Annotated in this window: 45 protein-coding genes and 1 pseudogene (1 of these 46 only partly in view); 18 read left to right on the forward strand and 28 right to left on the reverse strand. The window is 72.0% G+C overall.

Annotated elements, in window-relative coordinates; all coding sequences use genetic code 11:
• Window positions 1-61: 61 nt before the first annotated feature.
• The 6 genes and pseudogenes from KUM49_RS03175 to KUM49_RS03200 all read left to right on the forward strand — a co-directional run bounded on the left by KUM49_RS03175 (window position 62) and on the right by KUM49_RS03200 (window position 8,156).
• Window positions 62-640 carry a hypothetical protein gene (locus KUM49_RS03175; protein WP_217235106.1) on the forward strand — a complete coding sequence of 193 codons (579 nt, stop codon included), beginning with the start codon at window positions 62-64 and terminating at the stop codon, window positions 638-640.
• 30 nt (window positions 641-670) lie between these two features.
• Window positions 671-2,950: an aminodeoxychorismate synthase component I gene (gene pabB, locus KUM49_RS03180; protein WP_217235107.1), complete on the forward strand. Its 2,280-nt coding sequence runs from the start codon at window positions 671-673 to the stop codon at window positions 2,948-2,950.
• Window positions 2,951-2,985: 35 nt separating this feature from the next.
• A complete protein-coding gene (locus tag KUM49_RS03185; RefSeq protein ID WP_217235108.1) occupies window positions 2,986-4,509 on the forward strand; it encodes an AMP-binding protein in 1,524 nt (507 codons plus the stop codon).
• A gap of 23 nt (window positions 4,510-4,532) precedes the next feature.
• The gene (locus KUM49_RS03190) at window positions 4,533-6,098 is read left to right on the forward strand and encodes a class I adenylate-forming enzyme family protein (protein WP_217235109.1); all 1,566 of its coding nucleotides are present in this window, start codon (window positions 4,533-4,535) and stop codon (window positions 6,096-6,098) included.
• Window positions 6,095-7,273, forward strand: coding sequence for an FAD-dependent oxidoreductase (locus KUM49_RS03195; protein ID WP_217235110.1), 1,179 nt, complete (start codon window positions 6,095-6,097; stop codon window positions 7,271-7,273). The genes KUM49_RS03190 and KUM49_RS03195 overlap by 4 nt, the downstream gene beginning before the upstream one ends.
• A 13-nt stretch (window positions 7,274-7,286) precedes the next feature.
• Window positions 7,287-8,156, forward strand: a pseudogene (locus KUM49_RS03200) (aminotransferase class IV).
• Between the two features lie 83 nt (window positions 8,157-8,239).
• On the opposite strand, the gene KUM49_RS03205 reads toward KUM49_RS03200, so the two are convergent.
• Together KUM49_RS03205 and KUM49_RS03210 are read right to left on the reverse strand one after the other, a co-directional pair.
• The gene (locus KUM49_RS03205; protein WP_217235111.1) at window positions 8,240-8,728 is read right to left on the reverse strand and encodes a carboxymuconolactone decarboxylase family protein; all 489 of its coding nucleotides are present in this window, start codon (window positions 8,726-8,728) and stop codon (window positions 8,240-8,242) included.
• A gap of 56 nt (window positions 8,729-8,784) precedes the next feature.
• Window positions 8,785-10,182, reverse strand: a complete 1,398-nt coding sequence (locus KUM49_RS03210; RefSeq protein ID WP_217235112.1) for a PLP-dependent aminotransferase family protein — start codon at window positions 10,180-10,182, stop codon at window positions 8,785-8,787.
• Window positions 10,183-10,229: 47 nt separating this feature from the next.
• Between KUM49_RS03210 and KUM49_RS03215 the strand changes: the two genes are divergently transcribed.
• The 3 genes from KUM49_RS03215 to KUM49_RS03225 are packed head-to-tail and all read left to right on the forward strand — an operon-like array spanning window position 10,230 to window position 11,898.
• Window positions 10,230-10,745, forward strand: coding sequence for a carboxymuconolactone decarboxylase family protein (locus KUM49_RS03215; protein WP_217235113.1), 516 nt, complete (start codon window positions 10,230-10,232; stop codon window positions 10,743-10,745).
• Complete coding sequence (locus tag KUM49_RS03220) at window positions 10,742-11,185, forward strand: carboxymuconolactone decarboxylase family protein (RefSeq protein WP_374200126.1); 444 nt, start codon at window positions 10,742-10,744, stop codon at window positions 11,183-11,185. The genes KUM49_RS03215 and KUM49_RS03220 overlap by 4 nt, the downstream gene beginning before the upstream one ends.
• Window positions 11,182-11,898 carry an isocitrate lyase/phosphoenolpyruvate mutase family protein gene (locus KUM49_RS03225; protein WP_217235114.1) on the forward strand — a complete coding sequence of 239 codons (717 nt, stop codon included), beginning with the start codon at window positions 11,182-11,184 and terminating at the stop codon, window positions 11,896-11,898. Before KUM49_RS03220 ends, KUM49_RS03225 begins: the two co-directional genes overlap by 4 nt.
• Window positions 11,899-11,901: 3 nt before the next feature.
• Here the strand turns inward: KUM49_RS03225 and KUM49_RS03230 are convergent, their stop codons facing one another.
• The 8 genes from KUM49_RS03230 to KUM49_RS03265 form a co-directional block, all read right to left on the reverse strand.
• Window positions 11,902-12,855 carry an ABC transporter substrate-binding protein gene (locus KUM49_RS03230; RefSeq protein ID WP_217235115.1) on the reverse strand — a complete coding sequence of 318 codons (954 nt, stop codon included), beginning with the start codon at window positions 12,853-12,855 and terminating at the stop codon, window positions 11,902-11,904.
• Between the two features lies 1 nt (window position 12,856).
• Window positions 12,857-14,794: a proline/glycine betaine ABC transporter permease gene (locus tag KUM49_RS03235; RefSeq protein WP_217235116.1), complete on the reverse strand. Its 1,938-nt coding sequence runs from the start codon at window positions 14,792-14,794 to the stop codon at window positions 12,857-12,859.
• Complete coding sequence (locus KUM49_RS03240; RefSeq protein ID WP_217235117.1) at window positions 14,794-15,876, reverse strand: glycine betaine/L-proline ABC transporter ATP-binding protein; 1,083 nt, start codon at window positions 15,874-15,876, stop codon at window positions 14,794-14,796. The genes KUM49_RS03235 and KUM49_RS03240 overlap by 1 nt, the downstream gene beginning before the upstream one ends.
• Complete coding sequence (locus KUM49_RS03245; protein ID WP_217235118.1) at window positions 15,876-17,399, reverse strand: GMC family oxidoreductase; 1,524 nt, start codon at window positions 17,397-17,399, stop codon at window positions 15,876-15,878. Before KUM49_RS03245 ends, KUM49_RS03240 begins: the two co-directional genes overlap by 1 nt.
• Before the next feature lie 32 nt (window positions 17,400-17,431).
• On the reverse strand, window positions 17,432-18,952 hold the full coding sequence (locus tag KUM49_RS03250) for an aldehyde dehydrogenase family protein (RefSeq protein ID WP_217235119.1): 1,521 nt from the start codon (window positions 18,950-18,952) through the stop codon (window positions 17,432-17,434).
• 448 nt (window positions 18,953-19,400) lie between these two features.
• On the reverse strand, window positions 19,401-20,615 hold the full coding sequence (locus KUM49_RS47990) for a hypothetical protein (RefSeq protein ID WP_254400665.1): 1,215 nt from the start codon (window positions 20,613-20,615) through the stop codon (window positions 19,401-19,403).
• Between the two features lie 10 nt (window positions 20,616-20,625).
• The gene (locus tag KUM49_RS03260) at window positions 20,626-20,979 is read right to left on the reverse strand and encodes a hypothetical protein (protein WP_217235120.1); all 354 of its coding nucleotides are present in this window, start codon (window positions 20,977-20,979) and stop codon (window positions 20,626-20,628) included.
• Window positions 20,966-22,753: a hypothetical protein gene (locus KUM49_RS03265; RefSeq protein ID WP_217235121.1), complete on the reverse strand. Its 1,788-nt coding sequence runs from the start codon at window positions 22,751-22,753 to the stop codon at window positions 20,966-20,968. Before KUM49_RS03265 ends, KUM49_RS03260 begins: the two co-directional genes overlap by 14 nt.
• A gap of 207 nt (window positions 22,754-22,960) precedes the next feature.
• Between KUM49_RS03265 and KUM49_RS03270 the strand changes: the two genes are divergently transcribed.
• On the forward strand, window positions 22,961-23,860 hold the full coding sequence (locus KUM49_RS03270; protein WP_217235122.1) for a helix-turn-helix domain-containing GNAT family N-acetyltransferase: 900 nt from the start codon (window positions 22,961-22,963) through the stop codon (window positions 23,858-23,860).
• An 89-nt stretch (window positions 23,861-23,949) separates the two neighbouring features.
• Here the strand turns inward: KUM49_RS03270 and KUM49_RS03275 are convergent, their stop codons facing one another.
• From KUM49_RS03275 to KUM49_RS03295, 5 genes are all read right to left on the reverse strand, one after another.
• Window positions 23,950-24,939 (reverse strand): malate dehydrogenase, encoded by a 990-nt coding sequence (locus KUM49_RS03275; protein WP_217235123.1) that lies wholly within the window; start codon window positions 24,937-24,939, stop codon window positions 23,950-23,952.
• 324 nt (window positions 24,940-25,263) lie between these two features.
• The gene (locus KUM49_RS03280; RefSeq protein WP_217235124.1) at window positions 25,264-26,550 is read right to left on the reverse strand and encodes an XRE family transcriptional regulator; all 1,287 of its coding nucleotides are present in this window, start codon (window positions 26,548-26,550) and stop codon (window positions 25,264-25,266) included.
• Window positions 26,551-26,874: 324 nt separating this feature from the next.
• Window positions 26,875-27,357, reverse strand: coding sequence for a helix-turn-helix transcriptional regulator (locus KUM49_RS03285; RefSeq protein ID WP_217235125.1), 483 nt, complete (start codon window positions 27,355-27,357; stop codon window positions 26,875-26,877).
• A 235-nt stretch (window positions 27,358-27,592) separates the two neighbouring features.
• Entirely contained in the window at window positions 27,593-28,093 is a 501-nt protein-coding gene (locus KUM49_RS03290; RefSeq protein WP_217235126.1) for a DUF3017 domain-containing protein, read from the reverse strand.
• A complete protein-coding gene (locus KUM49_RS03295; protein ID WP_217235127.1) occupies window positions 28,083-28,937 on the reverse strand; it encodes a bifunctional methylenetetrahydrofolate dehydrogenase/methenyltetrahydrofolate cyclohydrolase in 855 nt (284 codons plus the stop codon). The genes KUM49_RS03290 and KUM49_RS03295 overlap by 11 nt, the downstream gene beginning before the upstream one ends.
• 265 nt (window positions 28,938-29,202) lie before the next feature.
• On the opposite strand from KUM49_RS03295, the gene KUM49_RS03300 reads away from it, so the two are divergent.
• On the forward strand, window positions 29,203-29,826 hold the full coding sequence (locus KUM49_RS03300) for an RDD family protein (RefSeq protein WP_217235128.1): 624 nt from the start codon (window positions 29,203-29,205) through the stop codon (window positions 29,824-29,826).
• Window positions 29,827-29,931: 105 nt separating this feature from the next.
• Window positions 29,932-30,120: a hypothetical protein gene (locus KUM49_RS03305; protein WP_217235129.1), complete on the forward strand. Its 189-nt coding sequence runs from the start codon at window positions 29,932-29,934 to the stop codon at window positions 30,118-30,120.
• Between the two features lie 84 nt (window positions 30,121-30,204).
• Here the strand turns inward: KUM49_RS03305 and purH are convergent, their stop codons facing one another.
• Window positions 30,205-31,770, reverse strand: a complete 1,566-nt coding sequence (purH, locus tag KUM49_RS03310) for a bifunctional phosphoribosylaminoimidazolecarboxamide formyltransferase/IMP cyclohydrolase (protein WP_217235130.1) — start codon at window positions 31,768-31,770, stop codon at window positions 30,205-30,207.
• Window positions 31,767-32,405 (reverse strand): phosphoribosylglycinamide formyltransferase, encoded by a 639-nt coding sequence (gene purN / locus KUM49_RS03315; protein ID WP_217235131.1) that lies wholly within the window; start codon window positions 32,403-32,405, stop codon window positions 31,767-31,769. Before purN ends, purH begins: the two co-directional genes overlap by 4 nt.
• Window positions 32,406-32,659: 254 nt before the next feature.
• Between purN and KUM49_RS03320 the strand changes: the two genes are divergently transcribed.
• A complete protein-coding gene (locus KUM49_RS03320) occupies window positions 32,660-33,484 on the forward strand; it encodes a hypothetical protein (protein ID WP_217235132.1) in 825 nt (274 codons plus the stop codon).
• Window positions 33,485-33,500: 16 nt separating this feature from the next.
• Here the strand turns inward: KUM49_RS03320 and KUM49_RS03325 are convergent, their stop codons facing one another.
• On the reverse strand, window positions 33,501-35,282 hold the full coding sequence (locus KUM49_RS03325) for a DUF6350 family protein (protein WP_217235133.1): 1,782 nt from the start codon (window positions 35,280-35,282) through the stop codon (window positions 33,501-33,503).
• A gap of 96 nt (window positions 35,283-35,378) precedes the next feature.
• Here KUM49_RS03325 and KUM49_RS03330 point away from each other — a divergent pair, with 96 nt between their 5' ends.
• Entirely contained in the window at window positions 35,379-36,509 is a 1,131-nt protein-coding gene (locus KUM49_RS03330) for a helix-turn-helix domain-containing protein (RefSeq protein WP_217235134.1), read from the forward strand.
• Between the two features lie 88 nt (window positions 36,510-36,597).
• Here the strand turns inward: KUM49_RS03330 and sucD are convergent, their stop codons facing one another.
• The 8 genes from sucD to KUM49_RS03370 all read right to left on the reverse strand — a co-directional run bounded on the left by sucD (window position 36,598) and on the right by KUM49_RS03370 (window position 48,196).
• Window positions 36,598-37,482, reverse strand: a complete 885-nt coding sequence (gene sucD / locus KUM49_RS03335; RefSeq protein WP_217235135.1) for a succinate--CoA ligase subunit alpha — start codon at window positions 37,480-37,482, stop codon at window positions 36,598-36,600.
• 21 nt (window positions 37,483-37,503) lie between these two features.
• On the reverse strand, window positions 37,504-38,682 hold the full coding sequence (gene sucC / locus KUM49_RS03340) for an ADP-forming succinate--CoA ligase subunit beta (protein ID WP_217235136.1): 1,179 nt from the start codon (window positions 38,680-38,682) through the stop codon (window positions 37,504-37,506).
• Between the two features lie 445 nt (window positions 38,683-39,127).
• Window positions 39,128-41,227 carry a hypothetical protein gene (locus tag KUM49_RS03345; protein ID WP_217235137.1) on the reverse strand — a complete coding sequence of 700 codons (2,100 nt, stop codon included), beginning with the start codon at window positions 41,225-41,227 and terminating at the stop codon, window positions 39,128-39,130.
• A gap of 288 nt (window positions 41,228-41,515) precedes the next feature.
• Window positions 41,516-42,484 carry a hypothetical protein gene (locus KUM49_RS49700; protein WP_217235138.1) on the reverse strand — a complete coding sequence of 323 codons (969 nt, stop codon included), beginning with the start codon at window positions 42,482-42,484 and terminating at the stop codon, window positions 41,516-41,518.
• A 209-nt stretch (window positions 42,485-42,693) separates the two neighbouring features.
• A complete protein-coding gene (locus tag KUM49_RS03355) occupies window positions 42,694-43,857 on the reverse strand; it encodes a VWA domain-containing protein (RefSeq protein WP_217235139.1) in 1,164 nt (387 codons plus the stop codon).
• On the reverse strand, window positions 43,854-44,165 hold the full coding sequence (locus KUM49_RS03360; protein WP_217235140.1) for a hypothetical protein: 312 nt from the start codon (window positions 44,163-44,165) through the stop codon (window positions 43,854-43,856). The genes KUM49_RS03355 and KUM49_RS03360 overlap by 4 nt, the downstream gene beginning before the upstream one ends.
• Window positions 44,166-44,191: 26 nt before the next feature.
• Window positions 44,192-46,741, reverse strand: coding sequence for a DUF5682 family protein (locus KUM49_RS03365; RefSeq protein ID WP_217235141.1), 2,550 nt, complete (start codon window positions 46,739-46,741; stop codon window positions 44,192-44,194).
• A 324-nt stretch (window positions 46,742-47,065) separates the two neighbouring features.
• Complete coding sequence (locus KUM49_RS03370) at window positions 47,066-48,196, reverse strand: AAA family ATPase (protein WP_217235142.1); 1,131 nt, start codon at window positions 48,194-48,196, stop codon at window positions 47,066-47,068.
• A gap of 145 nt (window positions 48,197-48,341) precedes the next feature.
• Here KUM49_RS03370 and KUM49_RS03375 point away from each other — a divergent pair, with 145 nt between their 5' ends.
• The gene (locus KUM49_RS03375; RefSeq protein ID WP_217235143.1) at window positions 48,342-49,703 is read left to right on the forward strand and encodes an SWIM zinc finger family protein; all 1,362 of its coding nucleotides are present in this window, start codon (window positions 48,342-48,344) and stop codon (window positions 49,701-49,703) included.
• A 397-nt stretch (window positions 49,704-50,100) separates the two neighbouring features.
• Window positions 50,101-51,723: a DUF5691 domain-containing protein gene (locus KUM49_RS03380; RefSeq protein WP_217235144.1), complete on the forward strand. Its 1,623-nt coding sequence runs from the start codon at window positions 50,101-50,103 to the stop codon at window positions 51,721-51,723.
• Window positions 51,724-51,848: 125 nt separating this feature from the next.
• Here KUM49_RS03380 and KUM49_RS03385 read toward each other — a convergent pair whose 3' ends face one another.
• Window positions 51,849-52,265, reverse strand: a complete 417-nt coding sequence (locus KUM49_RS03385) for a cobalamin B12-binding domain-containing protein (RefSeq protein ID WP_217235145.1) — start codon at window positions 52,263-52,265, stop codon at window positions 51,849-51,851.
• Window positions 52,266-52,795: 530 nt separating this feature from the next.
• On the opposite strand from KUM49_RS03385, the gene KUM49_RS03390 reads away from it, so the two are divergent.
• Both KUM49_RS03390 and KUM49_RS03395 read left to right on the forward strand, forming a co-directional pair.
• Entirely contained in the window at window positions 52,796-53,680 is an 885-nt protein-coding gene (locus KUM49_RS03390) for an alpha/beta fold hydrolase (protein WP_217235146.1), read from the forward strand.
• A 301-nt stretch (window positions 53,681-53,981) separates the two neighbouring features.
• Window positions 53,982-55,520, forward strand: coding sequence for a M23 family metallopeptidase (locus tag KUM49_RS03395; protein WP_217235147.1), 1,539 nt, complete (start codon window positions 53,982-53,984; stop codon window positions 55,518-55,520).
• Between the two features lie 67 nt (window positions 55,521-55,587).
• Here the strand turns inward: KUM49_RS03395 and pcrA are convergent, their stop codons facing one another.
• Window positions 55,588-57,671: the 3' portion of a DNA helicase PcrA gene (pcrA, locus tag KUM49_RS03400; RefSeq protein WP_217235148.1), read on the reverse strand. Its footprint extends 403 nt past the window's final position; 2,084 of the gene's 2,487 nt are visible here — the last part of the coding sequence; the start codon falls outside the window, past its right edge — the gene reads right to left on this strand; it ends in the stop codon at window positions 55,588-55,590.

Consider the following 57,671-nt stretch of genomic DNA (forward strand, 5'->3'; position numbering starts at 1 on the left):
CACTCTCGAAAAACTTCGTTGATCTTTGAACGGGCTGTGTCCGCTTTCCGTACTCGACCACGTGACCAGTAATCCCGTCACCGTCACCGTGGCCTATCACGTAGTGCCGGGCCACGAGGGAGACTTCCACTCCTGGGGGTGGGCCATGCTGGCCGCGAGCGCACAACAACCGGGCTTCCTGGGGGGTGGCGTCCTTGTCGACGGAGAGGCGGAGTGGCATGTGGTCTATCGCTTCGCCAGCGAAGGAACCGCCCTGGCCTGGGAAGGCTCGACCACCCGCAGGCAGTGGGACCTCCGCGCGGAGGGATTCGCGCGGCAGACCGGCCGGCGCAGCGTTCGGGGCGCGAAGGCGTGGTTCGACATCCAGACCGACCGGCCCCCCGCCCCGCCCGCCCCGCCGTCGAAATGGAAGCTGTGGTTCGTAAATATGAGCGCCGTGTTCCCGCCGGTACTCCTGTTCAATGTGATCGCACTCCCCTATCTCGGCGCCTTCAATCCGTTCATTCGCACACTGCTGTTGTGCTTGTGCGTGACGGCCCTCGTCACGTGGATTCTGATGCCGCGCCTTCAGCGTTTCTTCAAGAAATGGCTGTACCCACCGCTCCAGGCGCTCCGCGGACGGCACAAACGGACCGCCTAGCCCAGAGAACGACGCAAGGGAGGTGGGCGGGTGAAGACCCTGCTCATCGACAATTACGACTCGTACACGTACAACCTTTTCCAGCTGATCGCCGAGGTCAACGGCCAGGAGCCGGTGGTGATCCTCAATGACGCCCCCGCCGACACGATTCCGGATCTTGCGGAATTCGACAACGTGGTGGTGTCGCCGGGCCCGGGGCACCCGGCACAGGCCCGCGACTTCGGTATCAGCGTCCGGGTGCTGGCCCGGTCCCCCGTTCCCGTGCTCGGCGTCTGCCTGGGCCACCAGGGCATCGCCCTCGGGGAGCGCGGCCGGGTGGGACCGGCCCCGGAGCCCCGGCACGGGCATCTGACCTCCGTACGGCATGACGGGCAGGACCTGTTCCAGGGCGTGCCTCAGTGCTTCACCGCGGTCCGCTACCACTCGCTGGCCGTGCGCGAGCCGCTGCCCGAGACCCTGGAGGCCACCGCGTGGGCCGAGGACGGGGTGCTGATGGGGCTGCGGCACCGCACCCGCCCCCTGTGGGGTGTGCAGTTCCACCCCGAGTCGGTCCTCACCGAGTACGGCCACCGCATGCTCGTGAACTTCCGCAACCTCACGGCGGAACGGGCCCGCAAGCTGCGGACGAAGAACACGGCCGTGCCCCGGACCGAGGCGGTGGTCCCCCGCCCGGCGGCCTCCGAGACACCGAAGGCCACCGCGGCACCGTCCGGCACCGACCCGAGGGCCGCCACGGACACCCCGTCGGCCTCCCCCGTGGCCATCCCCCGCCCCCGCCACCCCGGCCCCGCCTACCGTCTGCACACCCGCCGCATCGCCGGCGCCGTCGACGCGGAGGCGGCCTTCACGCGGATGTACGCCGCCTCGGAGCGGGCGTTCTGGCTGGACAGTTCACTGGTGGAGCCGGGTCGGTCCCGGTTCTCGTTCTTCGGTGACGACAGCGGGCCGCTCGCCGAGTTCGTGCGGTACGACGTCGCGGCCGGCCAGTGCGAGATCGAGCGGGCGGGCCGGCCGCCGCGCAAGGTCACGGCGAGTGTTTTCGACTACCTCAAGCGGCAGTTGGCGAACCGGCGCGTGGACGCCACCGGGCTGCCCTTCGACTTCACCGGCGGCTACGTCGGCTACTTCGGCTACGAGATGAAGGCCGACTGCGGCTCACCGAACCGACACTCGTCCGAAATGCCGGACGCCTGCTGGCTGTTCGCCGACCGGCTGATCGCGGTGGACCACCAGGGCGACTTCACCTACGCGGTCTGCCTGGCGGAGGACACCCCGCAGGCCACGCGACAGGCCACGGACTGGCTGGAGAGCACGCTCGCCCAGCTCACCTGCGTGACAGCCGACGCGGGTTCGGCCAGCGGCCTCCCGTTACCGCCCGCGCCCGCCCCGGCGCCGGACCTGCTCGCCGCCGAACCCTGGCTGGTCCGCGACCGGGCGACCTACCTCGCCGACATCGAGGCCTGCGGGCGGGAGCTCCGTGCCGGCACCAGTTACGAGATCTGCCTGACCAACGCGGCCCGTCTGCCCGCCCCGCCCGACGCCTACGACTTCTACCGCGTGCTGCGCCGCGTCAACCCGGCACCGTACGCCGCCTTCCTGAGGTTCAAGGACCTCGATGTGGCCGGCTCCTCCCCCGAGCGGTTCCTGCGCATCACCCGGGACGGCGTGGCCGAGGCCAGACCCATCAAGGGCACCGCGCCCCGCGGCGAGGGGCCCGAGGAGGACGCCCGGCTCCGGGACGCGCTGGCGGCCGACGCCAAGACACGCGCAGAGAACCTGATGATCGTCGACCTGCTCCGCAACGACCTGAGCCGCGTCTGCCGCACCGGGACCGTGCGGGTGCCCCGGCTGATGGCCACCGAGACGTACGCCACCGTGCACCAGCTCGTCTCCACCGTCGAGGGCCGGCTGCGCGCGGGCACCGACGCCGTGGACTGTGTGCGCGCCTGCTTCCCCGGCGGCTCCATGACCGGCGCGCCGAAGCTGCGCACGATGGAGATCATCGACTCGCTGGAGACCGAGGCCCGCGGCGTCTACTCCGGGGCCCTCGGCTACCTGGGGTGCGGCGGCGGCGCGGATCTCAGCATCGTGATCCGTACGGCCGTACTCGCCGACGGGCTGATGCACCTGGGCGCCGGGGGCGCGATCGTCCTCGACTCGGACGCGGTCGCGGAGTACGACGAGATGCTGCTGAAGACGGCCGCGCAGATGCGGGCGCACCGGGAGCACGCGGTCGCGCGGGTCCGGGAGCGGCGGGAGCGGATCGAGCCCCGGGTGCCGCGGACCGTCACCGAGGAGCCCGCCCGATGACGACCGCAGCAGACCGTCGCCGAGGAGCCCGCCCGATGAGGACACCCCAGCCCACCCTCTCCCCGGCCGACGTCGACGCCCCCGGGAACCTCGCCGCGCATCTCACCGCGCTCGCCGAGCGGCGCGGGTGGACCGGCCGGGCCGCCTTCCACCAGGGTCACCGGGTCTGGACCCATGGCGAGGTGCACGCCCTCGCGGCCCGCGCGGCCACCGTGCTCGCGGAGCACGGCGTGCGCCCCGGCGACCGGGTGCTGCTCGCCCTGCCCGACTCGATCGCCTGGGTGACGGCCTTTCTCGCCACCGCCCGTCTCGGGGCCGTGGCGGTGCTGGTCAACCCGGAACTCCCCGCGGCCGAACACACGTTCATGGCCAAGGACACCGAAGCCGTGCTGTGCGTGACAGGACCGGGCCTGGAGAGCCGCTTCAGCGACCGGGCGTGCCTCGGCGCCGACCACCTGCTCGCGCTCGCTCCCGTCACCGAGCCGGCCGAGGCCCACCCGGTCGACGCGCACACCCCGCTCTACGTCCAGTACACCTCCGGCACCACGGGCCGCCCCAAGGGAGTCGTGCACACGCACGGCGACCCGAGGACGTACCACGACCTGATCGGCCGACGGCTGCTGCGGATCACCCAGAGCGACGTCACCCTGTCCGTGTCGAAGCTGTACTTCGCCTACGGCTTCGGCAACGCCTTCGTCTTCCCGCTCTTCTCGGGTTCGTCGGCCGTGCTCGTGGACCGGCGTCCGACCCCGGCCGTCGTCGACGAGCTGGTCGCCCGGCACCGGGTGACTCTGCTCTACTCCGTGCCGTCCGCGTATGCCGCGCTGGTCGCCGAGCGGGGCGCCGGCCACGAGGCCTGCTTCGCCTCCGTGCGCGCGGCGGTGTCGGCCGGTGAGGGCATGCCGACGGGGCTCGGGATGCAGGTCGCCGAGGTGCTGGGCGCGCCGGTGCTGGAGCAGATCGGCTCCACCGAGGCGGGGCACGCCTTCTGCGCCAACGGCTTCGAGTACAACCGTCCCGGCACCGTCGGCCGTCCGGTCCCCGGCTTCGAGGTGGAGTTGCGGGACCGGGACGGGCATCCGGTCCCGGAGGGCGCCGAGGGTGAACTGTGGGTGCGCGGGCCGACGGTGACGCCCGGCTATCTGAACCGGCCCGAGGAGACGGACCGTGCCCTGGTCGGCGGCTGGCTGGCCACCCGGGACCGGGCGTGCCGCGAACCGGACGGCACCTACCGGCATCTGGGCCGCGCCGACGACATGGAGATGGTCGGCGGCATCACCGTCTCCCCGCTGGAGGTGGAGGCCGTGCTGCGGACGCATCCGGCGGTGCGGGAGGTCGCGGTCACGGCCGTCCCGGACGGGAACGGCCGCAGCCGGCTGCGCGCCTTCGTCGTCCCCGCCGCAGCCCTGCCGTCCGGGCTGGCGGATGACCTGATCCGGCTGGCCCGGGCGCACCTGGCCGCCTTCAAGGTCCCTCGCAGTGTCAGTTTCGTCCCGTCCCTGCCCCGCACTCCCACCGGAAAGCTCCGCCGTCACCTGGTCCGCAGGGGCGCGTGGTGACCATGTCAGGAAGGAAGGGCTCCATGCCCGAACAACCCCTGCTCGCCGACCGCGGGTTCTATCTCGGCCCGGTGTTCCGGCGGGCGGCCGACCGCCACGGGGCCGTCTTCGTCACGCTGGACCGGCCCCTGGACGTCAACCCGTCCCTGGGGACCGACCTGAGCTATCCCGTGCTGGCCGACGTGGTCGAGGAGCTGTCGGGACGGCTGTGGGAGGCCGGGGTACGGCCCTCGGAGCAGGTGGTCGTACACAAGACGGACAACGTCGACATCGTACTGCTGACCTGCGCGGTCTCCCGGATCGGCGCGGTGCCGGTGCTGCTCTCGCCCGGTCTCGCCGGTCCCGTGGTGGGGCAGTTGCTGGCGCGGCTGCGGCGGCCGTGGCTGATCACCGACCGGGCGAAGCTCCAAGGCCCGCTCCAGGACGTCGAGTTGTCCGGGCTCGTGCGCAGAACCCTCTCCGTGGACGACGCCCCCGGCGCCGAACCGCTGGAGAAGTACGCCGGATCCGAGCCGCCCGCACCCGTACGACTCCATCCCCGGGAGCCCGCCCTGATCACCCACAGCTCAGGCACCACGGGCGTTCCCAAGCTCGCCGTGCACTGCGCGCACACCATGTGGAACCGGCTCGTACCGCAGCAGGCGATGGGCTGGCCCACTCGGGGCGAGACCGCGGCGCTGCACATGTCGTTCGTGCACTCGCGCTTCTACCACCTGCTCGGCGTCCTGCTGCACTTCGGCAGCCCGCTGGTGCTGATCACCGACCCGGACCCGGCGAGTGTGGGGCCGCTGCTGGTGCGGCACCGGCCCGGGATCGTCGAGACGCACCCCAACACCTTCGTCCTGTGGGAGGAGTTGGCCGACGCGCCGGGGGCACCGCTGTCGCGGGTCAAGGCGTACGGCTCCACGTTCGACGCGATCCACCCGCGGACCGTACGGCGGCTGCTGGGCGCCTCGAGACGGCGTACGCCCTGGCTGATCCAGCTGTACGGGCAGAGCGAGACGGGACCGGTGGCGTTCCAGTGGTTCACCCGGCGCAGTGCCGCCCGCGCGGACGGCCGCCGGGTCGGGATCGGGATACCGGGGTTCACCCGGGTCCGGGTCACGGACGCCGGCGGGAGGCGGGCGGCGCCCGGGACGGCGGGCCGGATCGAGGCCCGCACGAGGGGCCGGATCCTCACCTACCTCGGGGCCCGGGAGCAGTACGAGCGCCAACTCGACGGCGACTGGTGGCAGATGGGCGACATGGGGTACCGCAGCCGGCTGGGCGTCCTGCATCTGCTCGACCGTGAGATCGACCAGATCGGCGCGGTGCACAGCAATCTGGAGGTGGAGGACGTGCTGATGTCCCGGCTGGAGGAGCTGCGGGAGGTCGTCATCGTGCCCGGCGCGGACCGGGAGCCGGTGCCGGTGGTGTGCGTGCGGGGAGAGCGGCCGCTGGACGCGGAGCGCTGGCGGGAGGCCACAGCCGATCTGCCCGCGATGGCCGAGCCGCGGCAGTGGCGGTTCGAGGAGCTGCCGATGACCGCCACGTGGAAGGTGAAGCGGGTGGAGATCACCCGCATGCTGGCCGAGGGCGCGCGCACGTGAACGAGGTCCTGGTCGTCGGCGCCGGCCCCGTCGGCCTGTCCGCGGCCCTCGCGCTGCGGGCGCGCGGGCTGCCCGTCGTCCTCCTGGAGGCCGACCCCGAGGACCGCGAACGGCCGGGCAGCCGCGCCCTGTTCGTCCACCGGGAGACCCTGCGCCTGCTCGACGGGATGCGGCCGGGCCTCGCCGACGAGATCACCGCGTACGGGCGGACCTGGCAGACCCGGCGCACTGTCTACCGGGGTCGCGAGGTCTACTCCCGGACTCACCCGCCCTCCCCGGGACTCCCGCCCTTCACCAGCCTGCGCCAGGTGGACACCGAACGCTTCCTGCGGGCCGCCTGCGAGCGGGCCGGGGTGGAGTTCGTGTGGGACGCCCGGGTGACGGACGTCCGCAGTACGGCGGCCGAGGTGCACCTGACCGCCGAGGACGGCCGGGTGTGGACCGCCGGGTACGCGGTCGCCGCCGACGGCGCCCGCTCCGCGCTCCGGCGCGGGCTGGACATCGCCATGGAGGGCAGCCACGGGGAGGGCTTCCACGTCGTCGTCGACATCGCCGACATCCCGGGCGCGGAACTGCCGTTGGAGCGGGTCTTCCACTACGAGCACCCGGGGGTGGGCGGCCGCAGTGTGATGCGGGTGCCGTTCACCGGAGGCTTCCAGATCGACCTGCAGTGCCGGGACGACGACCGGCAGGAGGCGTACGGCAGCCCCGAGGCCGCACGCCGGTGGCTGCCCTCGGTCGTGGGCGACGGCTACGCCGAGCGGATCCTGTGGGTGTCGACGTACCGCTTCCTGCGCAAGGTCGCGGCCTCGTTCACCGATCCGCACGGGCGGGTGCTGCTCGTCGGGGAGGCGGCGCATCTCTTCCCGCCGTTCGGGGCGCGCGGTATGAACAGCGGGATCGCGGACGCGGCGGCGGCGGCGAAGGCGGTCGCGGCGGGGACGGCGGAGGCGGTCGCCGACTTCGCCGACGTGCGACGGGCGGCGGCCCTGTTCAACAGTGCGGCCGCCGGGGAGGCGCTGGACCATCTGCGCCCGCGACGGCGGATCGTCCGGGCCAGGCAACGGGCCGCGGCAGCACTCGCGCCGGTGCTGCCCTGGTGCGGATCGTGGCTGGAACACGCGCCGTACGGGCCGCGGGGCGGGGCGCCGGTGGCGGCCGGTGGCACGTACTGAGGAGGGGTTCGCGGTGACACAACCGGCGATCGCGGAAGGGCTGTTGACATGGACACCGGGCGGTGGCCTGGTGGCGGCGCGGGGTGGGCCCGCGGCGGGGGCGGAGGCCGGCGAACGGCCGGCGGGCGGGGCCGAGGGACGGCCGGCGACCGCGGCCGGGATCGGTGGGCGGTTGCTCGTCGCCGACTCCTGACTGGTGCGGGACGGCCGGGTGCGGGGCTTCGCGCGGCATCGGGAGCGGTTCCTGCGGGCGTGTTCCGAGTGCGGCGGGCCGCCGCCGCGTCGGCTCAGGGAGTTCTGGCAGGACATGACGGCGGCCCTGCCCCGAACGGGCGAATGGTTCCCCCGGGTCGAACTCAGCGCCGGCTCGATGGAGTTGCGGCTGCTGCTGCGGCACGCCCCGCCGCTCGGCTCCGAGGTGCGGGTGTGGGCGGCGGGGCAGTCAGATCCGCGGGCCGTGCCCCGCCGCAAGGGGCCCGACCTGGACACCCTGGCCCGCATCCGGCGGCGGGCGTCCGACGCGGGTGCCGAGGAGGCGGTGCTGATCGCGCCGTCCGGTGTGGTGCTGGAGGCGGCCACTGCCAGCGTCCTGTGGTGGGAGGACGACACCCTGTGCCTGCCCCCGCCGCGGCTGCCCGTGCTGCCCGGAGTGACTGTCGGCCTCGTCCAGGAACGGGCCCAGCGCACCGGCATCCGCGTCGCCCACCGCGAGCGGACCGTGGCCGAACTGGACGGCCGTGAGGTGTGGCTGGTCAACGCACTGCACGGAATCCGGCCCGTGACGGGCTGGACGGCCCGCCCGATGCGGGCGGCACCGGCGGTGCGGGAACCGGAATGGCGGACGTGGCTGGACGACGTCATGGAGCCGCTGCCGGAGATCTGAATTCAGCTACCACTCATGGGTACGCCGGGGCGCTCCGCAATTTCTCGCGCGAAACGACCCGGCGCATTGAAAGCTGCCTCAATTCATTGTTTCCGAGTCGGCTGATAATTCCCCGGCACCATCCGGGTCGCGATGGCGATCCGGTTGTAGGCGTTGATGACGGTGGCCGCCCAGATCAGTGCCGCGATCTGCTCCTCGTCGAAGACCTCCGCGGCCTCGGCGTAGACGGCCTCCGGCACGTGTCCGTCGTGCACCAGCGTCACCGCCTCGGTCAACGCCAGTGCAGCGCGCTCCTGTTCGGTGAAGAAAGGGGTCTCCCGCCAGGCGTTCAGGGCGTAGATCCGCTGCTCGGTCTCGCCCTGCGCACGGGCGTCCTTGGTGTGCATGTCGAGGCAGAACGCGCAGCCGTTGATCTGTGAGGCGCGGATCCTGATCAGTTCCAGGAGTTCCGGTTCGACCTTGGCGTCCTGGGCCGCGGAAACGGCGGCGCCGTGCAGGGAGCCCATCGCCGCGGAGACGTCGGGGGTGATTTTCTTGAGGGCCACGCGGGAATTGGAATCACTGTTGCTCATGGGACGACTGTATCGGCTCCGCAGGCGAATTGACGGAGGGAAAGAAAAAAGGCGGATTATTCGGGGAGTGCCGCGCACAAGGCGTCCAGCGCCCCCGACCACGCGTGGTCAGGCGGTGTCCCGTACCCCACGACCAGCGCGTCGGGCCGCTCGACGGTCGCCTCCGGATGCCGGTAGCGGTGCAGTCCGTGCACCGCGAGCCCCTGCCAGGCCGCCGCCCGCAGCGCCCCCTGTTCGGTGCCCGGCGGGAGGCGGAGGACGACGTGCAGGCCGGCCGCGATGCCGGTGGCGTGGACCTGCGGGGCGCGCCGGGCGAGTTCGGCGACCAGCGCGTCCCGGCGGCGCCGGTAGTGCAGCCGGGCCGACCGGACGTGGCGGTCGTAGGCGCCGGAGGTGATGAACTCCGCCAGCGTCAGCTGGTCCAGGACTCCGCACGACCAGTCGACGCCGCCCTTGGCCGCGACGACCTCGGCGGCGAGCGACGGCGGCAGCACCAGCCAGCCCAGGCGCAGGCCCGGGGCCAGTGACTTGCTGGCGGTGCCCAGGTAGACCACGTGGTCCGGGTCGAGGCCCTGGAGGGCGCCCACGGGGCGGCGGTCGTAGCGGAACTCCCCGTCGTAGTCGTCCTCGATGATCAGCCCGTCGCTCTGCCGGGCCCAGTCCACCACCGCGGCCCGCCGGTCGGGGTGCAGGGCACCGCCGATCGGGAACTGGTGCGCGGGCGTCAGCAGCACGGCCCGCTCCCGCGTCCCCAACTCCTCGGTGCGCGTGCCGAGTCCGTCGAGTTCCAGCGGTACGGTCCGCAGTCCGGCCCGCTCCAGCAGCCGCCAGTGCGTGTCGAGGCCGTACGACTCCACCGCCAGGCTCCCCAGCCCCCGCTTCCGCAGCACCTGGCCGAGCAGCATCAGCCCGTGCGCGATGCCGGAGCAGATGACGAGGGAGTCGGGGTGCGTGCGGACCCCGCGGGCCCGGGCCAGGTAGCCGGCCAGGGCGGTGCGCAGTTCGACGCGGCCGCGCGGATCGCCGTAGCCGAGGGCGTCGTACGGAGCGACGGCGAGCGCGCGGCGGGCCGCCTTCAGCCAGGCCGTGCGAGGGAAGGCGGACAGGTCCGGGGTGCCGGGGACGAGGTCGTACACCGGGCGGGACGGTGTAAGGCCGCCCGGTGCGGGACCGACGGCCGGGACCGGCACCGGACGTCCCGCCACCCTCGTGCCCGAGCCCTGGCGGGCGGTGAGCCAGCCCTCGGCGACCAGGTCGGCGAAGGCCTCGGCGACCGTGTTGCGGGCGATGCCCAGGTCGGCGGCGAGAGCGCGGGAGGACGGCAGTCTCGTGCCGGGGGCGAGGCGGCCGGTGCGGACGGCCTCGCGCAGGGCGTCGGTCAGACCCCGTCGCAGGCCCGGACCGGCCGGTTCGAGATGGAGGTCGACACCCAGAGTGGCCCAAGGTTTCGGCATGGAAGTGGACCATACTCCTGGGCAGCTTGGCTCCTAGGGTCGATGTCATGACCACGAGCGACGACACGACCACGACCCCGACCACCGAGTACGCCGCCGAAGAACCGGCCCGCATGCCCTGGGCCCAGCTCGCCCCCGAGGTCTACAAGGCGATGGTCCGCCTCGACACGGCGGCCAGGCAGGGGCTCGACCACAGGCTGTACGAGCTGGTGAAGATCCGCGCCTCGCAGGTCAACCACTGCGCCTTCTGCATCGACATGCACACCAAGGACGCGCTCGCGGCGGGCGAGAGCGTCGAGCGGATCATCCAGCTCAGTGCCTGGGACGAGTCGCGGCACTTCTACACCGAGAAGGAACTCGCGGCGCTGGAACTGACCGAGGCGGTGACCGTCCTGACGGACGGTTTCGTGCCGGACGCGGTGTACGAGAAGGCCGCCAAGCACTTCGAGGAGGCCGAACTGGCGCAGTTGGTCTCCGCGATCGCGGCGATCAACGCGTGGAACCGGTTCGGGGTCACCTTCCGCATGGCCCCGGGGCACTACGAGCCGGGACAGTACAAGTGAGCCGAACCACGCTCCTGGACCGCGAGGTCGGACAGGCCATGTCCGCGCTCAGCGCCACCGCGAAGAAAGGGCTCGGCGACCCCGCGCTCGCCGAACTCGTGGTGATCCGCGCCTCGCAGCTCAACCACTGCGCCTTCTGCCTCGACATGCACCTCACCATCGCCCGCAAGCACGGGGTGAGCGAGCGGCAGCTCGATCTGCTGGCCGCCTGGGAGGAGGCCGGGGACGTCTTCGACGAGCGGGAGCGGGCCGCGCTCGCGCTGACGGAGGCGGTGACCGTGCTGACGGAGGGGTTCGTGCCGGACGCGGTGTACGCGCGGGCCGCCCTGCACTTCGACGAGGTTCGGCTCGCCCATCTCGTGGGACTGATCGTCGCCGTCAACAACTGGAACCGGGTGATGGTCAGCCGCCGGATCCCACCCGGGGGTTGCACGCCATGACCAAGGTGGAGCAGTTCCGCGCGCTGCACCGCGGCCGGGTCCCGGGTGACCCCCTCGTCCTGCCCGGCCCCTGGGACGCGGCCAGTGCCCGCGCGCTCGTCGAGGCGGGCTTCCCGGCACTGGCCACGCCCAGCGCGGGGGTCGCCGCCTGCCTCGGGTACGAGGACAGGGCGACCCCGGCGGACGAGATGTTCGCGGCGGTCGCGCGGATCGTGCGGGCCGTGGACGTGCCGGTGTCCGCCGACATCGAGGGCGGGTACGGGCTCGCGCCGAGGGAGCTGGTGGAGCGGCTGCTGGAGACGGGCGCCGTGGGCTGCAACCTGGAGGACTCCACCGACGGCGTCCTCAAGGACCCGCACGAGCATGCCGACTGGCTCGCCCAGGTGCGGTACGCCGCGGGGGACTCGCTCTTCGTCAACGCCCGCGTCGACACCTTCGTCAGGGGTGTCGCCGATCCGGAACAGGCCATCCACCGGGCCGCGCTGTACGTCGCCGCGGGCGCCGACTGCGTCTATCCGATCGGTGCCCCGACGACCGTACTGCCGCTGCTGCGGTCCGGGATCCAGGGACCGGTCAACGTGTTCGCGAAGGTGGGTGAGGGCCCCTCGCCCACCGAACTCGGTGAGCTCGGGGCCACTCGCGTCACCTTCGGGCCGGGGCTGCACCGCCGGGCCACCGCCGCGCTGCGGGAGATCACCGCAGAGCTGAAGTGAGCATCAGGACAGCCACGCCTTCCACGTCGACGCGTGGCTGTCCACCCACTTCTTCGCCGCCTCCTCCGGGGAGAGCTTCTGGTCGGCGATCATCAGGGAGACCTCGTTCTGGTCCTCGGTGGTCCACTTGAACTTCTTCAGGAGGGCCGCCGCCTTGCCGCCGCTCTTCGCGAAGTCCGTGTTGAGGTACTTCTGCAGCGGGGTGTGCGGATAGGCGCAGGCCACCTTCTCCGGGTCCGCGTCGCAGCCCTCCTTGTACGCCGGCAGCTTCACCTCGGTCATCGGGACCTTCTTGAAGAGCCACTGCGGCGCGTACCAGTAGGTGAGGAAGGGCTTCTTCTCCTTGGCGAACTGCTGCATCTGCGTGATCTGGGCGGCCTCGGAACCGGCGAAGACGACCTGGTAGTCGAGCTTCAGGTTCTTCACCAGGGCCTTGTCGTTGGTGACGTAGGAGGGCGAGCCGTCCATGAGCTGGCCCTTGCCGCCGCTCTCCGCCGTGCGCATTTGCGAGGCGTACTTGTTGAGGTTCTTCCAGTTCGTGACGTCCGGGTGCTGCTTGGCGAAGTACGTCGGGACGTACCAGCCGATGTGCCCGGTCACGCCGAGGTCGCCGCCCCGCGTGATCGTCTTCTTGTCCTGGACGTACCGCTGTTCCTGCTCGGGGTGGCCCCAGTCCTCCAGGATCGCGTCGACGCGGCCCTGGCTGAGCGCGTCCCAGGCGGGCACCTCGTCGACCTGGACGGTGTCGACGCGGTAGCCGAGCTTGTGTTCGAGGAGGTACTGGGCCACGGCGACGTTCGCCTGCGCCCCCACCCAGGACTGGGTCGACAGGGTCACGGTCTTCGCCCCCTGCGCGTTGGCGAAGGGCGAGGCCTGCTTGGTCATGTCGGCGGCGCCGCAGCCGGTCACGGTCAGCAGCAGAAGGGAGCCCACTACGGCAGTCGTACGAAGTCGCATGTCACGCTCCCTTCTTGGTGCGGCGTTCCGTCGGCTGGGTCACCCGGTCGAGCATCAGGCCGAGGCAGACGATCGCCGCGCCGGCGACCAGACCGGTGGCGAGGTCGCCCTGGGCGAGGCCGAAGACGACGTCGTAGCCGAGGGCGCCGCCGCCGACCAGGCCGCCGATGATGACGACGGCGAGGACCAGGACCACGCCCTGGTTGACGGCGAGCAGCAACGCCGGGCGGGCGAGCGGAAGTTGGACCTGCCGGATCTGCTGGCCGCTGGACGCGCCGAGCGAGCGGGACGACTCCAGGGCGGCCTGGTCGACCTGGCGCAGGCCCTGGGTGGTGATGCGGACGACGGCGGGCAGCGCGTAGACGACCGCGGCGGCCACGGCGGGTGCGCGGCCGACGCCGAACAGGGCGACGACCGGGATCAGGTACACGAACTGCGGCATCGTCTGGAAGACGTCCAGGACGGGCCGCAGCATCCGTTCGAGGCGGTCACTGCGGGCGGCCGCGATACCGATGGCGAAGCCCAGCACGAGGGTCACGGCGACCGCCGCGAGCACCTGCGAGAGCGTGTCCAGCGACGGCTTCCACACGCCGAGCACGCCGATCGCGGCCATGGCGAGGACCGCGGTGAGCGCGGTCTGCCAGGTGCCGATCAGCCAGGCGAGGGCGGCGACGATGAGCAGCACCGACCACCAGGGCAGCCCCTGAAGGCCGTCCCGCACCGGGTCGAGGACCCAGGTGGTGAAGTGGCCGGCCCAGTCGGCGGTGCCGCCGATGACCGGCACGCCGGAGTAGAGGTGGTCGGTCATCCAGTCCACGGCCCGGTTGACCGGTTCGGCGATGTTCAGCGTCCAGGCGTCAGGCCAGTCGAGACGGCCCATGAGACGTCCGGCCACCGCGACGGCCACGGCGGCGAGGAGCGCGTACGCCCATCCCGCGCGGCCCGACCCGTCGCTGCCGTCGCCCGCCGCGCCGGTGATCCGGTCCAGTACGACGGCCAGGAGCACGATCGGGATGCCGGCGGACAGCGCCGCGCCCACATCGACCGAGGCCAGCGCCTGGTAGACACGGTCACCGAGGCCGCCCGCGCCGATCACCGACGCGATGACCGCCATGGACAGCGCCATCATGATCGTCTGGTTGAGGCCGAGGAGGAGTTCCTTGCGGGCCAGCGGGATACGCGCGGTCAGCAGGCGCTGCCGGGCGGTGGACCCCAGCGACTCGACCGCCTCCAGCACCTCCTTGTCGGCGCCGCGCAGACCGAGCGAGGTGAGGCGGGCCATGGGCGGGGCGGCGTACACGACCGTGGCGAGGACGGCCGCGGGGACCCCGATGCCGAAGATGAGAACCACCGGGAGCAGGTAGGCGAAGGCGGGCAGGACCTGCATGGTGTCCAGGATCGGGCGCAGGATCCGGTCCATACGGTCCGACAGCCCGGCGGCGAGCCCCAGCAGGGCGCCCACGAGGACCGACGCGAGGACGGCCACGACCATCAGCGCGAGGGTCTGCATGGTCGGCACCCACATGCCGAGCAGACCGCAGGCCAGGAACCCGGCGGCGGTGCCCAGGGCCAGCTTCACCCCGGCGACCCGCCAGGCGACGAGCCCGGCGAAGGCGGTCACCCCGGCCCACCCGGCGGCGAGGAGCACCAGGTACACGGCCCGTACGGAGAGCACGACCGCGTTGCTGACGTAGCCGAAGCCGTAGAGGAACAGCGGGTGGCTGTCGCGGTTGTCGATGATCCAGTCGCTGGTCCTCGTCAGCGGATCGGTGAGGTCGACGGTGAGTGCGTCCGGCCAGCTGCCGCTCGCCCAGCGAGCGTTCGCCAGGGGCACGAGAACCGCGGCGGCGACGGCGAGCAGCAGCAGCTTGTGCACGGCTCGGTGCTTGAGGATGCCGGGGAGGGCGATACGGGGGGCGGGTGCGGTGACCGTTGCCATCAGACCGCCTCCTTGCGGAGCTCCGTTCCGGCTACGACGTCCAGGAGCCGTTCATGATCGACGACCCCCAGACACCGGCCGTCCTCCACGACACAGGCGGGCTTGTGGCTGCGGGCGACGACCTTGATCGCCTCGGCGACCACCGCGTCGGCGGCCACCGCGCCCGGGTGGTCCGGGCCGCCGCACTCTCCGGCGCGCATGGCCGTACGGACCGTCATGACCTGCTCGCGCGGCACGTCACGGACGAACTCGCGGACGTAGTCGTCGGCGGGCGAACCCACGATCTCCTCCGGCGTGCCCAACTGCACCACGCGGCCGTCGCGCATCAGCGCGATGCGGTCGCCCAGCCTCAGGGCCTCGCTGAGGTCGTGCGTGATGAAGACCATCGTGCGGCCCTCCTCGCGGTGCAGCCGGACGACCTCCTCCTGCATGTCCCGCCGGATCAGCGGGTCGAGCGCGCTGAACGGCTCGTCGAAGAGCAGGACTTCGGGGTCGACGGCGAGCGCGCGGGCCAGCCCGACGCGCTGCTGCTGACCGCCGGAGAGCTGGCCGGGCCGGCGCTGCTCCATGCCCTCCAGACCGACCTTCTCGACGACCTTCTTGGCCCGCTCGCGGCGCTCGGACCTGCCCATGCCCTGGATCTCGAGGCCGTACGCCACGTTGTCGAGGACCGTGCGGTGCGGGAGCAGGCCGAAGTGCTGGAAGACCATCGCGGCGCGGTGCCGACGCAGTTCGCGCAGCCGGGACCTGTCCATCGCGCGGACGTCCTCGCCGTCGATGACGATCGTGCCGGCGGTCGGTTCGATCAGCCGGGTCAGGCAGCGCACCAGCGTGGACTTGCCGGAGCCGGACAGGCCCATGACGACGAAGACCTCGCCCTTGCGGACGTCGAAGGAGACGTCCCGGACGGCGGCGGTGCAGCCGGTGCGCTCGCGCAGTTCGGCGGGCGAGAGGCCGGCCAGTTCGGGGTCGGCGGGGATCTGGTCCGCCTTGGGGCCGAAGACCTTCCACAGGCCCTCGACGGAGAACACGGAATCCGTGGTCGTACTCGTCGGCGCAGTCGTCTGCGTAGTCGTGGTCATCACGCACCACCTCCAAGGAGGTCGACGGCCCGTTCCCCGACCATCAACACCCCGATCATCGGGTTCACGGCCGGCATGGTCGGGAAAACGGACGCGTCGGCGATACGGATGCCGTCCAGTCCGCGGATCTTCAACTCGGGGTCGACGACGGCCGACTGGTCGTCGGCGGCTCCCATCCGGCAGGTCCCCGCCGGGTGGTACACGGTGTGCGCGACCTTGCGGGCGTACTCGCTCAGCTCCTCGTCGCCCGTGATCTGCGGGCCCGGGGCCACCTCGCGCTTGAGCCAGCCGGCGAGCGGCTCGGTCGTGGCGATCTCACGGGCGATCTTGATGCCGTCGACGAGGGTGCGGCCGTCGTAGTCGTCCTCGTCGGTGAAGTAGCGGAAGTCGAGGGCCGGCTTGACCGCCGGGTCGGCGCTGGTCAGGAACAGGCGGCCGCGGCTCTTCGGCTTGGGGATGTTCGGGGTCATCGAGACGCCGAAGGGCGGGCGTTCGTAGCCGAGGCGCTCGGGGTTGTCCGTGAAGGGGATCTGGTAGAAGTGGAACATCAGGTCGGGGCCCGCGTGTTCGGGGTCGCGGCGCACGAACAGGCCCGCGTCGGAGTCCATCGCGGAGTTCTCCGGGATGGGGCCCTCGGTCTCCCAGACGATCACCGACTCGGGGTGGTCGAGCAGGTTCTCGCCGACGCCCGGCAGGTCGTGCACGACGGGGATGCCGAGCGCCTCCAGGTCGGCCTTCGGGCCGATGCCGGAGTGCAGCAGCAGGCGGGGCGAGTCGACGGCGCCCGCGCACAGCAGGACCTCGTTGCGGGCCCGGACGAGGATTTCCTCGCCGTCCTTGGTGCGGACGTGCACGCCCTCGGCGCGGGTGCCGTCGAGCTGCAGCTTGTACGCCCAGGTCTCCAGCATGAGGTGGAGGTTGGGCCGTTCGTCCATCACGGGGTGCAGGTACGCCACCGACGCCGACGAGCGCTTGTTGTTCTCCGGGTGGTAGGCGAGGTCGAAGAAGCCGACGCCGTCGTTGAACGGCTTCTTGTTGAAGCCCTCGACTCGGGGGACGTCGAGCGCCTTCTGGGCCGCGTCGACGAAGTCGCGGGCGATGGCGTTCCGGTCCTTCTCGTCGACCGGGACGATGTTGTTCTTCAGCCGCGCGAAGTAGGCCTCCATCGGCACCGCGCCCCAGCCCTTGGCGCCGGCCGCCTCCCACTCGTCCCAGTCGGACGGCAGCGGCTTGAAGGCGATCAGGGTGTTGTGCGAGGAACACCCGCCGAGGACGCGGGCGCGGCTGTGCCGGATGTGGGAGTTCCCGCGTGGCTGCTCGGTGGTGGGGTAGTCGTAGTCGAGTTCGCCGCCGAGCAGGCCCATCCAGCGGCGCAGGGTCAGGACGTCGTCTCTGTCGACGTCGCTGGGGCCGCCCTCGATGACGGCGACCGTGACGTCGGGGTTCTCGGTGAGGCGGGAGGCGATGACGGATCCTGCGGTGCCGCCGCCTATCACGACATAGTCGTACTCGTGCTGGTGCATGGGGGGACTCCAGGGGCTTGCGAGGGAGGGGGTCAGCCGGCGAACCAGCGGACGGGCTTGGGCGCGAGGTTCTGGTAGACGTGCTTGGTCTCGCGGTACTCGGCGAGTCCGGCGGGGCCCAGTTCGCGGCCCGTTCCGCTCTTGCCGTAGCCGCCCCACTCCGCCTGGGGGAGGTAGGGGTGGAAGTCGTTGATCCAGACCGTGCCGTGCCGCAGTCGGCCCGCGACCCTGCGGGCCCGGCCGGCGTCGGCGGTCCAGACTCCGCCGGCGAGGCCGTACTCGGTGTCGTTGGCGAGGGCGACCGCCTCGTCCTCGGTGCGGAAGGTCTCGACAGTGAGGACGGGGCCGAAGACCTCCTCCCGGACGACCTTCATGTCGCGGTGGCAGTGGTCGAGCACGGTCGGCTCGTAGAAGTAGCCGTTCTCGGGCCGTTCCGGTGACGGCGCGGGCCGCTTGCCGCCGGAGCGCAGCACCGCGCCCTCGGCGAGCGCGGATCCGACGTACGACTCGACCTTGGCGCGCTGCTGCTCGGAGACGAGCGGGCCGCACTCGACGCCGTCGGCGGTGCCGCGGCCGAGGCGGATACGGTCCGCCCTACGGGCGAGTTCGGCGACGAAACGGTCCCGGACGCTCTCCTCGACGATGAGGCGGGCGCCCGCCGAGCAGACCTGGCCGCTGTGGATGAAGGCCGCGTTGAGGGCCTGGTCGACGGCGGTGTCGAAGTCCTCTTCGGTGGCGCAGGCGTCGGCGAAGACGACGTTGGGGTTCTTGCCGCCGAGTTCGAGGGCGACCTTCTTGACGCTCGGGGCGGCGGCCTGGGCCACCTTCGTGCCGCTGACCAGGCCGCCGGTGAAGGAGACGAGGTCGACGTCAGGGTGCTCGGCGAGCCGGGCGCCGACCGAGTGGCCGGGGCCGGTGACGATGCCCGCGACCCCGGCGGGCAGGCCGGCCTCGGCCAGCAGGTCGATCAGGGCGACGGTCGTCAGCGGGGTGATCTCGCTCGGCTTGACCACGAAGGTGTTGCCGGCCGCGAGCGCCGGGGCGATCTTCCAACTGGCTTGCAGGAGCGGGTAGTTCCAGGGCGTGATCAGTGCGCACACGCCGAGGGGCTCGTGCACGACCACGCTGTGGATGTCGGGCGAGCCCGCGTCGACGACCCGGCCCGGGGCCTCGGCGGCGACGAGGTCGGCGAAGTAGCGGAAGGCGTCGGCGACGCAGTCGATGTCGACGCGGCCCTCCTCGACGGTCTTGCCCGCGTCCCGGCTCTCCAGCACGCCGAGTTCTTCGCGGTCGCGTACGAGAAGATCGGCGACGCGGCGCAGCAGCGCGGCGCGTTCGGCGGCGGGGGTGCGCGGCCAGTCGCCGTGGTCGAAGGCCTGCCGGGCGGCCGCGACCGCCAGGTCGGTGTCCTTCTCGTCACCTTCCGCGACCAGGGCGAACGGCAGGGCGTCCGCGGGGTCGATGATCTCGCGCGTGGCGCCGGAGACGGCTTCGAGCCACTCCCCGTCCACGTGGATGGTCTTCCGCGCCTGGAGTTCTGGTGTGTCCGCCATGATCGGGTTTGCCTTCCGTTCCTGTTCGGTGCCCCTGTGTCACAGGCGTGTCACTCACCGGGACCGTGAGCGCATGCCCTTCCGTTGCGATTGCATGCGCAATCCATGGCCGAAAGTGGGCTGTGTCACTGAACATGCGGGCGAACAGGACGAACCGTGCGCTGGGGGACGACGCGCGGGTGAGGCACGGCACACGGCTGCTGCCATGGCCGCGAAAGCGTCGGCCCGCGCGGCGGCTGGCGAGGCCGACGACCTGAGCGCCCGGCAACTCGCGAGCGCCGACAAGGCTCAGCCGACCTCGATGAGGCTCCGACGGCGGCAGCGTCCGGATCCTCAAGCAGGGCGCCGAGGCGCGGAGAAGAACGACTGCATCCACGGCTCCACGAAGGAAGCCGGGCGCCGGTCGGGTTCGGGTCGGTCGACGTCGGGTCGGTCGATGTGCGGCTGGTCAGTCGATGCCGAACGAGCTGGACGCCGGTGCGCACTGTCCCAGCGGCGGGCAGAACCAGTCCACGGCCGTGGTGAGCAGTTCCAGTTCGTCGTCCCGGCCGTCGGCTTCGGGGCCGTAGGCGGCGATGGCGTAGATGTTGCCGTCCGGCGCCACGAACCGCTCGTCGTAGACGTGCCAGGTGCCGACGTCCGGCTCGCCCTTGATGGTGTCGGCGAGGTACTCCAGCCGTGAGCCCGTGAACCCGCTGTCGTCGTCGAGGGCATCCAGGGACAGCTTCTCGAACCCGGCCGGCTTGGGGGTGTCCTCCGACAGATACAGGTCGAACGACGCGTCCGGCGACTCCTCCGACACCTGGTAGACCTGCAACCGGCGTTGGCTGTCGGCACTGCGGTAGTTGACGACGGCGATCCCGAACTGGGAGTCCAGCGTGGTACGCGCCCACCCCTCGGGGATCGCGATCCGGAACCCTTCGGCGTCCACGTGCTCCTCGTACCCGGCGGGGAGTTCGGGCGCGGAGACCGTGGGCGAGGCGGACTCCTCGGTGGGTGTCGGGCTCGGGTCGTTCTGCTGCGAGACCTCGCCCGTCGGGGACGGCGACCCGCCGGTGGCGGCCGTCGGCTCGTCGTCCCCGCCGACGACCGTCGTCAGCACCAGGCTCACGGCGACACCGACGGCAGCCGCCCCGATCAGCACGGACCACACGAGCCGCCTGCTCATGCCGCGGGCGGGAGCGGACGGGGCGGTCTGCCCTGCGGGCGGCCACGAGCCAGTGGGCCACTGGGCCGGAGGCCACCCGCCGCTGCCGCCGACGTCCTGCGCCGCCGAAGGCACACCGCCGCCCGCGGTCTGCGTCGGGGGCCACGCCGCGTGGTCATGGTCCGCGGCCTGCTGGGCTGCCGGCTCGGGCCGGTCGGCGGGCCGGGACGGCACGGCAGGAGAGCCGGCGGGCGAAGCGGACCCGTCCGCGGCGGGCAACGGCCCCGCGGACACCGCCGGACCACCCGCCGCCTCGGCCGCCCCCTCCGCCGGACGGCCCCCGGTCTCCTCTGCCGCCGCCCCCGTCGAGGCCGCCGTGGGCCACGCCGGCGCGAACCCCGGGCGGGCCGGTGGTGGCGGTGTTGCCGGCGACGGGAGGTCGGGCCTGGTGCCGTCGCCCTCCTCCCAGCGCTGGGTCTCCTCGTTCCAGTACCGCGTTCCCCCGCTGCCGCTCATCCCGCCCCTCTCACAGCCCCAGAAGACCGGCCACAGCCCCGGCGGACGCGATCAGGCCGACCAGGGCCTGCGAGTCGGTGAGCAGCTGCCGCAGCCGGTCGAGGCGGGACGGGCCCGCCTGTCCGGTGCGGGTGATCTCGTCCTCGGTCTCGGCCAGCGCCTCGTCCAGGGTGGCCGTCTCCTCGCTGGCGCGCACCCGGGTCAGGTCGGCGCGCAGCTCGCGCACCGCCTTCAGGAGTTCCTCGGCGGCCTGGTCGCGCTGTACGGCCGTCCCGTGGTGGCTCTCGGCGTGCGCGTGGCTGCCGATGGCGAAGGTGCTGTGCGAGACGTCGCCGATGTTGACCTTCGGCTCATCCGTTGCCATCGGTGTGGGTTCCCTTCTGCGGCGCGGCGCCGCCGGTCGTGGTCGAGGAGGAAGCGGACGCGTGGCTGCCGACCGCGAAGGTGCTGTCCGAGATCCGGTCGATGTTCACGCCGCCCTTGCTGATGTTGACGATCTTCTGGACGAACTCGCCGGTCTGGTATCCGGAGTCGGCGAGCGCGGCCCGCACGCCGTTCGCGACGCGGTCCTGCACGCTCTTGAGGTACCGGGCGACGTCCATCTCCTGGAACAGGGACCCGACGTCCACCGAACCCGCCTCGCGCACGGACACGGCCGGCCCGTCGGGCAGCTCGCCCGCGTGCCCGCCGGTGAGCAGCCGCCAGACGTACGCCAGTCCCCTGCCCAGCGTGGCCAGGGAGCCGATCGCGGAGCCGGGCACCCGGACCATCGCCCAGGCCCCTTTGCCGAGCGCGCTGTTGTTGCGGAAACGGTGGGCGGCGCGGTCGGCGTTCTTGAATTCCTCGCGCACCGGCGTCAGTACGTGCGGCGCGACCTCCAGCATCAGCATGCGGCCCTGGGTGTGGATGCGCACGAACACCGTGACGACCACTTCCTCCTCCCAGCCGCCGACGCGGATGCGCAGGAAGTGCCGGCGCTTCTCGGCACCCTCCTCGACCGCGCGCGCCCGGTGCTCCTCGAACGCCTGCGGGGTGTACGGCGCTTCCTCGCGCCGCCGCAGCCCCTCCGCGGGCAGGAACACGCACTCGTCGATCTCCAGCCGGCGCAGCCGGTCGCGTCCCAGGTTTCCCGCGTACTCGGCGGGCAGGCGCAGCTGTTCGAGCAGGGGCCGGATCTTCTCCAGGACCGTGCGGTTGCCGAGCGGCTGCTGCTTCTTCATCTCGTCGGGGCGCAGTTCGACGGCGAGGACCCAGGTGTCGTAGGCCGCGCCGGCACCGCAGAACGGCCGCGCCGCGTGGTACATGATCAGCGGCGCGTGCTGTTCCAGCCGGATGCGCTCCTTCAGCCGCTGGAAGCGCTGCCCCTCGGCCCGCTCGGCGGGGTCGCCCGCGGCGTCGGGGAAGCGCTGCGGGGACAGCTCGGCGGCCATCACCCGGGCGAACTGACCGCGCTGGGCGGCGATGCACAGCGCGATCAGGGCGAACATCACGAGCGTGGCCCAGGCCCGCCAGGGCTCGATGAAGCTGTCGAGGCCGTCGAAGTCGGGCACCACCGCGCCGGAGAAGCCCGGCGAGTCGGAGAAGCTGTCGCCGTACAGGCCGGTGGAGCCGTACGAGTCGTAGGACGAGCCGTACGCGTCGCTGTCGTCCGTGCCGCCGAACGCCCCGATCGTCACGAGGACCAGCAGAAGCGCGAACATGACGCGGCCCCACCAGCGGAGCAGGAAGGCGGGCACCCGGCGGTACAGCGGTGGCTGCTCCCCGCGTCCCCGGACCCAGCCGGCGACCGCGAGGTACAGGCTGGGCCACAGGAAGAGGCCCAGCACACCCCCGGTCAGCGCGGTCCCCACCGCCCAGAGCCCCAGGATCGCCCCGGCCCACATCAGCTCCTGGCGCCGGGCCCGCAGGGCGTGCGCGAGGACGCGGGCGGCGTCGAAGCCGAGCGAAGGGGCCACGATCCGCTGCTCTTTGAGATGCAGTTCCTCGATGACCTGGTCGCGGTACCCGGAGTCGAGATAGGTACCCGCGCACAGCAGCCGGGTCGCCTCGCTGGCGTGCGGCGCGGTGGGCGGCGGTTCGGCCGGCGGTGTGCCGGCGGGTGTCTGCTGTGGTTGCTGCGGCACGTACGCGGTGCTCACGCCAATCCCCCGATGCGTGGAAAAACCCTTGTTCATGCTGTTGTTGACAAACCATCAGCATAGAGGGGCGGGTGGGGCCGGCGGAACCGGAATGTCACGCCCGGTTCCCCTCCCCTCACTCGTCATGCCCGCAGGCTACGGGCCGCCACTGACATCGGCCCGCGAACCGTGGACCCCCGCGGATTCTTTGACTACAGTCAAAGAAGTATGAAGCCAGTGTCGATGGACGACGTGACGGCCCTGCGCCGCTTCAACCGCTACTTCACGCGCCGCATCGGCGTCCTGGACGACCACTACCTCGGCCAGGACCGTCCGCTCGGTGAGGCCCGGCTGCTGTTCGAGATCCACGAGAGCGCGTCCGGGGCGTCCCTGCGGGAGCTCAGGACGCGGCTCGGTCTGGACGCCGGGTATCTGAGCCGGATGGCGAAGGCCCTGGAGGCACAGGGCCTTGTCCGCACGAGCGCGCACCCCGACGACAACCGGCTGCGCAGGGTGGAACTGACCCCCGCGGGCCGCGCCGAGGTCAGGGAGCAGAACCGCAGGGCGGGCGCCCTCGCCGCCGGTCTGCTCGAAGGCCTCGCCCCCGCCCAGCGGGCCGAGCTGACCGGTGCGCTGGCCACCGCGCAGCGCCTGCTGCGGCTGGCCGCCATCACCGTCGCCCTCGTCCCCGGCGCCTCCTCCGACTCCCGCACCTGCCTGGACGCGTACGCCGCCGACATCGACGCCCGCTTCCCGGAGGGCTTCGACCGGTCCGCTCTCGTACGGCCCGAGGAGGTGTCCGGCGACGCCGGCGCCTTCTTCGTCGCGTACGAGGAGAACCGCCCGGTGGGCTGCGGGGCGCTGCGCCGGCTGGAGCCCGGGGTGGGCGAGATCCGGCACGTGTGGGTGCACCCGCACGCCCGCCGCCTGGGGCTCGCCCGACGGCTGCTCACGGCGCTGGAGGCCGAGGCGGCCTCGCGGGGCTTTGGCGTCGTACGACTGGACACGCACGCGTCGCTCACCGAGGCGCAGGCGATGTACCGGGCCTGCGGGTACCGGGAGATCCCCCGCTACGACGACAACGTGTACGCGGCCCACTGGTTCGAGAAGCGCCTCGACCGGCGGTGACCCGGAAAGCGGCACGGGCCCCGTTCCGGTCGGTACCGGAACGGGGCCCGTGCGGGGTCCTGACGAACGGCTCGGCCGAGCCGTTCGGCTCAGAGCAGGCCGAGACCGCGCACCGCGTCGCGCTCCTCCGCCAGTTCCTGCACGGAGGCGTCGATGCGGGTGCGGGAGAACGCGTTGATGTCCAGGCCCTGGACGATCTCGTACGCGCCGTCCTTGGTGGTGACCGGGAAGGAGGAGATCAGGCCCTCCGGGACGCCGTAGGAGCCGTCCGACGGGATGCCCATGGAGGTCCAGTCGCCCTCGGCGGTGCCGTTGACCCAGGTGTACACGTGGTCGATGGCGGCGTTGGCCGCGGAGGCCGCGGAGGACGCGCCACGGGCCTCGATGATCGCGGCGCCGCGCTTGGCGACGGTCGGGATGAAGTCCTCGGCCAGCCACTTCTCGTCGCTGACGACCTCGGCGGCGTTCTTGCCGCCGACCGTGGCGTGGAAGATGTCGGGGTACTGGGTGGCGGAGTGGTTGCCCCAGATGGTCAGGCGCTTGATGTCGGCGACCGTCGAGCCCGTCTTCTTCGCGAGCTGGGTCAGCGCGCGGTTGTGGTCCAGGCGGGTCATCGCGGTGAAGCGCTCGGCCGGTACGTCGGGAGCGGCGGCCTGCGCGATGAGCGCGTTGGTGTTGGCCGGGTTGCCGACGACGAGGACCTTGATGTCGTCCGCCGCGTTGTCGTTGATGGCCTTGCCCTGCGGCTTGAAGATGCCGCCGTTGGCCTCCAGGAGGTCACCGCGCTCCATGCCCTTGGTGCGGGGGCGGGCGCCCACGAGGAGGGCGACGTTGGTGCCGTCGAAGGCGACGTTCGGGTCGTCCGTGATGTCGATGCCCTGGAGCAGCGGGAAGGCGCAGTCGTCGAGTTCCATCGCGGTGCCCTCGGCGGCCTTCAGCGCGGGGGTGATCTCCAGGAGGCGCAGCCTGACCGGCACGTCCGCGCCGAGCAGCTGGCCGGAGGCGATGCGGAAGAGCAGGGCGTAACCGATCTGGCCGGCCGCGCCGGTGACGGTGACGTTCACGGGAGTGCGGGTCATGGCGTTCTCCGTATGACAGCTGGCGGTGGGGCGTCCCTGCCCCGGACGTTTGATCGATCTCTTGGCGTCAAGAGAGATCAGCGGTCAGGCTACCGCGCATCCGGGATGTCGGACGTCCGGGGTTGTGTGGCCCACCCCACAGAGCCCACCCCACGAAGCCCTTCCGGCAACCCGTGCACACAAAGCGGCGGCCGCCCGTCCGGGAGAGGGGGGACGAAGGCGGCCGCCGTTCGGGGGGTACCGATTGCCGGACTCCCGTGGGGGTAACGTTCGCGTGCCCGCGATTGAGGCGGGCATGCGCGTCGGACCCGGATTCTTTTCCCGCTACTTCGTGCACCCCTCCCGACCCGAGGCCAGCGTCGCGCAGGCCTCCGCCTCTCCCGCGTCCTTCACGGCCACCATCGGCGTGTAGGTGACGGTGTCCCCGGCCGCCGTGATGGTCCCGGTCTGCTCCTCGGCCTTCCCCGCGGTCACCCGCACCTCGTCGCCCTGAGCGGCCTGCGTGATGCGCCCCCAGGCCGCGCCACAGGTCTCGCTGTAGCGGACCTCGACGACGGTGGTGCCGACGGTCGCGGTCTTGGCCGTGGTGACGAGGTCACCGCTGCAGCCCATGCTCTCCGCGTCCTTGCCGGTGCAGGAGTCGCCGCTGCACTTCACCCCGGCCGGCAGGTCGGGATCGGTGCTGACCGACGGTGTCGGCGAGGCGGCGACGTCTTCCTTCTTGCCGGCGTCCCCGCCGTCCGTGAGGACGTACGCGGCCCCGATCACCACGACCACCCCGACGACGCCCGCGAGGAACATCGTCAGCCGCCGCTTGCCGCCAGCGCTGCCGGAGGACCGGCCACGGCCCGGACGAGGACCCTGCGGCGGGTCGCCGTACGGGCTCGCCGGCGCGGGAGTCCGCACCGGACCGTCGCCCGATGCCGTACCCGATGCCGAGACCGAACCCGCAGGCCGGGATCCGGCACCCGCACCCGCGCCGGAACCCCGCCCCCCGGTCGGCGCCGGCCGCTGGTACCCCGCCAGCCCCCACGAGTTGGCGCCCGAGGAGGAACCGGACGAGCTCGAGGACTCGCCGGACGAATCGCCCGGGGACCCGCCCGGAGGAAGGACGTCCCGTACGCCGCCCGCCGAGTCCCGGGCGTCCGGTGCCGTCGGCTGCGTCGGCACCGACGGGACGACGCCGGCCGGTCCGGCGATGCCGGGCGTGGCCGTGGCGCTGCCGCTCCTGCGGGCCGTCTTGCTGCCCTTGGCACCCGCCGCGGGCGCGCCGAGCTCGCCCAGCGCGGCGCGTGCCTGAGAGATCCGGATGGCCTCCATGGTCATGTCGTGGCGCATCTCCGAGCGGCTCCAGGCGCGCTCGGCGAGCTCCCACATCGTCGTCAGATGAATGGGATTGGTGCCGGTGACCTCGGCCAGGGCGACGATCGCGCCCTTCGGCGCGAGCAGCCGGCCGTTGAGATAACGCTCCCAGGACGTCTTGCTGTAACCCGTGCGGTCGGCCACCGCGGCGATGCTCAGGCCGCTGCGGTCCACGAGCCGCCGCACTTGGCTTGCGAACTCTCTGACCTGCGGATCGAGCTCGTCGGGCAAGGCCCTCCAACGAGGCATTGCTACCCCCCTCTTCCCCCCGGTTGTGCTGGTTGTTCTCCGCTTTTCCCCGTGCGTGGTGCCTGTGCCGAGTCCCCCTTGTGGCTACCCACAGGGATGCGCCCAGTCAGGATCTCAGTTCCCGGGGTGGGGGCGCACGGGTGCATCGTGGCCGCGGGCATGCACCGTTGCACGCCCACCGGGCCGAGGTCCAGTACGCCGACGTTCGGAAAAGGACACGCTAGCGCCGATGTAGAACGACTTCGTGCCAAATCCGCGAACTTGTCAATACATGGACATGAGTGTCACACACCGGAAATACCGCCTGTCACGCAGGTCGTCGATTCACCCGAACACCACGGTGCCGACGACGCCGACCAACACCGTGAGAAGGAGCAGCAGGACGGCGGACAGCAGCAGTCGCCCGGACCGTCCGCGACCGCTCTCCTCTGGGGGCGCGTCCCACCACGGCAGCGTGGGATCGTCCTCGTACTCCTCGCCCCAGCTGCCGTCCGGGCCGCTCCCGACGCGTTGCGCGGGCACCGTCACCGGGCGGGGCCACGCCTGGACCGCCAGCTCCCAGCGCACTCCGCAACGTTCGGCGTCCGTGCCGTCGAGCCCCGCGATCCGGCACAGCGCGGCGACGGCCTGCCGGGGCGGCGGCTGGGTGGCGTTGAGATAGCGGTGCCAGGAGGACTTGCTGTAGGCGGTGCGGGCGCCGAGAGCGACCAGACTGAGTCCCGTGCGGTCCTTCAGGAGCCGCAACTGCTCCACGAAGTGCCGCACCTCCGGCGGCAGATCGTCCGGCAACGGCTGCCAGGCACCCATCGGCCACCTCCCCTCGGGACCCCGATCCTGAGCAAGTGACGACGTCACAGAGCTGATCGGTTCCCGTGCCCGGCCCGACTGTCGCAAGGCCCGGACACCGTGGCGGAACGGTCACTTCCGTGCCACAGCGCACGGACAGCCATTGAACAGGCCGTTCACCGTGCAGGAGTGTGGTGTGCGGCGGTGGCCCGTCCTTGCTCGGGGGAGGGGGCGGGCCATCGCCGTACGCCACGGGTCAGCTGACCGTGAAGTGCAGCGTGTCCTTCAGAAACGGGATCACCAGCCAGGGCTTCGGCTGCACCATCATCGCCAGCAGCACGATCACGAGGCCGAGCACGCCGTACGTGACAATGTCGGTGAAGCGGGATCGCACCGCGAGCATGCCGACGTCCGGCAGCAGCCAGCGCAGCGCCCCGCCGGCCAGCAGGGCGACGCCGAGCAGGAGGATGCCGACGCGGAACAGGTCGAAGGCGGTCAGCAGCAGTCCGAGCCCCGCCATCGCCAGCACGGCGAGGACCGGCCACTGCCGGGCGGGCGCCGGGGCGTCGCTCGGTGCGGCCCGGCCGCCGCCCTCGGGACGCGCGGTGTCCCGTGTGAACAGGGGGAAGCGGCGGGTCGTCCGGCGCGGCTTTCCGTCGGCGCCGGGGGCGCTGACGGGGTCCCGCACCTCGATCTCGTCGGTGCCCTCGGCGGTCTCGGCCGTGCCCGGCCTGCCGGGCTTGTCCTCAGCCGACACTGCGCTCCGCCGCCTCGACCACGTTGACGAGCAGCTGCGCGCGGGTCATCGGGCCGACGCCGCCGGGGTTGGGCGAGATCCAGGCGGCCACCTCGGCGACGTCCGGGTGGACGTCCCCAACGATCTTGCCCTCGGCGCTGCGCGAGACGCCGACGTCCAGGACGGCCGCGCCCGGCTTGACGTCCTCGGCGCGGATCAGGTGGGCCGAACCGGCCGCGGCGACGATGATGTCGGCGCGCTTCAGGTGCGCCGACAGGTCACGCGTACCGGTGTGGCACTGGGTCACCGTGGCGTTCTCGCTGCGGCGCGTGAGCAGCAGCGGCATCGGCCGGCCGATGGTCACGCCACGGCCGACGACCACGACCTCGGCACCCTTGATCTCGACGCCGTAGCGGCGCAGCAGGGTCAGGACGCCGTTCGGGGTGCAGGGCAGCGGAGCGGGCTCGTTGAGGACGAGGCGGCCGAGGTTCATCGGGTGCAGGCCGTCGGCGTCCTTGTCCGGGTCCATGAGCTCCAGGATCCGGTTCTCGTCGATGCCCTTGGGGAGCGGCAGCTGGACGATGTAGCCGGTGCAGGCCGGGTCCTCGTTCAGTTCGCGGACGGCGGCCTCGATCTCCTCCTGGGTCGCCGTGGCGGGCAGTTCACGCTGGATGGAGGCGATGCCGACCTGAGCGCAGTCGCGGTGCTTGCCGGCGACGTACTTCTGGCTGCCGGGGTCTTCGCCGACGAGGATCGTTCCGAGGCCGGGCGTGACGCCCTTCTCCTTCAGGGCCGCCACGCGGACGGTCAGATCGGACTTGATCGCGGCTGCGGTGGCCTTGCCATCGAGAATCTGGGCGGTCATACCCCCATCCTCGCGGATGACCCGGTCCTGGTTCCAATCCGGGTGCCACCGGACAGCAGGACGCCCGGCCGCCCGTATCCCACCATGATCGGCGATGTTGCACTTGCACAACACATACCGAATGCGGCTGGACAACAACTCGCCACCCTAGAACCATGTGTGGCGCAGTTCGCGGTTGTTGTTCGGGGGGCAAACCGCTCAGAATCATGACGTTCCTCCGCGCAGTCCGCATTGTCCCCAGCTTGCGCAACGGAGGAAACCCGCCATGAGTTTCGGCTCGCCCAACAACCCGTACGGTCAGCCGCAGGACCCCCAGCAGCCGCAGCAGCCCCAGCAGCCGGGTTACGGCTACCCCCAGCAGGGCCAGCAGCAGCCCTACGGCTACCCGCAGCAGGCCCCGCAGGGTGTCCCGCCGCAGCAGGGATACGGCTACCCGCAGGCGCCGCAGGCCCCGGCCGGTTACGGCTACCCGCAGCAGCCGGGTTACGGCATGCCGCCGTCGTACGCGAACTGGGGCCAGCGGTTCCTGGGCACCCTCGTGGACGGCCTCGTCCTGATGATCCCGTACGTCTTCGTGATCATCGACATCAGCGCCCAGACCGGGTTCCTGTCGATCATCGGCGGCCTCGGCGTCATCGGCATCGCGATCTGGATGCTGATCCAGGAGGGCCGCACCGGCCAGACGCTCGGCAAGAAGGCGCTCGGCATCCGCCTCGTGCGGGAGAGCGACGGCCAGCCCCTGGGCGTCGGCATGGCGTTCGTCCGCCGTATCGCGCACTTCCTGGACAGCCTGGCGTGCTACCTCGGCTGGTTGTGGCCGGCGTGGGACGCCAAGCGTCAGACGTTCGCCGACAAGGTCTGCTCGTCCATCGTGATCCGCTCGAACTGAGCACCGTTCACACATCTCACGGCGGGTCGCCACGACGCCTCCCGCCATCCTTCGCCCGGGGCCGTGTCACGCCGTGACACGGCCCCAGGGCGTCTCGGCACCCGCATGACGAGCAGCGCTCAGGACGAACGGCATCCCGACCGAGGCCACCGCAAGCCCGTGCACTTCAACGGCAAGAAGTACGTCTCCTCGCTCAAGTCGGACGACGTCTTCACCAACGGCGAGACAGCGGACAACCGCATCTCGTCTCACAAGAAGCTGATCTCGAACGCCTGCTCGAAGTTCATGGACTGACATCCCTGAGCTCACGCCCGAACCGCCCGTACGCGGAACGAACCGCGTACGGGCGGCGGGCGGACACCGGCCAGAGGGCAGCGGTCAGTGGAAGAAGTGCCGCGTCCCCGTGAAGTACATCGTCACGCCGGCCTTCTTCGCCGCCTCGACCACGAGCTCGTCGCGCACCGAACCGCCGGGCTGGACCACGGCCTTGACGCCGGCCTCGGTGAGGATTTCCAGGCCGTCGGGGAAGGGGAAGAAGGCGTCCGAGGCCGCGTAGGAGCCGGTGGCTCGCTCGGCGCCCGCGCGCTCGACCGCCAGCTTCGCGGAGTCGACGCGGTTGACCTGGCCCATGCCGACGCCGACCGAGGCGCCGTCCTTGGCGAGGAGGATGGCGTTGGACTTCACGGCACGGCAGGCCTTCCACGCGAAGGCGAGGTCGGACAGTTCCTCCGCGCTCAGTGCCTCGCCCGTCGCCAGGGTCCAGTTGGCGGGGTCGTCGCCGTCGGCCTGGAGGCGGTCCGTCACCTGGAGGAGGACGCCGCCGTCCACCGGCTTGAGCTCGGCCGGGGTGGAGGGGGCACCGGAGGCCTTCAGGACGCGGATGTTCTTCTTCTTGGCGAGGGCTTCGAGCGCGCCGTCCTCATAGTCGGGCGCCACGATGACCTCGGTGAAGATCTCGGCGACCTGCTCGGCCATCTCCTTCGACACCGGACGGTTGACGGCGATCACACCGCCGAACGCCGACAGCGGGTCGCAGGCGTGCGCCTTGCGGTGCGCCTCGGCGACGTCCGCGCCGACGGCGATACCGCAGGGGTTGGCGTGCTTGATGATCGCGACGCAGGGCTCGTCGTGGTCGTACGCGGCACGGCGGGCGGCGTCCGTGTCCGTGTAGTTGTTGTACGACATCTCCTTGCCGTGCAGCTGCTCGGCCTCGGCCAGGCCGCCGCCGGTGCCGTCGACATAGAGGGCGGCCGGCTGGTGCGGGTTCTCGCCGTAGCGCAGGGTGTTCTTGCGCTCCCAGGTCGCGCCCAGGAAGTCGGGGAACTGCGAGTCGTCCACAGGGGCGTAGGAGGAGGCGAACCAGGACGCGACCGCGACGTCGTACGACGCCGTGTGCTGGAAGGCCTCCGCCGCCAGGCGCTTGCGGGTGGACAGGTCGAAGCCGCCGTCCTTGACCGCCGAGAGGACGTCCGCGTACCGCGCCGGACTGGTGACGACCGCCACCGACGGGTGGTTCTTCGCTGCCGCGCGCACCATCGACGGACCGCCGATGTCGATCTGCTCCACGCACTCGTCGGGGGAGGCGCCGGAGGCGACCGTCTCGCGGAACGGGTAGAGGTTGACCACGACCAGGTCGAACGGCTCCACGCCCAGCTCGGCGAGCTGGCGCCGGTGGTCCTCCAGGCGGAGGTCCGCGAGGATGCCCGCGTGGACCTTCGGGTGCAGCGTCTTGACGCGGCCGTCCAGGCACTCGGGGAAGCCCGTGAGCTCCTCGACCTTGGTGACCGGGACGCCGGCGGCGGCGATGCGGGAGGCGGTCGACCCGGTGGAGACGAGCTCCACGCCCGCCTCGTGCAGGCCGCGTGCGAGGTCTTCGAGGCCCGTCTTGTCGTAGACGCTGACGAGCGCCCGTCGGATGGCCCGCTTGTTGCTCTCGGCGGTCACTGGATAACTACCTTTCGTCCCTCGATGCGATAGCCGTTGCGGGCGAGCCGCCCCACGACATCGACGAGCAGCCTTCGCTCGACTTCCTTGATGCGCTCGTGCAGAGCGGCACCCTCGTCCTCGTGGTCCTCTTCCCGGACCTCGACCACGCCCTGAGCGATGATCGGTCCGGTGTCGACGCCGTCGTCGACGAAGTGGACGGTGCAGCCGGTGACCTTGGCGCCGTACGCGAGCGCGTCACGGACGCCGTGGGCGCCGGGAAAGCTGGGGAGAAGCGCGGGGTGGGTGTTCACGAACCGCCCGCCGAAGCGGGCCAGGAACTCCTTGCCCACGATCTTCATGAAACCGGCGGAGACGACGAGGTCGGGCTCGTAAGCGGCCACGGCCTCGGCAAGGGCCGTGTCCCACTCGTCACGGGTGGCGTGGTCCTTCACCCGGCACACGAAGGTGGGGATCCCGGCACGCTCGGCGCGGGCCAGTCCCTCGATGCCCGCGCGGTCCGCACCGACGGCGACGATCTCGGCGCCGTAGGCCTCGGGGCCGGCGGTCGCGATGGTGTCGAGCAGCGCCTGCAGGTTGGTACCGGAACCGGAGACCAGCACGACGAGGCGCTTGGCCACGGGCTTGGCGGCCACGGTGAGGCCCTTTCTCGGGGGTGCGTTTGTATGGTCGTACGAATGCTTCGCGCCCCGGGATACGGGGAAGTCTACGAAGCGGCCGACCGTCAGCAACGATACCGGCACAGCGGGCGGCCCCCACGGGACGGGGGCGTGGCCGGAAGGTAGCGTCTGCGAGGAGCGGGCTCGGGAACGCGGTGGTAGTGCGGTGCGTTCTCCACGTGACAGCTCAGGACAGACAGCCGTATCACCTAGGGGAAGACGCTCACTTGATGCCGGACCGCAGTCTGCGACTCCTTACGCTCCCCCCGCAGTCATCGCTGGGAGGGGAGCGCAGCGGCGTGCTTCTGCGGGAGCGCCCCACCTCACCGCCCGACGCTCACGCCCCCGATTCGAATCCGGGGTCGAAGCCGGATTCAGCCCCCGATTCCACTCCGGCCTCGGACGACAACCCGTTCGCACCGCCGCCGGAGGGCACGCCGGACCGGCCCTGGCAGCCACGCCGGCACCCGACGGGCGGTGAGACCGGCGAAGGCGGCCAGGGGTCCGACGCACCGAGCGGTGACGGTGGCAGAGCCCCCTGGGGCAGCCAGTGGAGCAACCAGCAGCCCGGCCGCTCCCCCGACGGCTTCGGCAGTCGCCCGGGTACCGGTCCCGAGAAACCGAACGGCGGCGGGCAGGGCCCGGGCCTGCGCTGGGACCCGAAAGACCCCTCCCAGCGGCGCGCGCGGTATGCCCTCCTGAGCGGCATGTGGGCCTTCTTCTTCGCACTGTTCAGCTGGCCCTACGTGGCACTGATGCTCGGTGCGCTGGCCCTGTACTGGGGCATCAGCGCCCTGCGCGCCAAGCCCCCCGCCGCCCCCGACCCCAACATCCCGGCGCACGCGCAGAGCGGCCGCCCGCAGCGGACCGCCGCGGTGAGCGGCCTGGTCACGGCGTCCCTGGCCATCGCCCTGGTCGCCGCCGGCTTCACCATGAAGCTGGTCTACGACGACTACTACACCTGCACGAACGACGCCCTCACGAACGAGGCGGCGCAGTCCTGCGCCGACCTTCTGCCGAAGGAGCTGCGGGGGGTGCTGGGGGCGAACAGCTGACAGCGGGTTCTCGATGTCAGAGTGCGTCGGGCGAGACCGGTGGTTCCGGCTCGGCGGACGCCTCCTTGAGCGCCGCCCAGCGTGCCTCCCGCGCCACGTCGTCGTCGTGCCACAGCGGGTGCGCGGCCTCGGTGGGCAGGAAGTCGTACGGCTCGAAGGTGCTGTCGTCGTCCATCGGCGCCTCCCAGGGCTTCGGTGCTTTCGAGGCCTTCGCCGCGTCCGAGGGGTTCAGTACGTCCGAGGCCTTCGCTGCGTTCGAGGCGTTCGGTGCGTGCGAGGCGTTCAGTGCATGAGAGGCCTTCGGTGTCTTCGACCTCTCCGGTAGGCCCGCGGTCCCCGGTACGCCCGCGGCTTTCGATTCCTCCACGCGCGGCTTCCCGATCGTGGCGCCGCGCTCCCCGCGTCCACTCACGACCCGCGCCGGACGCTCCCGGCACCGCCACGCCCGCAGCGTCAGCGCGGTGGGAACCCCCAGCGCCGAGGTCCAGGCCAGGGCCGCCGGCCCCGTCTGCCACCACACCGGTCCGAAGCGGGCCAGCGCACCAACGCCGAGCGGTCCGCCCGCGAGTGCCGTGAGGACGGCGAGCAGGACCGCGCACAGTACGGCCGCCAGCCCGGCGGTCCCCGCGGTCCGGCCCCGCGACCAGGCCCGCGTCACCGGTCCGCCTGCCGCGTCCGCGTCGCCAGCGGCGACCCGCCCCACGAACCACCCCACCGTGAGCCCGGCCGCCACCGGTACCACCCCGGCCGCCCAGTTCAGCGGCGTTCCCGGGCCCGGGTCCGGTACCGCCGCCAGCAGGGGAAACGGCGGGAGCAGGGGCGCGGGGGCGGACGCGAGCGGGGTCACGGCGTGGCCGACGCCGAGGGCGAAGCCGGGGCCGAGGGCGTACGACCCCGCCCACACCACCGCGTTCGGGACCAGGGCGAGGCAGAGCAGCAGGACCGCGAACCGGCCCGACCATCCCCCCGTGAGCTGGAGCAACGACTCCCGGGCGGCCCCGACGTGCCACACCAGCGACGCGGCCAGCAGCAGCGCCCCGCCCCCGACGAGCACCGCCGTGCCCGCACCCGCGGCGCGCGCGGCCGTGCCGAGGCAAACCCGGGCATCCGCGCCGACGACGAGCCGTCGTAGGCCCGCCGGCAGCAGGATCAGCGCGTTGTCCAGCTCCGCGCGCGGGCGGCCGTACGCCGTCCACACCCCCGTGCCCGCCGCCACCGTCACGACCAGCGGCACCCACACGCCCGTCCACGCCCACGACGGACGCAGGCCGCCACCCGTCATCTGGAACGCGGCGACGGCGCCGACGGCGAGGTAGCCGAGAACGACGCCCGCGCAGGCCGTCCGTCCCGAGACAGGCGTTCGTACCGGGACAGACGTCCGTACCGGGACGGCGATCCACGCCGGGGTGGCCGTCGGCTCGTCGTCCTCCTCGCCCCCGTCGGTCGCGTCCCGGGCCGCCCGGTGCACCAGCCAGAGCGGCAGCGCGAGGAGGAGGAGCGGGATCACGCCGACGGGTGCGGCGACGCCGGTGAGCGTGTCGGTGCGGAGCAGTTCGACGCCGTGGGCCAGCAGCCACAGCGCCACGGCGACGTGCAGCGCGCCGCCGGGCCCGCTGTCGGGGTAGGGCGAGCTGATCCACAGCACCATGACGAGGACGGTGAACGACCCGAGCCCCAGCCCGGCCGCGATCGCACCCCCCAGGAATCCGGCGGCCAGTCCGGGTGACCGGTCGCGCCACCGGGTGAGCAGGGACGAGAACGGCGGTCGGCGTGCGGGCATCTGGATCACGACCGTCATGCTCCCAACGACACGCGCTTTCTCGTCGTAACAGGCGAACCTCCGAAGTGTCGCTCAATATACTTTTATGTACTTTTTCGTACGAAGGGGCGCCCGGTGACGCAGAGTCCTGCAACCCAGCTCCCCCCGCCGAAAGAGCGCCGACGCCTGCGCGAGGCAGGGTCGCTGACGCAGGCTCAGGCCGCGGCCCGGATGGGCGTCAGGCTTGAGACGCTGCGGGCGTGGGAGAAGGGCCGTACGGCACCGCAGGGCCGCCGGAGGCGGGAGGCGTACGCGCGCCTGCTGGCAGAGCTGGCGACCGGCGCCGCCGAGCCCCCCGTACGAACGGAAGCCCTCCCGGCGCCCGAGCCACGACCGGAACCAGGCCCCGCGCCGACTCCAGGAGGGCCGCCCCCCGCGCCGATGCCCGAACCGGACGTCACCGCACCTCCCCTGACCCCCGCTCAGGCCTTCGACGCCCTGTACGCCTTCTGCGCCCCCGCCCTGGTCCGGCAGGCCTATCTGCTCACCGGGCGGCGGGAACTCGCGCGCGAGTCGGTCGAGCGGGCCTTTCAACTCGCCTGGCAGCACTGGCCGGAGGTGGCGGTCGACCGGGACCCGGCCGGCTGGGTACGGGCCACGGCGTACGAGTACGCCCTCTCCCCCTGGCACCGCTTCCGCCCGCGCTACCGGCACCCCGAGGCGCCGCCCGCCGACGCGTCCGACCGTGCGCTGATGGACGTACTCCTGCAACTCCCGCCGCCGTACCGCCGCACGCTTCTGCTGTACGACGGTGTCGGCCTCGACCTGCCGGAGACGGCGGCGGAGGCGGAGGCGAGCACGCCGGCGACCGCTAACCGGCTGCTGTACGCGCGCCAGGCGGTCGCCGAGCGGCTCCCTGAGCTGTCCGACCCCGCGGAACTGAACCGGCGGCTGGCCGAACTGGCCTCCACCGAGCGGCTGCGGGCCGCCAAGCCGCCGACGGTACGGACGGGCAGCGAACGCCGGGCCCGGTTCTGGACGCGGGCCGCCATCGCCTTCACGGTCGCGCTGATCGGGACGACCGCGCTGACCGCACGGACGGCGCCCATGCGGTACGAGCCGCCGGTGGCGCCGGGCGAGACCGTGCGGGGAGTGCCGCCGCGGGTGGCGCCAGGCTCCTTGTCGGAGGCGGAGGAGGAGCTGCGGGAGCGGTTGCGCGAGGCGACGGTGAGCGGGCCGATGCGGCTGGTGCCGCAAGGACGCTGAGCACAGCGAGAAGGGCCCGCATCCTCAGTGAGGATGCGGGCCCTTCTCGCTGTGCGGTGTGGTGCCTGGTTCAGCCGGTGAGCAATGCTCAGTGGCCGAGAATGGCGCGCGCCAGCTTCGCCGTCTCGGTCGGCGTCTTGCCGACCTTGACACCGGCGGCCTCGAGGGCCTCCTTCTTGGCGGCGGCCGTACCGGAGGAGCCGGAGACGATGGCGCCGGCGTGGCCCATGGTCTTGCCCTCGGGCGCGGTGAAGCCCGCGACGTAACCGACGACCGGCTTCGTCACGTTCTTCGCGATGAAGTCCGCCGCACGCTCCTCGGCGTCGCCGCCGATCTCGCCGATCATGACGATCAGGTCGGTGTCGGGGTCGGCCTCGAACGCGGCGAGCGCGTCGATGTGCGTCGTACCGATGACCGGGTCGCCACCGATGCCGACGGCGGACGAGAAGCCGATGTCACGCAGCTCGTACATCATCTGGTAGGTCAGCGTGCCGGACTTCGAGACCAGGCCGATGCGGCCCGGCTTCGTGATGTCGCCCGGGATGATGCCGGCGTTGGACTGGCCCGGGGTGATGAGACCGGGGCAGTTCGGGCCGATGATCCGCGTCTTGTTGCCCTTCGACACGGCGTACGCGTAGAACGCGGCCGAGTCGTGGACCGCGATGCCCTCGGTGATGACGACCGCGAGGGGGATCTCGGCGTCGATCGCCTCGACGACGGCGGCCTTGGAGAAGGCCGGCGGCACGAAGAGGACGGACACGTTCGCGCCCGTCTTCTCGATCGCCTCGGCGACCGTGCCGAAGACCGGGATCTCCGTGCCGTCGATGTCGACGGACGTGCCCGCCTTGCGGGGGTTCACGCCACCGACGATGTTGGTGCCGTCCGCGAGCATGAGCTTGGTGTGCTTCATGCCCGTGGCACCGGTCATGCCCTGGACGATGACCTTTGAGTCCTTGTTGAGGAAGATAGCCATGGCTGTGTCTGTCCCTCTTCCTTACTTCGCAGCCGCGAGCTCGGCGGCCTTGTCGGCCGCGCCGTCCATGGTGTCCACGCGCTGCACGAGCGGGTGGTTGGCGTCGGAGAGGATCTTGCGACCCAGCTCGGCGTTGTTGCCGTCGAGGCGGACGACGAGGGGCTTGGTGACTTCCTCGCCCTTGTCCTTGAGCAGCTGCAGCGCCTGCACGATGCCGTTGGCGACCTCGTCGCAGGCGGTGATGCCGCCGAAGACGTTGACGAAGACGGACTTGACGTCCGGGTCGCCGAGGATGATCTCCAGGCCGTTCGCCATGACCGCGGCGGAGGCGCCGCCGCCGATGTCGAGGAAGTTGGCGGGCTTGACGCCGCCGTGGGCCTCACCGGCGTACGCGACGACGTCCAGGGTGCTCATGACGAGACCCGCGCCGTTGCCGATGATGCCGACCTCACCGTCGAGCTTGACGTAGTTGAGGTTCTTCTCCTTGGCGGCGGCCTCGAGCGGGTTGGCCGCGTCCTTGTCGGCGAGAGCCTCGTGGTCCGGCTGGCGGAACTCGGCGTTCTCGTCCAGGGAGACCTTGCCGTCCAGGGCGATGACGTCACCGGAGGCGACCTTCGCCAGCGGGTTGACCTCGACGAGGAGCGCGTCCTCGGCGATGAAGGTCTTCCACAGGGTGACGAGGACGCCTGCCACCTTGTCGGCGACCTCGGCCGGGAACTTCGCGGCCGCGACGATCTCGCGGGCCTTCTCGGGGGTCACACCCTCGTTGGCGTCGATCGGCGTCTTCGCGACGGCGTCGGGGCGGTTGGCCGCCACCTCCTCGATCTCCATGCCGCCCTCGACGGAGGCGATGGAGAGGAAGGTGCGGTTGGTGCGGTCCAGGAGGAAGGAGACGTAGTACTCCTCCAGGATCTCCGGGGCCGTCTCGGCGATCATCACCTTGTGGACCGTGTGGCCCTTGATGTCCATGCCGAGGATGTCCGTCGCACGGGCGACGGCCTCGTCCGGGCTGGCGGCGAGCTTCACGCCGCCGGCCTTGCCACGGCCGCCGACCTTCACCTGGGCCTTGACGACGGACTTGCCACCAAGACGCTCAGTGGCTGCGCGGGCCGCCTCAGGCGTGTCGATGACTTCACCGGCCAGCACCGGTACATCGTGCTTGGCGAAGAGGTCCCTCGCCTGGTACTCGAACAGGTCCACGCGCTTCCGTCCCTATCAGTGATCTCGCGGTTCGTTGTCTGCGTGGGCGTGCCGCGAGGGCAACGTGACGTCCGCCGTCTGTCAGTCACAAGGGAGGCGCACACGGTGTCCGAGCGCGCGGCATGTCCGTCTCGCAGGTTATCCCTGCTTGCCGGAGGCCTCTAAATCGCGGGTCACACCTGAGCGGTGATACCTGTCACATGATGCCGTGCTCACCGGCACGGCGTGCCGTGTGTGAGGGCCTCACCGGGCTGGGGTCGACCCGGTGAGGCCCCTTGAACAGCCCCTAAGGGGCGCAGGGCGGATGATCCCCACCCCAATGGGGACCATCCCTCCCCGTCCACGAGGTTCCGGCCGGACGAACCGACGGCTTTCGGCCGTCCGGGTCCTGCGGCCTCATGGAGTCAGGTGGTCGGCAGTCGGCCGGACCGTCGTACGGCCGGACTCAGACGCCGTACGTGCTGCCGCGGTGCAGGTTCTGTGCGGCCTGCGTGTGCTGTGCGGCGTGCGCCTCCTGTCCGTCCCGGAGGTTCTGTGCGGCCGTGTTCTGTACGCCCCGCAGGTAACCCGGGGTGACCGACCGGGCGACGCCATCGGCGCCGGTGACGGCGTGGCCCGTGAGCGGTCCGGCGGTGGCCCGGACGGTCCCGGTCAGGTCCTCCGCGAACGGGGCGACCTGGCCTGCGACGCCGGACGCGAACGGGGCGACCTCGCCGGCGACGCCGGACGCGAAGGGCTGGACGTCCTGCGTGACGCCGTACCCCAGCGTGGTGGCGCTGCCGCCGACGCCCTGCACGACGGGCCGCACGGTCTCCACGAGGGTGTCGACGACCGGCTGCACGGCACCGGTGACCCCCTGCGCGAACGGCGGCACCTGGCCGGCGACGCCGTGGCCCAGCTCGCTCGCGTGTCCGGTCACACCATGCGCGAGCGGCGGTACGTCACCGGCGACGCCGTACGCGAAGGACTGGACGTCCTGCGTGACGCCGTACGGCACCGCGGTCGCGTCCCTGACGGCCTGCCCGGCGACGGGCAGCACGCCGTGCACGGCCGTGTGCGCGACCGGCGGCAGTACGGCGTCCGTCGTGCCGTCGGCGACCTGGCCGACGAGGCCGGTGGCGTAGGGCGGCACGTCCGTGGCGACGCCGTTCACGACCCACTGGGCATCGCCGACCGTGGCCGCGGCGTACTGAGGCACGTCGGAGACGACCCCGCCGACGACCGGCCGCACGCCCTGCACCACACCCGCGGCGACCGGCTGCACGCCCCGCACGAGGCCCGCGGCGACCGGCTGCACGCCCCGAACGGCGCCGCCCGCGACGGGCTGGACGTCGGCCACCACCCCGTACGCCAGTGCGGACGCGGCGTCGACGGTGTGTCCGGCGGTCTGCTCGACCCCGGCCACGGTGCCACCCACGACCGGAGTCACGCCGTTCACGGTGTCGCTGACGACGGGGTGCACGCCGTCCAGCGTGTCGGTGACGACCGGATGCACCCCGTCGACCGCGTGACCGGCGACGGGTACGACACCCACGACAGCGTGCTCCGCACTCGGCACGACACCTGCCACCGCCTGCCCGGCGACCGGCAGGACCCCGCCGACGGCGGCGCTCGCCACGGGCGGGACGACCGCTGCCGCCGTCTGCTGGACGACCGGGGTGACTGTGCCGGGGATGCCCGTGACCGTGCCGGTGAGGTGGCTCGGGACGGAGGAGACGGTGGCCTCGGCGGCGCCCGTCACGGCGGTGGTCCGGCCCTGGACGGTGGTGGCCGCACCCGCGCCCCGGGTCTCGACGCCCACGACCGTGGTCCGCGCCGCGTCGGTCACGCCCGCCGCCGTGCGGCCCGCGCCGGCGACGGTGTGCCGCGCCTTCGTCCGTACGACGCCCTCGACGCCCTGCGCCTGGGAACGGGCCGCGGACTGGACGCCCTGCAGCCTCGTCTGGGCTGCGGCCAGCGCCTGCTCCAGCTCGGGAGCGAAGGCGGTGAGGGGGCCGAAGAGGTAGTCGATCTCGCTCTGAGGCGCACTCGGAGCGCTCGGTGTGCTCGGAACACCCTGAGCACTCGCGTCGGAGACGGTGGAGCGGGCCGCGGTGACGCTCTCGTCGGCGGTGACGGTCGCCGTGGCCGTGGCGGCCTGCGCCGCACGGGCCGCCTGCGCGCCCTGGATGGCCGCGGCACCCCTCACGTGGGACACCTTCGGGGCGGTGACTTTCGCGTCGACGTACCGGCGGGCCTGGTCCACGGCATCGGTGGACGCGGTGTTCGTGGCCGTGCCGGCGGCCGTGGCACCGGAGACGGTGTCCTGCACGCCGGAGACGACACCGTCGACCGTGCCGGTGACGGTGTCGGTGACCGTGCCGAGGGTGTCAGTGAGGCCAGTCGGCGCGTCGGTCGTCGCGTCGGCGGTGGCGTCTGCGGTGGCGTCCGGCGCGGAGAGGGCGGACGCGGGCAGTTCGTCAGCGCTCGCCACGGCGGAACCGAGCGCCCACGCGCCGGTGACGCCGGCGGCTATGACGATGGAACGGCGGATGTTCTTGTTCATGCGTACGTCAGATCCTTAGATCCTCGGGAGTTCCGAAGCACACGGGGAGAGCTCCTTCGAAGGGCTCTCAGGGCCCTCAGGGCCTCGGGACTTGGGCAGGCTTGGGGACAAGTTGGGCGCCGTCTCCGGCCGCGGTCCGGGAGTCTCCATGAGGGAGAAGTCCCTGAGGGACCGCGGAATTCGGTGAGGCTCCGGGGGCTCCATCCGGAGACCGGAGGGGCGTCCGGACGGTCGGGCAGACCTGTTCCGCCCCCGCGCGGCAGGTCTACAGCGGGGGGAAGGCCTGCCCTAGCCGGGGAATACGGGGATGTCCCGGTGCCTGTCCCGGGTACCGTCCGCCGCGGCGCGCGCGGCCACGCCGGCCACGAGTCGCAGCGGTGCCCGGTTGTCGCCGGTGACGGCATGCGCGTCACCGTGCCGCGGCGTGCCGTTGTCGACCGCCGACTTGCCGCTCAGCACGCCGCCCGCGTCACCGGGGGGCGTGTGACGCTCGGGGCCCTGCCCGGCGGGCTCGGCCGGATGCGCTGCCTTGTGCGCCACCCCGCCGGTCACGACGCCACCGGCGGCGAACCGAGGTCCGTACGTCAGATGCGTTGCCGTCGCCGCGGCGGTACGCCCCTCCGGCCCCTGCTCCTTGACCGCCGGCGGTACGACCGATGTGCCCGACCCCGGCGCGAGAGTGTCCGGCGCCGGCCAGGCCTGCCCAGGCTGCGCGGGCGAACCGGGCAGGCCTGGCAGTCCAGGAAGACCGGGCGGTTCAGGGAGACCGGGCGGTTCGAAGTCATGCGGCGGGCTCGGCAGCGCAGGCAGCGACGGGGACGCGGGGAACGACGGCAGCTTCGCCTCCGCCTCGGCCAGCCCCGCGGCTACGGTGCCCACGAGGCGATCGACCGGCTCCGTGACGCGAGCTTCCACGCTCCGGGCGACGTGACGGACCGCCGGCCGGACGACGTGATCGTCGGCCGCGGGCGCACCTGTCGTCACCGACCGCGCGCCTTGCGAACCCTCGGCGGAGGCCGTGTCGGCGACGGAGGCCGTAGGACTCGAACCAGCGGAGGTCGTCGGCATCGCGGAATTCGTCGGCGTCACGGAACCCGTGGACGTCGCCGACGGCACCCCGTCCGCCGCATGCGCCTGCGCCCCGCAGAGGAACCCGAGCGCGAGCAGCCCGCCCACCAGCACGGCCACTTGCAGCGCACGCCGTCCGGCCGCCGTACGCATCACGCGCAGGGCGGCACCGGAAAGAACGGCTGACAAGGGCAAGAGGGGGGAGGTTCCTCCCGTGCGGAACAAGCGGAGCGCAGCGCACCGCTGACGGGCGCGTTGATCCTCGCACGGCACTCCCGAGGTTGCGCAAGCCCCCCGTTACCGATGCGTAGTCATGTCCGGTTTGCCGCCCCGAGTCGTCCGGCAATGCAGGTCAATGGGTCGACAAATCGCCGACGAGTCACCACGCCTCCGGCCCCTCACGCACTCTCCGGTATCGGCAACGGCCGCTTCTCGATCGCCGCCGCCATCACCTCCGGAAAGAGGTCCGGCGTACAGGCGAAGGCCGGTGCCCCCAGCCCGGCGAGCGCGGCCGCGTGCTCCCGGTCGTACGCGGGCGCCCCCTCGTCCGACAGAGCCAGCAACGTCACGAACTGCACCCCCGACGCCTTCATCGCCGCGACCCGCTTGAGCATCTCGTTCCGTATGCCCCCTTCATAGAGGTCGCTGATCAGCACGACCACCGTCTCCGCGGGACGCGTGATCTGCGACTGGCAGTACGCCAGCGCCCGGTTGATGTCGGTGCCGCCGCCGAGCTGGGTGCCGAACAGGACGTCGACCGGGTCGTCCAGCTGGTCGGTGAGGTCGACGACCGCCGTGTCGAAGACGACGAGCCGCGTGCTGATCGACCGCATGGACGCCAGCACCGCCCCGAACACCGACGCGTAGACGACGGACGCCGCCATCGACCCCGACTGGTCGATGCAGAGGATGACTTCCTTCTTCACGGACCGGGACGCCCGCCCGTACCCGATGAGCCGCTCCGGCACGATCGTCCGGTACTCCGGCAGGTAGTGCTTGAGGTTGGCCGCGATCGTGCGGTTCCAGTCGATGTCGTGGTGGCGGGGCCGGTTGATCCGGGCGCTCCGGTCGAGCGCACCGGTGAGGGTGGCCCGGGTGCGGCTGGCCACTCGCTTCTCCAGGTCCTCGACGACCTTGCGCACGACCGCCCGTGCCGTCTCCTTGGTGGTCTCCGGCATCGCCTTGTTGAGGGAGAGGAGCGTGCCGACGAGGTGCACGTCGGCCTCCACCGCCTCCAGCATCTCCGGTTCCAGCAGCAGCGCGGACAGCCCGAGCCGGTCGATGGCGTCGCGCTGCATGATCTGTACGACGGAGGAGGGGAAGTAGGTCCGGATGTCCCCGAGCCAGCGCGCCACGGCCGGCGCCGACGCCCCGAGCCCCGCCGAACGGTCCCGCCCCGTCGGCCCCTTGTCCGCCTTGCCGTAGAGCGCGGCCAGCGCCCCGTCCATGGCGGCGTCCGGCCCGGACAGCGCGCATCCGGTGCCGTCGGCCGCGTCGCCGCCGAGGACGAGCCGCCAGCGCCGCAGCCGCTCCTGGGCCGGGTCGATCAGCTCCGCCGTCATCGCGCCACTCCTCCGCGCTCGCAGGTCACCCGTTCTTCCACCGACCCGTTCGTCATCCGCGCACCCCCACACGAACCCACACGAAGCCGTTCCCAGAGCGGAACCACCGGCACGGTCGTCGTCGGCCCGTCCGCCGCCCCGCACCCGTGCCCGGCCCGGACCGTCGCCACCGACATGGCGGCTACGGCCAACACCTCGCCCGGCTTCATCGGCTCGCTCAGCCGGTCGGCCGTCACGTCCGCCGCAGCGGTCACAGCCGTCGTGCTCGCCGCGTCGGCCGTAGCCGTCATGGCCTTCGTGCTCGCCATGGCCGTCATAGTCGTCACGGTCGTCATCACGCCACCCCCACAAGGTCGTTGTCGTCGGTGCTCGCCGCCTCGCCGTCCAGCCCGAGAAGCAGCCGCACCACCGGCAGCACCGCGTCCGCACGCTCGCTGTCGAGGTCGGCCCCGAAGCCGGGTGTCCCGGACCCGGTCGGCGCACCGCTCCCCCGCTGCCCCGGCCCGCGTCGGACCAACTCGCCCAGGGTCCGACGCACCCCCGGTTCGTACGCCGAGAAGGTCCGCCGCAGCAAGGGCAGCACGTCCGTGAACGCCTCCGCCGGCACGCCCGTCAGCCACGCGTCGACCAGCCCGAGCAGCCGCTCGTCGTGCACGAGCAGCATCCCGCCTCCGGAGCCGCCGCCGACGAAGCCCTCGATCCACGCGGCCGCGTCCCCCGGTGGAGTGCCCGGCGACAGCACGAGTCCCATGAGCCGGGCCGCGTCGCCCTGCGCCAACTCCCCTTCGTCCAGCAGCAGCCGCACGGCCCGCCCACGGACGACGCCGGGCACGGTGTCCCGCCCGGACAACACCCGCAGCACGCCGTACCAGCGCTCACGCAGATCGCCGTGGGTGGCCTCGGAGGCCTCGCTCAGCAATCCCACCGCCCCGTGCACCGCGTCGGCATGACGCCGCATCTCCTCGGCCGCGTCGGCGTCTAGTGCGGCACAGGCCGGGGGCAGCCCGACGAAGATCCGTTCGGCGAGGCCCGCGGCGACCTCCGTCAGGGCGCCGGTGTCCGTGCCGCGTACGTCGCCGTACCGAAGGGAGCGGACCAGGGCCGGCAGGGCCTGGGCGAGGTGACCGACGTCCGTGTCCAGCGCCGCACGGTCGGCGAGGATCCGCATCACCACCGGCAGCGCGTGAGGCAGTTCGGCCAGCAGGCAGCGCTCGGCGAGAGCGGTGACGTCGGCGAGAGCCTGCGCGGAGACGGCGTCCGCCTCGGCCTTGGCGGTCGCGGCGCCGAGCACGGTCGTGCCCCACACCCCGGCCTCCGCGACCCGCACGGACAGCTCCGGCTCCCACCGCAGCCGCCACGTCTCCCGGAACGTGCCCGTACTCCCACGCGAGGTCACCGGCTCGCCCCATCCCACGCCCAGCAGCCGCAGCCGGTGCAGCAGCCTGCTGCGCTCGACGTCGGTGTCCTTGCGCAGATCGAGCTCCAGCTCCCGCTCCAGTGCCTCCGGTTTGAGCCGCAGCCTGCGCTGGATCCGGTCGAGGTCCCGCTGCAACGGCACCGCGGGCGCCGCCCGCGGCACCTCCCCCAGCACGTCCCCCACGACCAGCCGGTCGTGCACCAGCGCCAGCGGCACGTCCGAGCCCTCGCACATCACCGCCCGCACGGCGTCGGTCGTCTCGCTGAGCCCCGGCAGCGGACGCCCGCGCATCGCGGCGAGCGTCTCCGCCAGCCGTACCGCCTCGATGACGTGCGCCGAGGACACGAGCCGGTCCTCGTCCCGCAGCAGGCCCGCCACCTTGGTCAGCCACCGCTCGACCGGCCGGTCCGGCGCGCCGAACAGATGCCCGTACCAGCCCGGCGAGTCGATGCCCGCGCCGTACCCGCTGTGCCGCGACAACCGGCGATACGTCCACGGCACCCACGTCATCGCCGCCTTGACCTTGGGCAGCCCCTTGAGCAGCGCCCGGTCGGCGGCGACGGCGCTCTTCTGCCGCACCGCGGGCACGTGCCAGGCCCCGCACACCACGGCCACACCGTCCCCGAACTCCCGCTGCGCCGCGCGTACCTGGAGCCGCATGTACGCCTCGCGCACGAGATCCCGGTCGTGTCCCCCGCTCCCGTACGTCTCCCGCAGCGCCCCCATGGCCTCTTCGAGCGCGACGAAGGGTGCAAGGGCGTCCCCTTCGCCCGCCCCCCGGTGCTCGACGACGTCCTCCCACCAACGCTCCGGATCGTCGTAACCGGCAGCCTCGGAAAGCACCCCGAGCGGATCGACCCGAACATCGGCAGCGCCACCGACACCGACCTCGTCACGTCGGTCGCTACCTGCCTGACCACCGTCCCCGCCCCCGGGGTCGCCGCCTGCCTCGGTCGCGGGTTCGCCGCCTGCCCCGCCCGCGGGCGCGCGGCCTACTCCGCCCGCAGGCTCGCTGTCTTCCCCGGCCTCGGGCTCGCCGGAAGCCCCGTCCGAGGGCCCGCCGTCACCGGCGGGGTGCTGCGCCCCTTCCCCTGGCTCGTCGTCCCTCCCCCACGCCAAGGTGTGCGTGGCCGGGAGGTCGATGAAACGGGCCGGGACGTCGTGTTCCAAGGCCCAGCGGATCGCGACCCACTCCGGTGAGAACTCGGCCAGCGGCCAGAACGCCGAGCGGCCGGGCTCGTCCACGGCGTGGGCGAGGAGCGCGACCGGCGGCCGCATGTCCTCGTCCGCGGCGAGCGGGATCAGGGCGTCTGCCTCGGGCGGCCCCTCGATCAGCACGGCCTTCGGCCGGGCCGCGGCCAGCGCCGCCCGCACGGCCCGCGCGGAACCGGGCCCGTGATGCCGAACCCCGAGCAACAGCAGCCCCGCCCCGGGCCCCCTGCTCCCGGACTCCTCAGTGCCTGTCACACCGTCCCCCTCGCCTCCGAGTCCACCGCGAATCGTCGTCAAGCAGCCAGACGCCCCCACGACACGCCGCCCCCGACCCACCGCAGCCGCCCCCACGTCGGCTCCAGGCCCCGCCGAGCACCACCGCCGTACGACCGCCCCCGCCTGCTCCCAGCCCCGCCGCCCGACGGCCACCCGCCATCACGGCGCAAGCCGCCCCCATACGGCCACGCACACTCCCGAAGTGCACCGCCTCCATACGGGCAGCCGCCCTCCCGGCGGGGATCACCCCCGCACGCCCCTCCCCCGTCGGACTTCCTCCCCGGCGCCCCCTCCCGGCGCCCTTCACGCGCTCACCTCCCGGCAGGCCCGGTAGAAGTCCTTCCAGCCGTCACGCTCGCGGACGACCGCCTCCAGGTACTCCTGCCAGATGACCCGGTCGGCGGCCGGATCGCGGACGACGGCGCCGAGGATGCCCGCGGCGACGTCGCCGGCCCGCAGGACGCCGTCACCGAAGTGGGCAGCGAGTGCGAGGCCGTTGGTGACGACGGAGATCGCCTCGGCCGTCGAGAGCGTGCCGCTGGGCGACTTCAGCTTCGTACGGCCGTCGGACGTGACGCCGTCGCGCAGCTCGCGAAAGACGGTCACGACGCGGCGGATCTCGTCGATGCCGTCGGGCGCGGCGGGCAGGTCGAGGGAGCGGCCGAGCTGGTCGACGCGGCGCGAGACGATGTCGACCTCGGCCTCGACGCTCTCCGGCAGCGGCAGCACGACCGTGTTGAAGCGGCGGCGCAGGGCGCTGGACAGCTCGTTGACCCCCCGGTCGCGGTCGTTGGCGGTCGCGATGACGTTGAAGCCGCGGACCGCCTGCACCTCCTGGCCCAGTTCCGGTATCGGCAGCGTCTTCTCCGACAGGATCGTGATGAGCGTGTCCTGCACGTCGGCCGGGATACGGGTCAGTTCCTCGACCCGGGCCGTCATCCCCTCCGCCATCGCCCGCATGACCGGGCTGGGGACCAGGGCGTCGCGGCTCGGGCCGTGCGCGAGCAACTGCGCGTAGTTCCAGCCGTACCGGATCGCCTCCTCCGGGGTGCCGGCCGTGCCCTGCACCAGCAGCGTCGAGTCGCCGCTGACCGCGGCGGCCAGGTGCTCGGACACCCAGGTCTTGGCGGTGCCGGGCACGCCGAGCAGGAGCAGGGCGCGGTCGGTGGCGAGGGTGGTGACGGCGACCTCGACGAGCCGGCGCGGGCCCACGTACTTCGGCGTGATCACCGTGCCGTCGGGCAGCGTGCCGCCGAGCAGGTAGGTGGCGACGGCCCACGGCGACAGCTTCCAGCGGGCCGGGCGCGGTCGGTCGTCCTGCGCGGCGAGTGCGGTGAGTTCGCCCGCGAAGGCGTCCTCGGCGTGCGGCCGCAACGCGACAGCGGGCTCCCCGTCGGGTACTTCGACAGACATCGGTTCCACGGACACAGACATGGCTGAGGCCCCCTCCAGCTCGGCCGGTTCGGATCTGGTACCAACCGTGCACCACCCCACTGACAATGCGATCTGACCTGCGAAAACGTGCTCACGGAGCTGTTCGCCGGATCGATTGTCAGTGGCGGGATCTACCTTCGATGTCATGACTCAGCAGGGGGTGCGCTGGAGTGCGGATCAGGTGCTGGCACTGGCGCCTGACGCCGCATCACGCAAAGCGGGAAGCAAACTCGGTGCGGCCGGGCCGTGGTCCGAGGCGGGGAGTGGTGACGAGGGGACGGTGTGGGGGCTGTGCAAGGGCAGTGGCAGTGGCAGCAAGCCGTATCAGACGGTCGTCGACATCGCGGACGCGTCGGGCCCGGCGTACAAGTGCAGTTGTCCGAGCCGCAAGTTCCCGTGCAAGCACGCGCTCGGACTGCTGCTGCTCTGGGCGGGCGGGGACGGCGTGGTGCCGTCCGCGCAGCCGCCGGACTGGGCCGGGGAATGGATAGAGGGGAGAAGGAAGCGCGCGACGGAGAAACGGGCTGCGGGCGCGGCCGGTTCCTCGTCCGGCCCCGGTGATCCGGAGGCCGCGCGACGCAGGGCGGAGCGCAGGGCCGAGCGGATCACCGCGGGTGCCACGGAGCTGGAGCAGCGGCTGGCGGACCTGTTGCGCGGCGGCCTCGCGGGCGCGGAGCAGGCGGGGTACGGGCTGTGGGAGGAGACGGCTGCCCGCATGGTCGACGCCCAGGCCTCCGGACTGGCCGCACGGGTGCGGGAGTTGGGGGCGATTCCGTCGTCCGGTCCCGGCTGGCCGGTGCGGCTGCTGGAGGAATGCGCTCTCCTCCACCTCCTCGACCAGGGCTGGCTGCACCGGGAGCGTCTGCCCGACGGCCTGGCGGCGACGGTCCGTGCGCGCATCGGCCTGTCAGCCTCGGCGGACGGCCCACCGGTGCGGGACCGCTGGCTGGTTCTCGCCCAGTACGACACGGCGGACGCGCGCCTGACGACGCGCCGGATATGGCTGTACGGCGCCGAGTCGTCCCGCACGGCACTGCTTCTCTCTTACGGCGCCGCCGGCCGCGCGCCCGAACTGGCGCTGCCGGTCGGCCTGGCCCTGGATGCGGAGGTCTCCGCCTATCCGGGCGCCGGGCAGCAGCGGGCGGCGCTCGGCGAGCAGTTCGCCCCGCCCGCTCCCGCCGCGACCCGGCCACCGGGAGTGACACCGGCCCAGGCGGCCGACCGCTACGGCGAGGCCCTTCGGGACGACCCGTGGCTGGACTCCGTCCCGGTGACGCTGGACCGGGTCGTCCCGACGCCGGACGGTGATTCCTGGCAGCTGGCGGACGCCGACGGGGACGAGGCGCTGCCGCTCACCCCCGCGGCCCGCTCCCGTCCGGGCCTGTGGCGCCTCGTCGCCCTCTCGGGCGGGGCACCGGTGAAGGTCTTCGGCGAGTGCGGCCACCGGGGCTTCGCTCCGCTGACGGCCTGGCCGGAGGGGCCGGGCGAGGCGGTGCCCCTGTGCTGAGCCGACGGCACGACGCCCGCCGACCGGCACCCGGCGGCACCAGCCCAGCACTCGTCAGCACGCCCTCCGCCCCCACCATCGGCATGCTCACCTGCCCCACACCGACCGTCACCATCCGTGCGTCCACCCGCCCCACACCGACCCCCACCATCCGCGCACCCGCACCTCCGACACGCGGTGTGACCAGTCGTGCACCCATCCGGACTGCACCCCACCCCACCAGCGGCGTCCGCCCTCACCGGACACCCGCCCCACCTCCCCCAACCCACCCACGCCCCACACGACAGTCCGACAATCCACCCTTTCTCGCCGGATCCACGCATGTGACCCGCCTCACGGGAAACTCGCATCGAGTGAGGCTTCAACCACTCCCAGGCACTGCACGGAAAGGAACCGAATGAACAGGATCTCCGCGCCTGCGGACGCGCCCGCGCCGGGCGCCTGGGAGGAACTTGTCACGGCAGCGCTGCTCGGCACGGAGCGGCGCACCCCGCCGGGCGCGGCGCCGGGACGGGAGGCGCCGGTGGCGCTGCTGGACGCGGCGGCCGTGGAGACCGTACGTCGGCGGGCCGGCCTGCGGCCCGGACGGGCGGCCCGGCAGCCGGAACCGGCGGCCGAGGATCCGCGCCCGCCACTGCCCGCCGCGGCGGCCCGCCGACTGGCGATGCTGCTGGCCGACCGCCCCGGCACGGGCGGCGGTGGACGCAGAGGTACGGCACCGGACCTGATGGAGCTCCTGCCGCAGTGGCTGGCGGCGGCGAACAGCCGCGGTTTCGCCGCACCCCCCGAGATGCTGCCCGCCCTCCTGGACGCGGCGCGGGGGCGTACGGACCTGCGGCCGGCCGCGCTGGCCTTCGCCGGGCCGCGTGCTCTGTGGCTCGCCCGGCTGAACCCGGACTGGCGGTTCGCCCTGCGCGCGACGCCGGGCGGCGGCGCGGCACTGCCGCCCTCCGAGGACACCGGAAAGATCCAACAGCTGTGGCAGGAGGGGCTGTTCGCCGAGCGGGTCGCCCTGCTCGCCGCGATACGTGCCCGCGAGCCCGCTGCCGCGCGCGAGTTGCTCGCGACGACCTGGTCGACGGAGCGCGCCGAGGACCGGCTGATGTTCCTCGACTCCCTGCGCATGGGCCTGACCGCGGCGGACGAGCCGTTCCTGGAGCAGGCGCTGTCCGACCGGAGCCGCAACGTGCGGTCCACGGCTGCGGAGTTGCTGTCGGCCCTACCGGGTTCGGCGCTCGCGGCACGGATGGCGGTCCGGGCCGGGGCGTGCGTGGCCGTCGACCACACGGGGGCCGCGCCGACCCTCGCGGTCGAGGCGCCGCACGAGTGCGACGCGAGCATGGAGCGTGACGGCGTCGTACCCAAGCCTCCGGCAGGACGTGGTGAACGGTCCTGGTGGCTCGGTCAGTTGGTGGAGGCTACACCCCTCACCACCTGGTCGGGTCGTCTCGGCGGCCGTACGCCCCGGGAGATCGTGGCGCTGCCGGTCGCGGACGACTGGCAGGGCGAACTGCACGCGGCGTGGTGCCGGGCGGCGGTGCGGCAGCGGGACGCGGAGTGGGCGCGGGCCCTGCTCGGGGCGCCCGCCGCACCCGAGGCCGGTGGCCCCGGCGCGGTGTCACTGGCCGAGCGCGCCAAGCTGCTCGGCACGCTCGGTTCCGCCGAACGGGCCGAGTGGGTGGCCGGGTTCATCTCGGCCCACGGCCTGTCCGAGGCGTTCCAGCTGCTCGGGGTGTGCGCGGTGCCGTGGGCCGCGCCACTGGGCCGGGCCGTGGTGGACGCGCTCAACATCGCACGGGATGCAGGGAGTTATCCATGGAGCTTCAGCGGAGTGATGGGGCTGGCCGAGCGTTGCCTGGACCCGTCCGAAGCGAGTCGCCTCAACGGCCTGCTGGCGGTGCCGGACGAACCGGAGGACGCGTCGCCGGGGGCCGGGGGTTACTGGGCGGAGGCATTCCAGCGCCTGATGACCACGTTGCGGTTGCGGGCGGCGATGGCGGAGGAGCTGGGGGCGGCGTAACGGGCGTGCCGGCATGGGCATGGGCCGCGGCGGCCGGTCGGTCGTGCAGCCCGGCGTTTACGGAGTGCCGCCGACGCCCACCCGCGCCGCCCCGGCGGCACGAGTGCCCGCGGCCGTGCGAACGCCTACGCGCCGGCCGGCTGCTGCACGTTCGCGCGAACCCAGTCCACGATCGACTGAGTCGTCGCACCGGGCGTGAAGATCTCCGCGACGCCCTTCTCCTTCAGCGGAGCGATGTCCGCCTCGGGGATGATCCCGCCGCCGAAGACCAGGATGTCCTCCGCTTCGCGCTCCTTGAGCAGGCCGATCACGGCCGCGAAGAGCGTGTTGTGCGCCCCGGAGAGGATCGAGAGGCCGATCGCGTCGGCGTCCTCCTGGATCGCGGTGTCGACGATCTGCTCCGGGGTCTGGTGGAGCCCGGTGTAGATCACCTCCATACCGGCGTCACGCAGCGCCCGCGCGATCACCTTGGCCCCGCGATCGTGGCCGTCGAGCCCCGGCTTGGCCACCACCACGCGGATCGGACCGGCTGCCACACCCATCACTGCCTCCATGAAGCGACTACATCCATCCGTACCGACAAGTACCGCACCGGCCGGGAAAGTGAACGAACGTTATCGCCAGCATCTCGCAACCGGCAGTTTCGCGGTGGATACCGAGGGGGAAATCACACGGTGGGACACGTTCGGGAGCCGCAACGAGGTCGTCTCACCGCCGCGCCGCGGGCCGCGCGCCGCGGCGGTGAGACGCTTCGGCGAGGGCACGAAAGGCACGCAGGGCAGGTAAGGCACGACAGCGGGGAGCCTCGTCGCCACACCGGCAGGGACCCCCGTCACGTCATCGGCGCAACATCAGCAACACCAGCACCCCCGGAACCACCCGCAGCAGCCGTATCCGTCGCAGCACCACCCGCGACGGCCCACGCTGCATCGGCGACCCCGGAACCGCGCGCCGCGCACCATCCTCACCCCACGAGCCCCACTCGCCCTCCGTCGGAGACCTCCGCCGCGCCTCCCCACAAGGGCACACGGGGGACAGAGCCGTCCTCCAGCGTGCCGACAGGAGGTCGGCCATGAAGGTCACCGGGGCAGCACTGCCGTTTCTCCCGCTCTGCCAGCGTCTCCTCCCGGGCAAACTCCCGTGGAAGCTGGCGGGCCTCTCCGTGGCGCTCCTGAAGGCGACCGCCCTGGAGATGGCGATCCTCGCGGGCCATCTGCTCCTCTATCCCTCCGGCATCGTCCAGGAGCGCCGATCACCTCTGCCCCAGCTGCCCTCACCGGACGACGCCGGCACTCCCCGGTTGCCCACGGAGGCCAAGCCCCCGGTCGTGCTGCTGCACGGCTTCATAGACAACCGCTCGGTCTTCGTCCTGCTGCGCCGCAGCCTCGCCCAGCACGGCAGGCAGCAGATCGAGTCGCTCAACTACTCGCCGCTGACCTGCGACATCCGTACCGCTGCGGAGCTGCTCGGCCGGCACATAGAGGAGATCTGCGAGCGCACGGGCCAGGACCAGGTGGACATCGTCGGACACAGCCTCGGCGGGCTGATCGCGCGCTACTACGTCCAGCGGCTCGGCGGAGACCTCCGCGTCCGGACGCTGGTGACGCTCGGCACCCCGCACTCCGGCACCCGGGTGGCGCGGCTGGCGAACGCGCACCCCATCGTGCGCCAGATGCGCCCCGGCTCGGAGCTGCTCGAGGAGCTGGCCCGCCCCGCGGCCGGCTGCCGTACGCACTTCGTCAGCTTCTGGAGCGACCTCGACCACCTGATGGACCCGCTGGAGAACGCCTGCATCGACCACCCCGACCTGACCGTGCAGAACGTCCGGGTGAGCGGCGTCGGGCATCTCGCCCTGCCCGTGCACCCCGCCGTCGCGACGGGGATACGGCAGGTGCTCGACACGGCACGGACGGCAGCCGAGGCCGACCCGCACGCAGGTGGCCTGACAGTGGCGTGACAGCAGCTGGAAATCAGTCCGGGAAACACCCACAGGCGACCCTCACACAAGCCGCACACAAGCCACGGACAAGTCACTGACAGGCCACAGACAAAGTGGCAGACGGCCCAACCGAAGCCGATCAAAATCGAACACTCTTCGAACACAGGGCCAAGCTCGCGCCCGCAGTCCCCCGAAACACGGCCGAATGCCCGTTTCCTTCAATCCCGAAACCTGACGAAGATTGTCGTGCCCGCATACCGCCGGGTACAGTCACCGCACTGCTCTGCCAGCCCCTGTTGTCGAGGCGAAAGAGAAGTTGGTGAACGACCGTCACCCGTCGGGGATCACTACCACCCCGGCCCCGGCTTCCGAAGCCGCCTCGGCGCACTTCGCGTCGTACGGCACCCAGGAAGCCCAGTACGGCGACTTCACCATGTACGGCAACTGCGACGCCACCGGTTTTGACACGGGTTCGGGCACCGGTTTCGACACCGCCGGTCAGGCCACCGCCTCCTTCGAGGCCGATCCCCTCTTCGGCTGTCTTCCCGGCGACGACACCGGCTCGTACGACACCTCGACGTGGTCGACGGGCAGTCAGCAGACCCCCAACTACGACGTGTACGCGGCCCAGCACCACGCCGCCTACGACACCGGCGCGTACGACACCACCGCCTGGACCGGCGAACACCAGCACCTCTCCGCGATCCCCCCGCAAGCCACGAGCCCCGACGCCAGCGGGCAGTGGGACGCGAGTGCCTGGCTCCAGCCCGACCAGTCCAGCTGCCCGGCCGACCAGACCCAGCACTGGGAATGGGGCACGCAGGCCTTCGACACGGGTGCGTACGACGCCACGCAGTGGAACTCCGACGGCGGCGCCTCCACGGCGGCCCACGAGGAGTACGAACAGCAGGCGACGGCCACCTTCGAGCAGGTCGCGTACGACGAGAAGTACGACGAAAACGTTTCGCACGACGGCGAGTCGACCGGCACCGCCACTGGCACCGACGCCACGCCCGCCGCAGCCGACACGCACCTCCTGGACGACCAGGAGGAAGTCACTCCGGCGGCCACACCGGCGACGACTCCCGCCCCGTCCTCGCGGGCCGCCGCCCGCGGCGCGTCCCGCTCCCGCCGCCGTACGCCCCCCAAGCGCTCCGCACTGCTGACGGTGGCCGTGCCATCGGCCTGCGTCATGAGCGTCGCGGGAATCGCCGCCGCGTCGGTCAGCGCGCTGGCCGACGACAGCAGCGACACGGCGACGACCTTGGCGGACGCGACCGCCGTCAAGCCCTCAGCGGCGAACAACAAGCTGGACACCCAGCTGCAGAGCCTGTCCGCCGGCGCCGACGACTTCGCCGACCGGGCCAGCCGTACGCAGGAACGTATCGACCTCAAGGCCCAGCAGCTCGCCGAGAAGAAGAAGGCGGCCGCGGAGGCCGCACGCAAGGAGCGGCTGCGGCCCAAGTACGCGCTGCCGGTCGCACAGCACGGGCTCAGCGCCTACTACGGCCAGTCCGGCATCAACTGGATGTCCGTGCACACCGGCATCGACTTCCCGGTCTCCTACGGCACGACCGTGATGGCCGCCACCGACGGCACCGTGCGGACGCAGTGGAACAGCGCGTACGGCAACATGATGATCGTGACCGAGAAGGACGGCACGGAGACGTGGTACTGCCACCTCTCCAGCTACCGGGTCGCCTCCGGTACGACCGTCAAGGCCGGCGACCCGATCGCGTACTCCGGCAACTCCGGCAACTCGACCGGCCCGCACCTGCACTTCGAGGTACGGCCGGCGGGCGGCTCGGCCATCGACCCGCTGCCGTGGCTGCGCAGCCACGGGATCGACCCGACGTAGGCCCCAGGGGGCCGCCCCGGGCCGCCCCCTCGGAGACCGACCGCCCACCGCCCCCTGGGTCCTTCTCCTACAGCTTCTCCACCGGTGCATACCGCAGCAGCAGCCGCTTCGGCTTGGTGTCCCCGAAGTCGATCGTCGCCTCGGCGTTGCCGCCCGTGCCCTTCACGCCCACGACCGTGCCGAGTCCGAACTGGTCGTGCGTCACCCGGTCCCCGACCGCCAGCGACACGGTCGGCTTCTCCGAGGTCCGTCGGGTGGCGAAGCCGGACGCGCCCGAGGCCGACGAGCGGGAGCGGGACGACGACAGCGAGGCCGCCACCCCGGACGCCGGACCGGGGGACATCGGCGCCATGGCACCCGTCCGCTTCCAGTCGACGTGCTGTGCCGGGATCTCCTCCAGGAACCGCGAGGGCGGGTTGTACGACGGCTGCCCCCACGCGCTGCGCATCGACGACCGGGTCAGGTACAGCCGTTCCCGCGCGCGTGTGATGCCGACGTACGCCAGGCGCCGCTCCTCCTCCAGCTCCTTCGGCTGACCGAGGGAGCGCATGTGCGGGAAGACGCCGTCCTCCATGCCGGTCAGGAAGACGACCGGGAACTCGAGGCCCTTGGCGGTGTGCAGGGTCATCAGGGTGATGACCCCGGATCCGTCCTCGTCCTCGTCGGGGATCTGGTCGGAGTCGGCGACGAGCGCGACCCGCTCCAGGAACGCGGAGAGTCCGCCCGGGGCCTCGCCCTCCCCGGACTCCTGCTCGAACTCCAGGGCCACGGCGGCGAGTTCCTGGAGGTTCTCGATGCGGGTCTCGTCCTGCGGGTCGGTGGAGGCCTGCAGTTCGGCGAGGTAGCCCGTGCGTTCGAGCACCGCCTCCAGGACGGTGGCCGGGGCCGCGCCGGACTCGACGATCGTACGGAGGTCTTCCATGAGCGTGTTGAACCGCTTCACGGCGTTCGTGGAGCGCGCGGCCATGCCGTACGCCTCGTCGACGCGCTTGAGCGCCTGCGGGAAGCTGATCTTCTCGCGCTGGGACAGGGCGTCGATCATCGCCTCGGCGCGGTCGCCGATGCCGCGCTTGGGCACGTTCAGGATCCGCCGCAGCGGTACCGAGTCCTCCGGGTTGGCCAGCACCCGCAGGTAGGCGAGGACGTCCCGGACCTCCTTGCGCTCGTAGAAGCGGACGCCGCCGACGACCTTGTAGGGCAGGCCGACGCGGATGAAGATCTCTTCGAAGACACGGGACTGGGCGTTCGTGCGGTAGAAGACGGCGACGTCTCCCGCCTTCGCGTCGCCCGCGTCGGTGAGACGGTCTATCTCGTCCGCGACGAACTGCGCCTCGTCGTGCTCGGTGTCGGCGACGTAGCCGGTGATACGTGCGCCCGCTCCCGCGTTGGTCCACAGGTTCTTGGGCCGGCGGGACTCGTTGCGCTCGATGACGGCGTTGGCGACGGTGAGGATCGTCTGGGTGGAGCGGTAGTTCTGCTCCAGGAGGATCGTCGTCGCGTCCGGGTAGTCCTCCTCGAACTGGAGGATGTTGCGGATGGTCGCCCCGCGGAAGGCGTAGATCGACTGGTCGGCGTCGCCCACCACGCACAGTTCGGCGGGCTGGAGGTCGTCCTGGCTGGGCGGTACGTCCACCGGGTGCTCGGAGGTGCCGACGAGTTCCCGGACCAGGGCGTACTGGGCGTGGTTGGTGTCCTGGTACTCGTCGACGAGGACGTGCCGGAAGCGGCGGCGGTAGTGCTCGGCGACGTCCGGGAAAGCACGGAGCAGGTTGACCGTCGTCATGATCAGGTCGTCGAAGTCGAGGGCGTTCGCCTCGCGCAGTCGTGACTGGTACATGGCGTAGGCCTGGGCGAGGGTCTTCTCGAAGCCGTCGGTGGCCTGGGCGGCGAAGTCCTCCTCGTCGATCAGCTCGTTCTTCAGGTTCGAGACCTTGGCGCTGAAGGACTTCGGCGGGAAGCGCTTGGGGTCGAGGTCGAGGTCACGGCAGACGAGCGCCATCAGACGCTTGCTGTCGGCCGCATCGTAGATCGAGAAGGAGGAGGTGAAGCCTAGCTTCTTGGACTCCCGCCGCAGGATCCGGACGCACGCGCTGTGGAAGGTCATGACCCACATCGCGTTCGCGCGCGGGCCGACGAGCTGCTCGACGCGCT

Origin of the sequence: Streptomyces sp. AC555_RSS877 (assembly GCF_019049245.1) — a bacterium.
Lineage (GTDB): Bacteria > Actinomycetota > Actinomycetes > Streptomycetales > Streptomycetaceae > Streptomyces.

Bases quoted from the DNA above. Each gene is read 5' to 3' on its own strand.
- KUM49_RS03185 (WP_217235108.1), top strand. From the start codon at position 2,986: ATGAGGACACCCCAGCCCACCCTCTCCCCGGCCGACGTCGACGCCCCC.
- KUM49_RS03190 (WP_217235109.1), top strand. From the start codon at position 4,533: ATGCCCGAACAACCCCTGCTCGCCGACCGCGGGTTCTATCTCGGCCCG.
- KUM49_RS03205 (WP_217235111.1), bottom strand. From the start codon at position 8,728: ATGAGCAACAGTGATTCCAATTCCCGCGTGGCCCTCAAGAAAATCACC.
- KUM49_RS03210 (WP_217235112.1), bottom strand. From the start codon at position 10,182: ATGCCGAAACCTTGGGCCACTCTGGGTGTCGACCTCCATCTCGAACCG.
- KUM49_RS03215 (WP_217235113.1), top strand. From the start codon at position 10,230: ATGACCACGAGCGACGACACGACCACGACCCCGACCACCGAGTACGCC.
- KUM49_RS03225 (WP_217235114.1), top strand. From the start codon at position 11,182: ATGACCAAGGTGGAGCAGTTCCGCGCGCTGCACCGCGGCCGGGTCCCG.
- KUM49_RS03230 (WP_217235115.1), bottom strand. From the start codon at position 12,855: ATGCGACTTCGTACGACTGCCGTAGTGGGCTCCCTTCTGCTGCTGACC.
- KUM49_RS03235 (WP_217235116.1), bottom strand. From the start codon at position 14,794: ATGGCAACGGTCACCGCACCCGCCCCCCGTATCGCCCTCCCCGGCATC.
- KUM49_RS03240 (WP_217235117.1), bottom strand. From the start codon at position 15,876: ATGACCACGACTACGCAGACGACTGCGCCGACGAGTACGACCACGGAT.
- KUM49_RS03245 (WP_217235118.1), bottom strand. From the start codon at position 17,399: ATGCACCAGCACGAGTACGACTATGTCGTGATAGGCGGCGGCACCGCA.
- KUM49_RS03250 (WP_217235119.1), bottom strand. From the start codon at position 18,952: ATGGCGGACACACCAGAACTCCAGGCGCGGAAGACCATCCACGTGGAC.
- KUM49_RS47990 (WP_254400665.1), bottom strand. From the start codon at position 20,615: ATGAGCGGCAGCGGGGGAACGCGGTACTGGAACGAGGAGACCCAGCGC.
- KUM49_RS03260 (WP_217235120.1), bottom strand. From the start codon at position 20,979: ATGGCAACGGATGAGCCGAAGGTCAACATCGGCGACGTCTCGCACAGC.
- KUM49_RS03270 (WP_217235122.1), top strand. From the start codon at position 22,961: ATGAAGCCAGTGTCGATGGACGACGTGACGGCCCTGCGCCGCTTCAAC.
- KUM49_RS03275 (WP_217235123.1), bottom strand. From the start codon at position 24,939: ATGACCCGCACTCCCGTGAACGTCACCGTCACCGGCGCGGCCGGCCAG.
- KUM49_RS03280 (WP_217235124.1), bottom strand. From the start codon at position 26,550: ATGCCTCGTTGGAGGGCCTTGCCCGACGAGCTCGATCCGCAGGTCAGA.
- KUM49_RS03285 (WP_217235125.1), bottom strand. From the start codon at position 27,357: ATGGGTGCCTGGCAGCCGTTGCCGGACGATCTGCCGCCGGAGGTGCGG.
- KUM49_RS03295 (WP_217235127.1), bottom strand. From the start codon at position 28,937: ATGACCGCCCAGATTCTCGATGGCAAGGCCACCGCAGCCGCGATCAAG.
- KUM49_RS03300 (WP_217235128.1), top strand. From the start codon at position 29,203: ATGAGTTTCGGCTCGCCCAACAACCCGTACGGTCAGCCGCAGGACCCC.
- KUM49_RS03305 (WP_217235129.1), top strand. From the start codon at position 29,932: ATGACGAGCAGCGCTCAGGACGAACGGCATCCCGACCGAGGCCACCGC.
- KUM49_RS03320 (WP_217235132.1), top strand. From the start codon at position 32,660: ATGCCGGACCGCAGTCTGCGACTCCTTACGCTCCCCCCGCAGTCATCG.
- KUM49_RS03325 (WP_217235133.1), bottom strand. From the start codon at position 35,282: ATGACGGTCGTGATCCAGATGCCCGCACGCCGACCGCCGTTCTCGTCC.
- sucD (WP_217235135.1), bottom strand. From the start codon at position 37,482: ATGGCTATCTTCCTCAACAAGGACTCAAAGGTCATCGTCCAGGGCATG.
- KUM49_RS03345 (WP_217235137.1), bottom strand. From the start codon at position 41,227: ATGAACAAGAACATCCGCCGTTCCATCGTCATAGCCGCCGGCGTCACC.
- KUM49_RS03355 (WP_217235139.1), bottom strand. From the start codon at position 43,857: ATGACGGCGGAGCTGATCGACCCGGCCCAGGAGCGGCTGCGGCGCTGG.
- KUM49_RS03360 (WP_217235140.1), bottom strand. From the start codon at position 44,165: ATGGCGAGCACGAAGGCCATGACGGCTACGGCCGACGCGGCGAGCACG.
- KUM49_RS03370 (WP_217235142.1), bottom strand. From the start codon at position 48,196: ATGTCTGTGTCCGTGGAACCGATGTCTGTCGAAGTACCCGACGGGGAG.
- KUM49_RS03375 (WP_217235143.1), top strand. From the start codon at position 48,342: ATGACTCAGCAGGGGGTGCGCTGGAGTGCGGATCAGGTGCTGGCACTG.
- KUM49_RS03380 (WP_217235144.1), top strand. From the start codon at position 50,101: ATGAACAGGATCTCCGCGCCTGCGGACGCGCCCGCGCCGGGCGCCTGG.
- KUM49_RS03385 (WP_217235145.1), bottom strand. From the start codon at position 52,265: ATGGGTGTGGCAGCCGGTCCGATCCGCGTGGTGGTGGCCAAGCCGGGG.
- KUM49_RS03390 (WP_217235146.1), top strand. From the start codon at position 52,796: ATGAAGGTCACCGGGGCAGCACTGCCGTTTCTCCCGCTCTGCCAGCGT.